Below are 56357 nucleotides of genomic sequence, written 5' to 3' on the forward strand. Positions count from 1 at the left end.
CGATCGGTGGCCGGACGTGCAGGGTGGCGTAGGTGAGTTCGACTTCCGCGGTTTCGGTTCGCCCGCCGGCGTCCCGGACCTCGATGCGGTGCCGACCGCCCACCGCCACCTCGTCCATCAAGCGGGCGACCGTCGTGGTGCCGTCACCCGCGAGCCGGTCGACACACGTCCGAACCAGGAAGTGGGTTCCGAGATCCCGCGCGAGACAGAAGAACTCGTAAATATCGTTCTCACGATCGATCTCATCGCCGATGTAGACGCAGCGGGCCGGATCCCCGAACAGCTCGGCCGTCCGCCGCATGTTGTCCAGCCAGCGGACACTTTCCTTCCCATCGATCGGGACCCGCGTCGGATTGATGTGCCTTTTGAGGGCGGCGGTTCCTTTGAATTTCTTGCGGGTCCAGAATTTGACCGCACCCAGGCCAAGCGGCAGCCCGTCCGTTGTGACCACCAGGCTGGAGTGCATCAGCAGCCCGCAGGCGGTGTACGGGCGCACGCCCCCCTGCCGCTCATTGCTGCCGTTGCCTTTGTAGGTCCAGCCGACCCGGTCGGGACGCTCGCGCTCGAAGGAGAACTCGGTGGTGTCCTGGATGACCAGGATGGTGCCGCGCGTGGCGGCAACCCGACGGCGCGTTGCTTCGACGTGGCCCCCCAGGATGTCGCCCTCGCCGACACGGCTGTTGGCGAAGAACCGGTAGGCCGCCTTGGTGTTGGCCCAGTCCTGGCAGGCAAAGGGAATGCTCTCTCCCATGTTATCCGCCAGTTGCCCGAGCAATCCGTGGAGCCGCCGGTTCAGGCGCTGGTCCAGCAACTGGCAACTGGCAAGTTCATCGTCGATCCAGGTTCTTGACGCATCGGCCATCGGTACCTCCAGCACCTCTTTCCGATGCCAACAGCCGGAGGCTCGACACGGCCAAGACCACCGCGCCGTCTACTGCACGACCTTCGACGATGTGGGTAATTAACAGCCGCCGAGTGCCGCCTTGTGACGGCCCTGGGAAGCTGAATCATGGGGCCTGTCCCTATGGAGGGCAGCGCGATAGGTGTCAGCTAAACAACGCTAAGGCAGAACGATCTGAGAACATGGTGGTCAGGCAGCCCGACGTTGGCGCTCAAGGTTGAGCGGGCGCCGGCCGGCCGGTGTGGACGCCGCCCGTTCCCACAGGAAATCGCCCGACAGGCCGATGTGTTCCCAGCCGACCGGAGACGTGTGGGCAAGCAGTTTATCAGGTATCGCCTCTCCCTTCGCACGAAGGTGCGCGATGGCATCGGCCATATAGGTGGAGTTCCAATAGACGATGGCGGCGATCAGCAGGTTCAGCCCCGAGGCCCGGTATTCCTGAGTCTCCGTGCCGCGATCGGCAATCCGGCCTTGCTTGAAGGTACAGATCGCCTGGGCCAGGGCATGACGCTGTTCTCCCTTGTTGAGACCGGCGTGGCATCGCCGCCTCAGTTCCGGGCTCTCCAACCAGTCGAGCATGAACAGAGTGCGTTCGATCCGGCCAAGCTCCTGGAGAGCAAGGTCGAGCTGATTCTGCCGCTCATAAGCCGCCAACTTCTTCAGCATGGTGGATGGCGCGACCGAGCCGCTCTTCAGGGATGCGACCAGGCGCACGACCTCATCCCAATGCTCGCGGATGACCTCCACCTTGATCCGCCGTCCGAGAAGCGGCAGCAGGGCCTTGTAGGACCCGGAGAGACTCGATGCTGGCCAGCTTCCGGTCGGGGAAGTCACGCAGCCGGGGACAAAAGCGGAAACCGAGCAGTGAGCAGAGAATGAAGACATGGTCGGACACGCCTCCGGTGTCCACGTAGTGGGTGTCGATCTTCAAGTTGGTGCCGTGGTGGAGCAGCCCATCAAGCACATAAGGCGCCTCGTGGGTCGCGGCCGAAATGACCTGGACATGGTAGGGGCCATGCTGGTCGGAGACATGAGTGTAGAAGCTGAAGCCGGGGTCAACGCCATAGCGGGCGTTTACTTCGCCGGCGACGTTCCCCCGTTTTCCCGAGCGGAAGAATTGTCCGTCCGATGAGGACGTCGTTCCACTCCCCCACAGAGCGGCGATCGGCAAGCGGTGCTGCGCCTCGATGATCCGGGCCAGGGCTGCCCGGTAGGTTTCGGGACGGATGTAGGCATCGGCGGTCCACACCAGCTGGTCGCGGGTCACGCCTTGGCTGGCGTCCGCCATGCGTGCCAAGCCCAGATTGGTGCCGTCGGCGAGGATGGCGGCGAGCAGCGCGTTCTCGTTGGCGCAGGGCTCGCCGGTGCGCAGGTTCGTGAACGCCGCCGCGAAGCCCGTCGCGCGGTTGACCTCATGCAGCAGTTCGGTGATGCGCACGCGCGGCAGCAAAGTGTCGAGGCGGCCGGCCAGGACAGTCGCCTCCACAGGCGTCGTCGCCCTCAGCGGCGTGATGTGCAACCGATCGTCTCGGAGTTCGACCCCATCAAGTTGGCTGCGCCGTAGCCGCAGAGCGAAGCGCTTCAGCCGGTCATCGAGTTCCTGACCGCGCATTGCTATCCAGGCATCGGCCGTGTCAGGCAACCCCAACTCCGACAGGACCGGCGGGACGGCCATGGTCGGCAGCAGATAACTGTCGAAGCGACGATAGTTGGAGGAGCGTTCGACCCAGACATCGCCGGAGCGGAGTTTGTTGCGCAGAGTGGCGACCACCGCCATCTCGTAAAGCCGGCGATTGGGTTTCCCGCCATCGACGACCAGCCGTCGCCACTCCTTGCGGAAAGGCATCGGTGCGTCCGCCGGTACGTCGCGCTTTCCGGACTGGTTGAGATCGCGCAGCAACGCGACCGCTGCGAGCAGCGGGTCGTTGTCCCTCGCTGCCTTGAAGGTGAGAGCTTCGAGAAGAGCCGGGAGGAACTTCCGGATCGTGATGTAGCGGTCGGCGGCACGGACAAGGGGATTCTCCTCCGCTAAATCGGCAAGGCTGGCCACTTCGGGGCGGGCACGCAACAGCTTCGCCCAGCCGACGCTCTCGTCGACGACGGCAAAAGCATCACGGTCGCTGTCCTGGGCTACGGCGAGCGCCTCGATGGTGTCATGGAACAGCCGCATCAGGCGGCCGACATCGCGTGTGGTCGCGGCGTAGGTCTTTTCCTTGGAGTGCTTGCCCCGTGTGAAGGCGCCACCGATCAGCCGGTCGGCCATGTCGAGCACGGCGTCGATCAATCGGGATTCCAGATCGAACAGCACGGCAACCAGGGTTGCTCGCCGCCGTTGAGCGGTGTAGCGGCCGAGCAGATAGGCGGGCGATGCCTGACCTTCCCGGACGAACTGGCGGAACCGGACTTCGGGAATGCGAGTGCCGATATCGGATGCGATCCCAATGGCGCGGACGACCTGAAGCTTGTCGAGCAGGTCACGGACATGTCCGGCTTTCGGCGCGCTCGGCATCGCCTTCAACCAGGAAAGAGGAGCCCCGCCGAGGTCAGGATCGACCACCGGCAGACGGTCGAGTTCGGCCAGTTGCTCGTCGGTGAGGCCGGCAAGCAGAGCATCCACCGCCCGCTTGCGGGCCCGGGCGCGCCCAGCGGCGCCGGTGCGCTCGATCACCGGCAATGCCGGCAGGATGAAGTTTTGGGAGCGGAGGGCGGAGACGATGGCTGTGACGATCGGTTCCGGTCTGTTCGTGGTCCAGGCGGCCTGGGCGGCCGCTTCGATCATGAAGGGAAGATCGAGATTGGTCGATGGCCGCAACCCGAGCATGGCGGCGAGTTGCCGGGCATGATCGGTCATCGTCTGGGGTCGGCGCGCATAATCGGTGAACAGGTGCGCCGGCACATGGATCTGGGTGGCAATCCAGGCGATCAGAGCGTCGAGCGGTTCCTCGATCTGGGCAAGCGCGCGGCCGGAATGCCGAAGCAGCGCCAGTTGCACGGCAAAGCCCAGCCGGTTGGCCGCGCCCCGCCGTGTCAGAACGAGATCCTGATCCGACGGGGTGAGCGTGAAGCGACGCGCCAGAGCATCCCGATCCGCGGGAATACCAAGAAGCTGCCGTAACTCCGTGTCGGGCAACAAACGATGTCGCGGCACGCCATCTCCCTCTCCAGCCGGCGCCAGCCCCGAGGCTGGCACATGACGGGGGAGGGTTATGAACGAACGCAGGACCGCTTGTCACGGAGCCACGCTGCCCGACTGTCCGCTTTGCCACCCTTTGGCGGACAAGGTCAACGACCTTCCGCTGTTGACCCGAAGCGGTCATCAGGGCCGGCAGTTTCAGGTGTTTTTGGCCTTCGAGAACGCTTGCAATAGGGCGTCGGAACGGTTACCGGATATACAGTCAGACTGTACAGACGGTAACCGTTCTTGAGAGGCCGAGCATGACGATTGACAATAAGGAGTTGGTTCGCCGCTTCAACATAGAGGTCATTCAGAACGGCAATGAAGCCGCATTCAACGCAATGATGGCGCCGGACTTCATCAATCACGTCGCCCCCCAGGGCATGCCTAACGGTCCGGAAAGCATGTGGAACACCTTCCAGAACATTCTTCGGCCCGCCCTGTCGGGCTTGAGGGTGATAATCCATGATCAGATCGCCGAGGGTGACAAGGTCACCACCCGCAAGACAATCAGCGGCGTTCACACCGGTACACTGGCCGGAATTCCTGCGACAGGACGTGACGTGGCCATCGACGTTATCGATATCGTGCGTGTTCAGGACGGCAAATATGCTGAACATTGGAGCGTGAACACTCTGTCGAATGTTCTTGCTGCACTATCGAAGTCGTGATTTCGGCCTAGCAAAGCCGTTCGATAATGGGAATTGCGGCTTCAAGTGTCTGTCTATCCTCTTCGGACAGACGTTCCTCTATCAGAGCGGCGATCTTCGATGTCCGGGCTTCGCGGGAGCGAGACAATCCCTCTCGCCCTTTCTCGGTGATCGATAGAAGTTGGCTGCGCCCGTCCGCTGGATTGGGCAATCTGCAAACCAAGCCCTCGGTTTCAAGCTGAGCGGTCACCAGTCGCATACTTTGATGTCGGACATTACGGCAGTTCGCTAGTTCGGCGACACTCAGCGGACCGCGTTTTTCAAGAAGAAACAGGGTTTCAGACTGAGATGTCGTTGGCGTATCTGTCTCATTCCTCACGCTGCGTACGAATCGACTGATAGTGTCGCGCAGCCTTTCTGCAAGTGCTAGCGCAGTGGCATCTTCTTCGGAGAGGGTTTTGTCGTTAATCAATTGCTTTCTCTGTCCTTGCGGAGATGCGTTGTACATTCCCAATCACCCGGGCGCAACGGACGTGAAACAGGATCGGCCGTTATGACCGCTCCCGGCGCAAAGCTACCGCCCGGGAGCGAGAGTTCCTGACCCAAAGCGAACGTAACTCCGTGACAACGGCTTTATCCTGAGGGGGCGCATCTGGAAGCAAGCCGGCTACGCCAGCCGAAGGCAATGTGGAACCGTACGCTCTGGCTACAGTTCATCTACCGGAGCCGGGTGCCTCACCGAACTAGGCCGTGTCCTAGCTTTGCATTGCTGCAGATGCAGCGAGATTGCGAGTAGGCTGGCGGCAGCGGCGAGGCTGACAACCAGGAGGGACACTGTCGGCCAGCCATGGGCCACCGCCAGTGCACCCGCTGCAGCCGGGCCGAAGACGAGCCCGACGTTGTTCCCTTGCATCAGGAAACCGATGGTCGCCCCGATCAGCTCGGGGCAGGGCGCCATCCGTGGCGCGGAGTGGATCAGCGCCACCGGAATCAGCCCGGCAAGAGCGGAGAAGACGATGCTGGCGGTATAGACAAGAGCGCCGGACAACGCGCCACTCAAGACGCCAATGCTGCATATGGCCATTGCTCCAAAGCCGAGCAGTAGGATCGTGCGGTGAGCCACACCTCTCGACAACAGAGCACCGCAGGCAAGATTGCCGAGCGCATTGACCGATACCGCAACCCCGGCGAGCAGACTGCCCATCCAGGTGTCCACGGACAACCGTTCGGATAGGATTGCCGGTAGAAACGCAAACACCGCGAAGTAGGCCGCCGCGAAGAAGGCGAATAGCCCGGCAAGGAGCCATGGCCCGCTAGCGGACAGTGTCAGCCGAACAACACGAGCGATGCTCCGCACGGGAACCATGCGAGCTGGAATGCCACGCGTTGCCGGCACCAGCAGAGCAGCATAGCCAATCAGCAGGGCTGCGTTCACCAGCCAGAAGCCGCGCCATCCCAAGGCGTCCAGCAGTGGCGCTGCAACCAATACCGCGGACATGCCAATCGGCATGAAGGTGCCCCACATGGCCATAGCCCGACTGTGGTCGCTGGATCGCGCGACCGCGATAATCAAGGTCGGTGCCGCTACACTCACCGCCAGGAACCCGACCCCCTCGACTGCGCGCATGGCCAGGAGTAGCGGCGCATCATTCGCCAGGGCGCCGATGGCGCTGCCTCCGCCCTGCAGGAGGAGTCCGCCGAGCGCCATGAACCGGGCGCCGACGTGATCCACCGCCACGCCGATGGTGATGCCCGTGAACGCGCCGACGACGGCGAACGCGGAGAGCAGCCAGGACGCGGTGCCGAGGTCGAGTGCGAGGTGGGCCTGGATGTCGGCGAGCGCGGCGGGCACCTTGCCGACTTGGCAGGCCGAAACCACGCCCGCCCCCACGATCAACAGGATACTCGGCCAGCGAGCGCCATTCCGCGTGTGGAGAGCGTCCATCGCTTACCCCCCGGACGGTGTGCGCAGTCGCTCGCGGCCATGTGCCAACGCGATGGCGAGTGCGGCCACGTGGCGCCCCTGAAAGCGGGCGCCATCAAGTTCGTTGGCGCTTGGCCGGCGATCGCCGCCGTGGCCATCGTCGGCGAGCGTCGAGGCGCCGTAGGGCGACCCGCCGGTCACCTCGTCCATGCGCATTTGGCCCTTGAAGGTGTACGGCAGCCCAACAACCAGCATGCCCAGATGCAGCAGCACGATATGCATCGACAGGATCGTAGACTCCTGTCCGCCGTGCTGGCTGCCGGTCGAGGTGAACACGCTGCCGATCTTCCCGACGAGCTTGTCCTGGAACCATAGGCCGCCGGTCTGGTCCAGAAAGTTTTTCATCTGCGACGCCATGTTTCCGAAGCGCGTCGGCGTGCCGAAGATGATCGCGTCGTAGTCCGGCAGTTCATTCACCGTGGCGACCGGCGTTGGGTCGGGCGCGTATCCTGCCGCCTGAGCGACCGCCTCTGGTACCAGTTCCGGAACCCGCTTCACCACGACCTCGGCGCCGGCTTCCCGGGCGCCCTCGGCGATCGCAGCGGCCATAGCCCCAATGTGGCCGTAAGAGGAATAGTACAGAACGAGGATCCTGCTCATGAACCTTCCTCACCTAATCGTTTCATTCAGTGGTGGGAAGCCATAGATGCCATCTCGACATGATGCGCGGAACTGTGAAAAGATTGCTGAGTTTAATCGATATGATTGATCATGCTGGACGCACTCACGCTCGACCAAATGCGCATCTTCGTCACGGTGGTGGAAGCCGGGAGCTTCCGTGCCGCGGCTGTCCGCCTGTCGCGCGTTCAATCAGCGGTGAGCCACGCGGTGGCCAATCTGGAGGCTGAGCTCGGACTTACCCTTTTCGACCGATCGGGCCACCGACCGGTGCTCACGCCGGGCGGGCGGGCATTACTAGCCGACGCGCGTGCCATCCTGTTGAAGGTTGATTCCCTGCGGGCACGGGCGCGCGGCATGTGCGAAGGCGTTGAACTTTCGCTGTCGATCGCGGTGGATTGCTTGTTTCCACTAGCCGCGGTCAGCGCCGCCTTGAAAGAGCTGCATGACGCTTACCCTGCGGTCGGCGTCGAAGTAATCGTCGGGCCGCTTGGCGTACCGTTCGCCGCGCTGTACGAAGGGAAGGCCACAGTCGGGATCGTCGTTGGCGGCGATCTGCGTGATCCGCGAATCGAACTGGAGGCGCTGTCGTCGCTGTCGTTCGTCGCTGTGGTCGCAGCGGCACACCCCCTGGCGGCGCGGAGCCGCACTGGAGACGAAGTTACAGCGACGGAGCTGACTGACCACCTGCAGATCGTGCAGGCGGATCCGACCCCTCTGTCGGAGGGGCGCGACTTCGGCGTGCTGTCGCCCGGTACCTGGCGGGTCAGCGGTCAGGACACCAAACAGGCGCTGATCCTGGCGGGCGCCGGTTGGGGGCGGCTACCGCGGTGGGCGGTGGAACGCGATCTTGCCGAAGGGCACCTGGTGCGAGTGCGGGCTTCGGCACTTGGGCGCGACGGCGAGGCCGTTGTAGACGCATTCTTGGCACATCGGAACGACACCCCGTTTGGCCCTGCTGCCTGCGCCTTTCGTACGGCGCTGCGCCGCCATGCTCATAAGGAGCTCAGCCGAGCAACTCCCCCCTCGCGCGAATAGGCGCGGGTCTGAAGCCGACCGATCCACAGCGCTGAAAGTGGATAATCTCACGGCTTGGCAGGGGAGTGCTGTTCGCCCGCGTGTCCCCTTTATGGTATGGCCCGCCCGTCCCAGCGCAGTGGCGATGAGACCTCTGTGGCAGGCAGGTTGATCTTGTCCCAGTTCGGTGGATGAGTCGGGGGATCAGTGGACAATGCTGACTCTGCAGACATCGAGTATGATCGGAATTGTTGCGAATTCCGTGCTTTGCGCTTTATGGGACTCCAATCGCTCCTCATCTAGGAGGAGTGATCAGAATACGCTCTAGCCTTTCAGTGGCATTTTGAACCTGAAGCAGGTGTCATTCGCGTCAGAGCGCACATCTATCCTGCCGTCATGGGCTTGGGCGATCTGAGACGCGATGTAGAGCCCCAGGCCCAGCCCCCGGCTCCCAGCCCTCGCCTCGCCCCGCTTGAAGGGCAGGAAGAGCTTGTCGATCTGCTCGGGCGGGATGGGCTGCCCCCCATTGGGGGCACGCCATAGAACGGGCGCGGATATACGCTTAGGGGACAAAGCCGGAACATCGCTGTGGGTCGACGCCTCCGGGGTCGTTGGTGTTGATCGGCTGGCAAGTTGGCCCACCGCTATGCCGACAGGCGGTCTTCGACGAGTGCCGCGACCTGGTCCCCTTCGACCCCGACCGCGACGCGCACGGTGGGTCGGCCTTGCCAGGCAGCAGGCGCCGGGTCGTCGGTGTCACCCAGGCATGGCCATGTCTTGCCCCGCGACATGCCTTGGGTCTCGACCCGCACCGGCCACCCGGCCGTGGTGAAGAGGTGGGGGGCCACGACGTAGGCGACGGCGCTCGGGTCGTGCAGGTAGATGCCGTCGATGCCGTTCGTCCGTTCGAAGAAGTTGCGGTAGTGCGGGAGGGCCGCCGCCAGGAGGCGGTTGGCGGGCCGGTCGGGCGCCGTGACCCGCGCGATGGCGGCACCGGGGAGGACCGCCTTGTGCGTCACGTCGAGCCCGACCATCGTGACGGGCCAGGGCGCGCCCAGCACGACGTCGCCGGCCTCGGGGTCGCCCAGCATGTTGGCCTCGGCGCACGGGTTCGCGTTGCCCGGTACAAGCGCGTTCCCGCCCATGATGACGACCCCGGCCACGTGCCTGGGCAGGTCCGGGTGGAGCCGGAGCGCGAGCGCGAGGTTCGTCAGCGGCCCCAGCGCCAGGATCGTCAGCTCGCCAGGGTGTCCTTGGGCGGACCGCCACAGGAACTCGGCGGCTGCCACGGTGCTCGCCAGTGCGGGTTCTTGGGGGAAGCCCAGGCCACCGTCCCCCAGCCCGTCAGCGCCATGGACCTGGGGGACCGGCCCCGCGTACGCCCCGGCCAAAGGTGCGGCGGCACCGGTTGCAACGGGGACGTCCGTGCGGCCGGCCGCCGCCAGCACGGCCCGCGCGTTGCGGGTTGTCAGCTCGACGGACGCGTTGCCGAACACGGTGGTCAGGCCGACCACCTCGACCTCCGGGGAGGCGAGCGCGAGGAGGATGGCCAGCGCGTCGTCCACGCCGGGGTCCGTATCGATGACCAGCCGCCTGGGCGGGGGCCTCATGGCATAGTCCCCGGCACCGGGCGGAGCCAGCCGCGCGCGACGGCATCGGCGAACACCGCCTGCGCGACCCCCCACAAAGCGGGTGCGCCGTCGGCGATACGGCCCGTCAGCGCACGCTCCCGGCCCTCGTCGACCGCGTAGTCAGCCCAGGTCCCGCCGCCCACGGCGTGGTTGAGGAGGATGGGCTGGAGCCGGTCGAGCGCCTTCGCGAACTTGGCGTCCGGCGTCCGTGCTTCCTCGAACTCGGCCCAGAGCGCCCGCAGCGCGCCGGCCTGGTCCGAGGGCAGGTGGCCGAAGACGATGTCGGCCGCGGCCTCCTCCAGCCCGGCTTGGGTGTCGGCAGCGTCCGCGTCGAACAGCGGCGTGTCCCCGCACTCCACCTCGACGAGGTCGTGCAGGAGAAGCATCTGGACGACGCGCCAGACGTCCACGTCGCCGACGGCCCATTCCCGCAGGACCAGGGCGAACAGCGCCAGGTGCCAGGAGTGCTCGGCCGTGTTCTCGCGCCGGGACCCGTCGGCGATGCGGCTGCCGCGGAGCACGCCCTTGAGGCGGTCCGCCTCCATCAGGAAGCCGAGTTGGCGTGCGAGCCGGCCATCCAGGCCCGGCAACTGGTCCAGCGGCGCCATGCGCCCACCCCCGTCCCTATGGCTAGGGCGCCAGGGTGCCCGGCCGGCCGCGCGGCGTCAGCGCATAAGTTATGCGCTGACGCCGGGGACGGTGGTGCAGAGCCGGACCGGCGTGCCGTCCGCCAGGTAAAGCCGTTCCCAGACCATGAGGCCGGGCTCTATGCGGAGCCCGCGGTCGCCCCTGCCCGTGGCCAGCTCGACCGGCCCCGGGCTCGGCTCGTCCCACCAGCCAAGCCCCTCCAGCCGCTCCTCCGCGGCCTGGATCTCACCGGTGGCGAAGCGCCACAGCGGCAGGCCGGCGAGGTCGGAGGCGGCCCTCCCCCACTCCCGCTCGCGCGCCGTGGAGGCCGCCAGCAGGCGGTGGTCGTGGTCCGCGATCAGGTGTGTCGGCAGCAAGCTGGATTCCACGAGGCGGCGCAAGGCGCCATCGGGTGGGCAGCCGGCACCGTCGCCGAGGAAGGCGAGCAATCGCTCGACCGCCTCCGGGCCGGGCTCGATCTCGCCCCGCTCCCACCGCGACACCGTGGCCTGCGTCACGCGCGCGACCGCGGCGAACACGCCCTGCTTGATCCCGCGGAGGCGGCGGAGGCGCCGGAGGCGTGCCCCGAGGTTGGGCAGACGTGTGGTGACAGCGGCGCCGGTGGGGTCACCGGGCGGATCGTGTGGCGCCCTCATCGCATTCCCTGATGCACGTCGTCTCTGACCTGAAAGCAAGGGAAACACAGTTGCGGCCGGTATGTCCACGCAGCCCGGGGAGCCGGAGGGTCAGGGGAGGACACGCATTCCTCCGGGATTCGCGGCCATCCTTTCCCGCGCCCGTTTCACGATGTCGGCAACGGTGTTCTTGCTGAGCCCAAGTTCCCTTCCCACCAGACGGTAGCTGCGTCCTTGGGCGACCAGCGCCAGCACCTTCGGGGCGAGGCGGTCAGATTTCGGCCGTTGCCCGGGCTGCCGGCCGAGCACCTTCCCGCGGGCCCGCGCGGCCGCCAGCCCTGAGCGCACCCGCTCCCGCAGCAGGTCGCGCTCAAACTCGGCGATGCCGGACAGCACGGTGGCCATCATGCGGCCGGTGGCGCTGGAGAGGTCGAAGGCCATGCCGTTCAGCGCCACCACCGACACCCGCCACGACTCCAGCTCCCGGAGCGTGCCCAGCAGGTCCAGGGTGCTGCGTCCCCAGCGGGACAGCTCGGTCACCAGCACGGCATCGATGTGCCGGGCCTGGGCCAGGGCCATGACCTTCCGGCGCTCGGCGCGGTCGTGCCTGGCACCGGAGCCGGTCTCCCTGAACACCCCGACCACCTCGTGGCCGGCCCGCCCGGCGAAGGCCATCAGGTCGCGCTCCTGGCGCTCGCAGGACTGGTCGGCGGTGGAGACCCGGCAGTAGACGGCGACGCGCTGTCCCAATTGACCCCCCCTCGCGCGGTGGCCCCCGGAGCCGCGACCGGCCTAGGGTCGCCGCCGTACAAACCAGACATTACTCCAACCGGGACAGCCCCGCCATGCCGCGCCGCCGCGTCCTCACCGACGCCCAGACCACCGCCCTGTTCGCCCTGCCCACCAGCGAGGCCGACCTCATCCGCCACTACACCCTCGGCCCCGGCGACCTGGCGGCCATCGCCACGCGCCGCCGGCCGCACAACCGCCTCGGCTTCGCCCTCCAGCTCTGTGCCCTGCGCTATCCGGGCCGCCTGGTCCGGCCCGGCGAGCTGGTCCCGTCGGCGGTCGTCGCGTTCCTGGCGGGGCAGCTGGACATCGACCCGGGGGCCCTCGCCGACTACGCGGCCCGCGCGCCGACCCGCTACGACCAGCTGGACGCGCTGCACGAGGCCTTCGGATTCCGCACCTTCTCCCGGCCCGACCACCGGGAGCTCTCGGCGTGGCTGGTGCCGGTCGCCCTGGCGACGGTCAGCGCCGCTACCGTCGCCGAGGCGCTGATGGCGGAGCTGCGGCGGCGGCGCGTCGCCGCCCCGGGGCCCACCACCGTCGAGCGCATGGTGGCCACCGCCCTCCTGCAGGCCGAGCGCCACGCCGCCGCCAAGCTGGGCGGCGCCCTGTCCCCTGGCCAGCGCGCCGCGCTGGACGCGCTGCTGGACAACCACCAAGGCACCGCGGTCAGCTCCCTGGCCTGGGCCCGCCAGCCGCCCGGCGCGCCCGGCCACCGCTCCATGGCGCGCCTGGTCGACCAGCTCCGGCTCCTCCGCCAGGTGGGGGTCGCCCCCACGGCGACCGACGGCGTCCACGCCGACCGCGTCCGGCAGCTCGCCCGCGAGGGGAGCCGCCTGACCGCCCAGCACCTCCGCGCCCTCGGCCCGTCCCGCCGTCATGCCACCCTGGCGGTGACGGTGCTCGACACGATGGCCCGCCTCACCGACGAGGGCATCGGCCTCTTCGACAGGCTGGTCGGTCGGATGTTCCGGCGGGCGGAGCGGCGCGCCTCCGCCGACCTGCAGGCCAACGCCCGGTCCCTAAACGACAAGGTGCGTCTGCTGGCCAGGCTCGGCGACGCGCTGATCGAGGCCAGGGAAACCGGGGCCGACGCCTTCGCCGCGGTCGGCACGGTGATCCCCTGGGACCGGTTGGCCGAGGTCGTGGGGGAGGCCAAGGGGCTCACCAGGGGGGACGGCCCGGACTACCTCGCCCTCGCCGCGGCGAACCACGCCCTGCTGCGCCGGGTCGGCCCGCTGTTCCTGGACGCCTTCGTGTTCCAGGGCGTCGCCGCTGTGGCCGGGCTGCTCCGTGCGGTCGCGGCGCTGCGCGCCTTCTATGCCGGCAGCCGGCGGGCCCTGCCGAAGGACATCCCGACCGGCTTCATCCGGCGGGGGTGGCGGGCCGCGGTCTTCCGCGACGGCGCCATCGACGGCCAAGCCTACGAGCTCTGCCTCTTCGCGGAACTGCGGGACCGGCTGCGAGCCGGCGACGTCTGGGTGGCCGGCAGCCGGCAGTACCGGGCGGTGGAGGACCAGCTCATCCCGGTGCCGCTGTTCTCCGAGATGCGGGCGGCCGGCCCGCTGCCGGTGGCCGTGCCCGACGACGCGGCACGCTACCTCCGGGACCGCGCGGACCTGCTGGAAACGCGGCTGCGGGAGGTCTGCGAGAAGGCCGCCCAGGACCGGCTCGTGGACGTGAGGCTCAGCGGCGACACCCTCAGGGTCTCACCGCTGCAGGCGGCGACGCCGGAGGAGGCGGAGCGCCTCGCCGACCGGGTCTACGCGCGGCTGCCGCGGGTGCGGGTCACCGACCTCCTCGACGAGGTCGACGCCTGGACCGGCGCCGCCGACTGCTTCACCCACTTGCGCACCGGCTTGCCGGCCGGGGATCGCCGCGTGGTCCTGACCGCCGTGCTGGCCGACGCGACAAACCTCGGCCTGACGCGCATGGCCGAGGCGTGCAGCGTCGCCAGCTACAGGCAACTGGCCTGGACGGCGGGGTGGCACGTCAGCGAGGACGCCTATGGCCGGGCCCTGGCCAGGATCGTGGCGGCGCAGCAGGCGCAGCCCCTGGCGGCCCACTTCGGCGCCGGGACGGCCTCCAGTTCCGATGGCCAGCACTTCCCGCTCGGCGGGCGGGGCGAGGTGACCGGGGCCGTCAACCCGCACAAGGGCTCGGGCCCGGCGCTCTCCTTCTACACCCATGTCTCCGACCGCTACGCCCCCTACCACACCAAAGCGATCTCGGTGGCGGAGGGCGAGGCGGCCCACGTCATCGACGGCCTGCTCTACCATGGCACGGAAGCCGGCACCGCTGTCCACCATGTCGACGGGGGCGGGGTCTCTGACCACGTCTTCGCGCTTTGCCATTTCCTGGGGTTCCGCTTCGCCCCGCGCATCCCGAACCTGCATGACCGCAGGCTCTACACCATGGGGCCGGCGGCGGCCTGGCCGACGCTCGCCCCCTTCATCGCCGGCCGGGTCGACGAGGCCCTGGTCCGGGCGCACTGGGATGACCTGCTGCGGCTGGCCACCTCGGTCCGCACCGGGACCGTGCCCGCCTCGCTGGTGCTGAAACGGCTCGGCTCCTACCCGCGGCAGAACGGGCTGGCGTTGGCGTTGCGGGAGGTGGGCCGCATTGAGCGGACGCTGTTCACCTTGGAGTGGCTCCAGGACCCGGCACTCCGCCGCCAGGCCACGGCGGAGTTGAACAAGGGGGAGTCCCGCAACGGCCTCGCCCGCGCCGTGTGCTTCCACCGCCTCGGGCGCATCCGCGACCGCACGCCGGAGAACCAGCAGCACAGGGCCGGCGGCCTCAACCTGGTCGTCGCCGCCATCATCCTCTGGAACACCGTCTACATGGGGCGGGCCATGGACGCCTTGCGCGCCGGCGGCGAGCGCATCCCGGACAAGTTGCTGGGCCACCTGGCACCGCTTGGGTGGCAGCACATCAACCTGACCGGCGACTATCTCTGGGGTGCGGACCAGATCGCGGGCACGAGCGGCTATCGCCCGTTGCGCGCCCCGGCCGAACTCCTGGCCGCATGATGTTCCGGCTTTGTCCCCTTAGCGTATATAACCGGACAAACCGGGAACATTGCCATTGTTCGACGTTTGAATGAACTCCGGCTTCCCCCGGCGGCTTAATGCCTTCCGGCCGAATCTTCGCTTCGCCGCCTGTATCACGGCACGGACCGACAACGCGCCTGGGGAGTGGCGCACCAGGGCATCACCGGTCCAAGAATGCCCCGATTGTCGCCACCAACTCCGGCGCGAGCGGCAGGCTGGGATCAGCGTAGGTCGTCAAGTTTGCCGCGCGGTCGGGTGGCGCCCGCTTAAGAACGTGGTTCATGCCCTCGATGAGGAATAGCTCTGCCCCGGGCCGCGCCGCCGCGAGGCGCCGGGCGTCGTCCATACCTATCTGCAGGTCGGTCGTGCCCTGGACGATCAGCACGGGCGTCCGTACCTGGGCCAGTTCCGCGGCTGGGTCAAGCGACAGCCACGAGGCGAGATATGGCTGCACGCTGGGGCGGAACAGCGGCGCCAGTTCCGCCGGAACGTCCGACACCGTCCGGCCCGCTTTCAGGGCGGCGATTATCCGGCGCGAGGCATCCTGCAACGCCTCTGGTACGCCGGTGGCTGCGAGCTGTCGCTCGATCACGCGGCCGGCCGGCTCGCCCGCGCCCGCGACCAGGACCAGCCCGGCCACCTCTGTCCGCTGAGCGGCGAGCGTTGCCAACAGCGCGCCTTCGCTGTGGCCGAGCAGGGACACGCGCGCGATGCGCGGCTCCCCGCGCAGCACAGCCAGCCAGGCGATGGCGTCGGCGACGTAGCTGTTGAAGCGCAACTCCTCTTCCTGCCACCCAGCCGCCCGGCTCGCACCGATGCCGCGCTTGTCGGCGCGTAACGACGCAACGCCCCGCTCGGCCAGCCCGTACGCGAGCAACTTGAGGCTCTCGTTTCGTGCACCAGGCAGGTTGCCGTCGCGGTCAACCGGACCCGAGCCGGCCAGGATCAGCACGCCCGGCACCGGGGTCACGCCATTGGGCACCACCAGGGTTCCCTGTAGTGCCTTGGGTCCTGTCCCGGCTGCAACTTCCCGTTCGGTCCACGCCAGCGCCATCTCCGGCCTCCCGAGGCTGGCCGCCACCGCGGCGGCGAAAACGAGGCGTCTGGTCATCATGCCCGCGCTCCCGTCGCTCTGTTCCGCTGCTACTCGGCCCCCCATTGCGCCGGCTCAATCTCCTTCCGCACAGCGACGCAACCACTCAGCCCGCTGCTCGGCCGTCATCAACTCCCACGCCAGGATGATGGCAACATACGGCCCGGCTGCGCTGGAGCTTTTCCGCTCTCCGGCCAGTGCTCTCCCAATGGAGTTTTCATCCCGGCGTGCAAGGGCGGCGATTTGACGTTGCGTCAGACCAGCCGCTCGGGCGCGGCTCTGCCAAGGTGCATCTTTCATGGCTGAGACAATGAGGCGGCGAGAAAATCGACGCAAGAGAGAAAACCTCTCTTGCGCCAAAAATCTACGTATAGTAGATTTAAGCTATCTTAACGCGAGGGGGCTCACATGGAAGGCACTTATACGCGCGTAAAACCGTTTTACGATCTGCCGCAGATGGGGAACTACTTCATCGAATACCGCGATATGAAGACCCTGCTGTGGGAAGACGACGACGGCGACGCGCCTGCGCATGTCATCGATGGGGTGGTGAGCCTGGAGGGCGTGCGCTGCTACCTGAGCGGCCACGCGGCTGGTGAGAAGCGTGGCTACGACAGAGGCCGCGCTGCTGGTGTCGCTGCGGTGCAGGCGGGCTTGCGCGCGCTGCTCGGCGCCGCCTCGGCCAACGACGTGGAGGTGCTCACGCGCGAGGCGCTGACCCAATGACCGGCCCGTCACTAGCATCGTTGCGGAAAAAAGCCGCGGCTGTGGCTCCTGGCGCCGCTACCAAAAGGACGGGGCCTGCCGTCTCTGCGACTTATGTTAGACGAAGACTTTTCTTGCGCTCGTAAGCGTTCTGCGGCTTAATCCGTCCATCGTGCATGTCGATGCCCCCACGCGGGGCCGCCAAAGACAAAGCCCCCGCCGGGTACCAGCCGGCGGGGGCTTCGGCGTCTCAGGGCTCAGTGCAGAACGACATGCGCCAGATGCGCAAGCGCCAGCACCACCCCCAGGATCGCATGGATCAGCTCGACATCGTGCATGTCGATACCTCCTGCGAGATCCAGCCCGTCACCGTAACGGGCCTGGGCGCCACTGTAACTGGCCCGCCCCACCCCCCTCAATCCCCTTTGCATCCCCTTTGGTTTTTTTCCGCGCTACGGGAAATTTCCCATGGTTCGGCGGATGGCCGCAGCGTCGCTGGCCACACCGCACTTTATACACACTTGCGCACACTCTCTCGATTGACGCGCTCCGCGTTAGTGTGTATATATACACATATAAACCACGGAGCGGAGGAATGGGCAAAACGACGATGAGCAGCCGGGAGGTGATCGCCCTCCTCCAAGCCGACGGATGGCGCGAAGTCGCCCAGACAGGCTCCCACAAGCAGTTCAAACACCCCAGCAAGACAGGCCGCGTCACAGTCCCCAGCCCGGTCCGAGACCTCCCACCCGGAACCCTCAAGTCGATCGAACGACAGTCCGGTGTGAAGCTTCGGTAAGGTCCTACCCCGCCCCGCCAGGGGCGGGCCCCCTCCCCCAGACATGCACCAGAGGTCCCCATGGTTGCCGCCTACTATCCGCTGATCCTCGAGCGCACCGCCGATGGCCTGCACGGATCCTTCCCGGACGTGCCGGGCTGCATCGCCTTCGGCGCCAGCAAAGCCGAGCTGGTCGCCAACGCCGAGGCCGCCCTCGCCCTCCACTTCGCCGGCATCGTCGAGGACGGCGACCCCATCCCCGCTCCGTCCGACCTCGACGCCGCCGCGGCCGATCCCGAGGTCGCGGAGGCCGGCCGCCTGCTGGTCCGTGCCGAGCTGCCGGGCAAGGCGGTGCGGATCAACGTCACGCTCGAGGAGGGATTGCTCGCGGCGATCGACGCCGAGGCCCGCCGCCGCGACACCTCGCGATCCGGCTTCCTCGCCGCCGCCGCCCGGCGCGAGCTCGCCCAGGCTCGGCAGTAACAGCACCACTCGCCTCCAACGATTAGGCGCGCACTATGCCGTAAGCCACCCAATACACGCGCTGGGCAACGCCGGCCCGGTAGCCCGCCCCGTGCCGCCGATGCCGGGAGTGCCCTGGCTGGCCGTGGTGCTACACCCGACCTTGCATGCGTTCCCGGATGGGGCGCACTGGCTGGGCGATTTCGAACGCTGCGTCGGCTGGGCCTGGATCGAGCGGGTGGCGGACTGATGGCGCGGCCGCGGACGCCACGACGGCGCCAAGCCGCTCGAGCACCCGCGCCAGCTCATCAGCCAGCTCATCCAGCAGATCGCCGCTCCACTCCAGGGCAGAGGGGGATGGCCGCAGACCGGCTGCCAGCAGCACCTTGGTCAGCTCTGCGGGGGCGTCCGGGGGCAGGGTTACGCGCACAGGCGGCAAGGTCATGGCTCCATCGCGGTCAGACCAGCGGTGCCGGCGAGATGCGCGAGCTGGGCTCGCTCCTGCGGCGTCTGATCGGGCAGCAGCTCCAACAGCCGCAGTGCCGCTTGTTGCCGGGCCGCCGGCCCGGTCGGCGCTATGCCCCAGACCTCCCCCGCCCTGGCGTCATCAGGAAGAGGCGCACACACGGGGTGACGCCATAGGACGGACGAGAAACTACGGTAAGGAGACAAATCCGAAACATAGGGCATGAGGGATCAATGAGAGATCCCTGGAATATCCCTGAAAGCCGCAGAAATCCTGGATTTCACGCAGATCCAGTTCCGTTGAATCGATGATGCCCGTTTTTTTTGGATCCATTGGGTTCTGGCCAGAAGACGAGAAAATTCAACGACCTGCTGCTTAGCGTATAATCCCGTCCGTCCTATGGAGTGGCCCCGGTGCTGTCCACCAGCAGGTGGACGGGCCCGCCGATCGACCGTTGGGCTTGCGGTGGCGTTACCGTCCTGGCGCGCCGGGCGATGGTGGAGTGGTCGGGTACCGGCAGATCCAGCCCGAGAAGCCGAAGGACGGAGCCGATCAAGCCTTCGGTCTGGCGCAGCGCCAAACGGAAGACGGCGCGGAGCATCAGGGCCGTCGTAATCGCGAGGTCGGAGTAGCTGGGCTGTCCACCCGGCGTGGTTCGCGGCGCCGCCTTCCACTGTGCGATGGCCTCGTCAGTGACCCAAACCGTCAGGCTGCCGCGCTGGCGCAGGGCGGCATCGTACTCGGCCCAGTTGAGAACGCGCCGCTTCGGCCTTGGGATGTGGTGACGGCGACCGGCGTTCGCTTTATGCGGCATGGCAGCAGACCAGTGGGGCAGTGAGGCCTCCGCCTACGACATCGCCCATATCCGTGCAACACGGTGCCTGGGGCCTCTCATTTGGCGTTTTCAAAACCGGTGCGGACGCCTCATTCGGACGGGGTGCCACATCTTGCACCGGTTGTAAGGCGCCGCTGGGTTTCTTTGGGCCGGCTCTCCGGCGCACACCCCAATCCTTGCGGCCACCGCATTCGTTAAACCACATCGCCCGCCCTTGGTGGTGGGTCAGACCAGCTGTGTCCGTCAACCGATGCTTCGTCCAGGCGCGCTCGATTGTGGGCAACGTTTCCGATAGCTTGGGGATATCCCTGCCGCCGTGAAATAGCGGTGAATACGGACTGTGTCAGCCACCTCCCTGCTCCAGCCTCGTCAGCGCGCGGGCCAGTTCGGAGGCGTTGCTCATGCCCATCTTTTCCAATACGCGGGCGCGGTGGGTCTCCACCGTACGGATCCCGATGTCCAACTGGCGGGCGATGGTCTTGTTGGGGAGACCTTGGGCGACCAGCTCCATCACCTCGCGCTCGCGCGGGGTGAGCAGGGTCATCCGGTGACGGATCTCCGCCGCCTCGACGCCAGCCTGCCGTTCTATCCGGTCGCGTTCGCAGGCTTCGCGCACCCGCTCGATGAGCAGGTCCTCATCGAACGGCTTCTGCAGGAAGTCCACGGCGCCGGCCCGGAAGGCACGGACGGCGGCGGGAACGTCGCCATGCCCGGTGATGACGATCACCGGAAGGCTCAAGCCGCGTCGGATCATCTCCTGCTGCAGCGTCAGTCCGTCCATGCCGGGCATGCGGATGTCAATCACAGCGCAGCCCGGCTGGTCGGGATCGGCGGCGGCCAGGAACTCGGCGGCCGAGGCGCAGGGGCGGACGATCAGCCCGGCCAGCTCCAGGTGCAGCGCCAGCGCGTCGCGGACGGCCTCGTCGTCGTCGACGATGAAGATGACAGGAACGTCAGGATTCATCGGAATCGGCCCCGGCTCCGTGGATGGGGATGGTGAAGCGGAACACCGTCTCGCCGTGGGGCAGGCGCTCGCTGGTCAGGGTGCCGCCGTGGCCCTCGACGATGCTGCGGGCAATGGACAGGCCTAGACCCATGCCGGTGGCCTTGGTGGTGACGAAGGGCGCGAACAGGTTGCGCTCGACGACGCCGGCCAGCCCCGGCCCGCTGTCGCGCACGCCGACCGCCACGAAACCCGCCTCGGCCGCGGGGTGGGCGAAGACGACGATGCGGCGCCGGCGGGGATCGGGGGCGTCCATCGCTTCCGCGGCGTTGCGCACGAGGTTGAGGATCACCTGCTGCAGTTGCACCGCGTCGCCGCTAACAGCGGGCAGGCCGGGCGCCACCTCGGCCTGGATGGACACGGAATGCTGCCCGGCGAGAGGAGCGGCCAGCGCCAGGCAATCGGCGACCAGCGCGCCGACCGACAGCGGTGCGGGGTCGCTGCGCCCCTTGCGCACGAAGTCGCGCAGGCTGCGGATCACCCGGTCGGCCCGCTCGGCCTGGGCCACGGTCTTGTCGAGGATCTTGCTCAGGCGGGGCGATGCCTGCTCGAGCTTGGCGATCTTGCGGGCGGCACGGGCGTAGCTCATGGCAGCCGACAGCGGCTGGTTCAGTTCGTGCGCGAGGGCCGCGGCCATCTCGCCGGCCTCGGTCAGGCGCGACGCGCGGGCGAGGTCCGACTGGCGCTCGCGGATCGCCGCCTCGACCCGGCGGCGCTCGCTGACCACGGCGCCCAGCAGCAGCGCGGTGACCGCCAGCGTCAACATGAGAAGCTGGAAATGGGTGGTCCTGGCGGTCTCCACCCCGGTCGCCTGAATAGCGACGATCAGCCCGGCCTGGGTGGCGGCCGAGGCGAGCGCCGCCCCCGCCAGCCCGTGCCTTACAGCCACCGCCACCGCTGGCAGGAACAGCAGGTAGAAGTGTTCGTACTGGACCGAGGCGAGCGGTCCGAAATCCAACCACAGCGTGACGCCGATGAGCAGCCCGTACGCCGCCAGCTCGGCCGCCCCTTTCCAGGACGCGTGGGGCGCCGTCCCGCGCAGGGCGACCAGCACGACGGGCGTCAGCACGGTGATGCCGATGACCTCCCCAACCCAGTACCGCAGAAGGGCCCAGGCGAAACCCGACCAGGGGAACAGGCCGACCAGCGTGTGGAGGGCGATGTACCCCGTCCCCACCGCCAGCGGCGTCACTGCCGCGCCGACGAGCAGCAGCACGATGTCGCGCAATTTGGAAAGGCGGGGGTCGAGGCCGAGCCGCCGACGCAGCGCCCAGGCCGCCCCGCCGTAGCCGGCAGCGAGGATGCCGTTCGCCACCGCCGTCACCCACAGGGCGACGGGTAGGTCGCGCACCATCAGGTCGGCCACCATCAACCCCAGCCACACCAGCGGCACGGCGCGTACGCCGACGACGATCAGCATCCCCATCATCAGCCCGGCGGGGGGATTCCATGGGGTGATGTTGAGCGGCGCAACCTCGTGGATGAAGCTGACCCAGTCCAGGGCCAGGTGAGCGGCCAGATAGGCCGGCACGAGGACCATGCGGCCGCGGAGATCCTTCGGCATGTCCTCCCGTCCGATCGATGTCGTGCGCCTGCCCGTAACGATAGGGACGGCCGGGCGCGATGCAATCCGTATTAGCCGGCATAGACAGGGCCAGCGGCTGTTTCCGATCATGTCCCGGACAGGAAAGCCCGAATACAGCACGCCCGTTTGGGGCGGGGAGTACAGCTATGACAACCCTTCGACGAATCCTGCTGGCCACCGACCTCGAACCGAAATCGGATCGGGCGATGGAGCGCGCGGTGCAGCTTGCCCGCCAGTCCGGTGCCGAGTTGGCCGCCCTGCACGTCGTCCACGACGGGGAGGGGCCGTACGCCCATTTGCCGCTCCACCATATCGAGGCGGAACTGCATCGCCACCTGGTCGCGGTTCCGGGTGGCGACGGTGTCTCGACGCGGGCGGTCGCCGTGCGGGGCGCTGCGGTGGAGCCGCAGGTCGCCGACTATGCCGGGCTGTGGCGGCCCGATCTGGTCGTGACAGGCGTCCACGCGCGCGATCACTTGGCGGACCTGTTCCTGGCGCCCACCATCGAGCGAATCGCCGTCGCCAACGAAACCCCCGTGCTGATCGTGCGCGACAAGCCGCTCCGCCCCTACGCCCGTGCCCTGGTTCCGGTCGATTTCTCTGAACGGTCGCGCGCTGCGGTGGAGGTCGCGTGCCGGCTGGTGATCGGCGGCAGCCTCCATCTGCTGCATGTTCTGGACCTGCCGTCGGCCACCCGCTCTCCGGTGGGGCTGCATGGGGTCGGAGAATCCATTCACGAGTTCGCTGAGGAGTTCGGCGCACTCCTTAAGGGAGTGGCTTTCGGCGATGCCGCCGTCACCCGCGAGGTGCGGATCGGGCCCCCCGTTCCGGAGATTGTCCGGACAGCGCGGCACGGGCGCTACGATCTGGTGGTGATGGGATCGGCGCGGCACGACGGCCTCATGCGCGCTCTCCTTGGCAGCGTTACCCAGGACGTGCTCGCGGAGATGCCCTGCGATGTCCTGATGGCAGGCGATCCGGTCGGCGATCATCAACAATGAGGGGCAGGGCCATGCGTTCGCATGCACCCGGATGTCCGGGCCGCGGCTTGCTGCTCGGTTCCGGGCTCCGCATTCCCGGTGCTGTGGGAGAAGAGATGCGCCCCCAGCCCCTTGGACGTTCCTGGTTCCATCCCAGTTTGCTTCCGTCACGGCCACCCGCTTCAGCCGCGGGTAGAAACACCGGAGATGACCCGATGGACATGGATCGTGAACCATGGCCGCCAGGAAGGCGCAGGGAGAATACACAGTCCGGGGACAACGTCGTGCCGCTTCGGCCTGAGTCCGGGACGGACGCACTCGCCCCGCGTCCGACTGCGCGGCGGGCACCGGAAGGTGTCCCCGGCACGGCCGGTCAGCCAAGCTGGTCCGAAGGACCACCCCACAGGATCCTGCTGGCAACCGACCTCAGCTTCCGCTGTGAACGCGCGCTGGAGCGGGCAGCGTCGTTGTCCGCCCAGTGGCAGTCGGAACTCGTGGTGTTGCACGTGCTCGACACGCCCACCTCCAGTCTTCCGGAGGCTAACTGCCGGCCGTCATGGCCTCCCGTCGAGCCGCGCAGCCTTGCCTGGAAGCGACTGCTCGCCGACGTCGGCGCCGTCACCAAACAGGCCACCCTGCTGATCCAGGAGGGCGATCCGGCCGAAGCGATCGTGCACACGGTGGAAACGGAGCATTGCGGCCTGATCGTGCTCGGCATCACTCGGGATGCCGTTCTCGAACGCATATTCCTGGACAGGACCACAGACCGCCTGCTGCGCCGCTCCCGCGTGCCCCTCCTCATCGTGAAGGAGCGCTCATGGAGGCCGTATCGCGACATCGTCGTCGCCACGGACTTCTCCGACGCGTCGTGCGAGGCGCTGGAAGTTGCGGCTCGCCTGTTTCCCGGGCAGGCGCCCACGGTCTTCCACGCCTACGAGGCCCCGTTCTCCGGGCTGGCCGCAGATCCGCGCGCGTGCCGGCGGGACTATCGGGACATCGCCATGCAACAATGCCGAGCCTTCCTCGCGAGGGTACGGCGGCCGGCCGCTTGGCGGCCAGAACGCGTCGTGGTCGAAAATGGATCGCCGGATTTGCTCTTGCGGAATTACGTCCGCGATTTAGACGTGGATCTGGTGGTCCTCGGCATGCACAGGCGCAATGCCATTCTTGAACTGATTGCCGGCAGTATCGCCAAGACGATCATGGACGATGTGCCGTGCGATGTTCTGGTCATCCAGGAGCGGTCGGATGTCCATGCAAGAACCTGAAATTGGAGGCCACCCAATGGAAACCGCAGACAGTCCACCATGATGGAGACGGGGATGAGCATCGCGGAGTTGTTATCGGCGCCCAACGTCATTCTCGATGCCGAGCCGACCAACAAGGCGGCCCTGCTCGACTTTCTTGCGGCGGAGGCCGGGCAGCGGCTCGGACTTCCCAAGCCGGAGGTCCTCGGCGCGCTTGAGGCGCGCGAGAAGCTCGGCTCCACCGCGCTCGGCCGGGGAGTCGCGCTCCCCCACGCCGAGATCCGCGATGCCCAAGCCCCCCTCCTCCTGTTCGCTCGGCTCCGCCGCGCCGTCAACTTCGAGGCCCGCGACGAGGAGCCGGTCGATCTCGTTTTCCTGGTGCTTTGGCCCGCCGCGGCCCGCAAGGGCCTGCTGCCCGCCATGTCGGACATCTGCCGTGCCCTGCGCGAGCCGCAGACGCTGCGCTGGCTGCGCGCCGCGGAGACGCCTGAGGATGTGGTCCGGCTCGTGCTTCAGGCAGTCCCTCCCGAAGCGGCGCGGGACGAAGCGCCGCGCGGGGAATGACCGCCGCCGACCACCGCGCCTCCGCAAAGACGATCACGTGTAGAAACGCATGCCTGATGCCCTGCTGCTCCTGACCCTCGTCGGTCTTCCCTTTCTCGGCGCGACGGCCGCCGGGCTCCTGCCGACGCACGCGCGCAACGCCGCGGCGTGGCTGGCCGGCGGGACCGCCCTGGTCGGGATCGCCCTGGTGTGGGCCGCCTATCCAACGGTGGCGGCGGGCGGCGTGCTCCGCCACGAGGTCGCTTGGATGCCGTCCCTCGGGCTCAACCTCGTCCTGAGGATGGACGGCTTCGCCTGGCTGTTCGCGGGGATGGTGTCGGGCGTCGGCGCGCTCGTGATCCTCTACGCGCGGTATTACATGGCGGCCGACGATCCGGTGCCGCGCTTCTTCGCTTTCCTGCTCGCCTTCATGGGTTCCATGACGGGTATGGTCATCTCCGGCAACCTGATCCAGCTCGCCTTCTTCTGGGAACTGACCAGCCTCTTCTCCTTCCTGCTGATCGGCTATTGGCATCACCTGGCGGCCGCGCGCGACGGCGCGCGCATGGCGCTGACCATCACCGCCACCGGCGGACTGTGCCTGTTCGCCGGGGTGCTGGTGCTCGGCCACATCGTCGGCAGCTACGACCTCGACGCCGTGCTGGCCGCGGGTGACCGGATCCGCGCCCATCCGCTCTATCTGCCGGCGCTGATCCTCATCCTCCTGGGCGCCCTGACCAAGAGCGCGCAGTTCCCCTTCCATTTCTGGCTGCCACACGCCATGGCGGCGCCCACCCCGGTCTCCGCCTACCTGCATTCGGCGACGCTGGTGAAGGCTGGGGTCTTCCTGATGGCGCGCCTGTGGCCGGTGCTGGCGGGGACCGACGCCTGGTTCTGGATCGTGGGCACGGCCGGGATCGCCACCCTGATCCTCGGCGCCTACATCGCGATCTTCCAGCACGACCTGAAGGGCCTACTAGCCTATTCGACGATCAGCCATCTCGGGCTGATCACGCTTCTGCTCGGCCTCAACAGCGAACTCGCCATGGTGGCGGCGATCTTCCACATCATCAACCACGCGACGTTCAAGGCGTCGCTGTTCATGGCCGCGGGCATCATCGACCATGAGACCGGCACGCGTGACATCCGGCGCCTGTCCGGCCTGAACCGCTTCATGCCGTTCACCGCGCGGCTGGCCCTGGTTGCCGCGGCGGCCATGGCCGGCGTGCCGCTGCTCAACGGCTTCCTGTCCAAGGAGATGTTCTTCGCCGAGGCGCTGTCGGCCGAGGGGCCGCTGCCGTTGCTCCTCGACGTCCTTCCGGCCGCGGCCACGGTGGCGAGCGCCTTCAGCGTGGCCTACTCGCTGCGCTTCATCCACGGCGCCTTCTTCGGCCCCGACCCGGTGGACCTGCCGCTCACACCGCACGAGCCGCCGACCTGGATGCGGTTCCCGGTGGAGATTCTGGTGCTGGCCTGCATCATCATCGGCCTCCTCCCGGCAGCCACCGTGGGGCCGTACCTGGACATGGCGGCGCACGCCGCCTTGGGCGCGGCCACGCCGGACTACAGCCTCGCGGTCTGGCACGGCTTCAACCTTCCCCTGCTGATGAGCCTGATCGCCCTGGCCGCCGGCGTCTCGCTCTACCTCCTGCTCCAGCGGCATCTCAGGAAGGGCGAGGAGGGAGCGCCGCTGATCGGCGGCCTGCAAGGCCAGCGCATGTTCGAACGCACTATGGTCTTCCTGTCCTGGCGGCTGGCGCGGACGCTGGAGGGGCTGCTCGGCACCCGGCGCCTGCAACCCCAACTGCGGCTGGTGGTGTGCGTGGCGGTTCTGGCCGCGGGCTGGACTGTCACTCTGCGCGGGCTCGGCCCCGGCAACCTCACCCCCGCTGGGATCGACCCCGTGCTTGCGCTGATCTGGGCGATCGGGGCGGCCTGCGCCCTCGGCGCCGCGTGGCAGGCCAAGTACCACCGGCTCGTCGCGCTGATCCTGCTTGGCGGCACCGGGCTGGTCACCTGCGTGACCTTCGTCTGGTTCTCGGCGCCCGACCTCGCCCTGACGCAGCTGCTGGTCGAGGTCGTCACCACCATCCTGCTCCTGCTCGGGCTGCGCTGGCTGCCCAAGCGCCTGGACGTTCCCGGCGCCCGCCCGCCGGAGGTGATCACCACCACGCGCCGCCTGCGCGACCTTGGCATCGCCGCGGCTGCCGGCTTTGGCATGGCGGGGCTGGCGTTCGGCGTGATGACCCGCTTCCCGCCCGAGATCCTGGCCGAGCATTTCCTGGAGCGCGCCTACACGGAAGGGGGCGGCACCAACGTCGTCAACGTCATTCTCGTGGATTTCCGCGGCTTCGACACGTTGGGCGAGATCACCGTGCTGGCGGCGGTGGCGCTCACCGCCTACGCGCTGCTGCGGCGCTTCCGCCCAGCGCCCGACAGCGTCGATGTGCCGGAGCAGCAGCGCGACCAGAGCGCCTACGACATCGCCCGGCCGGAACGGCGGGAAGGCGACACCGTCGCCGACTGGCTGCTGATCCCGTCCATCATCGCGCGGTTGCTGTTTCCGGTGATCGCCTTGGTGGCGGTGTACCTCCTGCTGCGCGGCCACGATCTGCCCGGCGGAGGCTTCGCAGCCGGCCTGACCGCGTCCATCGCCCTGATCCTGCAATACATGCTGGGCGGGACCCAGTGGGTCGAGGCGCGCCTGCGGGTGCTTCCGCTGCGCTGGATGGGCCTCGGCCTGCTGCTGGCCACCGGCACCGGCCTGGCCGCCTGGGCGTTCGGGCGCCCCTTCCTGACGACCTATTTCACCTACGCGGAACTGCCCCTCGTCGGCACGGTTCCGATGGCGAGCGCCTTGCTCTTCGACATCGGCGTCTTCGCCCTGGTCGTCGGCGCCACGATGCTGATGCTGATCGCGCTCGCCCGGCAATCCGTCCGTGGTCACCGCGCCGTGGCGCCGCGCCCCGCCGATGAGCCTGCCGCCGTTACGGCACCAGCGGCGACAGCGATGGGAGACGACTGATGGAACTCATCCTCGCCCTCGGGATCGGCGTGCTGACGGGATCGGGCGTGTGGCTGCTGCTGCGGCCGCGGACCTTCCAGGTGATCATCGGCCTCTCGCTGCTCTCCTATGCCGTCAACCTGTTCATCTTCTCGACCGGTGGGCTCCGCACAGGGGCTGCGCCGGTGCTCGAACGCGGCGCCGTGGGCCACCTCGCCACGCACGCTGACCCAGTGCCCCAGGCGCTGGTGCTCACCGCCATCGTCATCAGCTTTGCCACCACGGCGCTGTTCCTCGTCGTGCTGCTCGCCGCGCGCGGCCTGACAGGGACCGACCACGTGGATGGCCGGGAGAAGGACCGATGAGCGGTTGGATGAACCACCTGACGGTCGCGCCGATCATCATCCCTCTTCTGGCCGGGACCGTGATGATGCTGATCGACGAGCGGCGGCGCACACTCAAGGCCGTTCTTGGCGTCGCCTCGGCTCTGGTCCTGCTCGTCCTCGCGGTCGTGCTGCTGCTGATGGCCGATGGCGCGCCTTCGGGAAGCGGCGCCGTGCGCGTGTACCGGCTGGGCAACTGGCCGTCGCTCTTCGGCATCGTGCTGGTGCTGGATCGCCTTGCCGCGCTGATGCTGCTGCTGACCGCCATCCTCGGGGTTGCCGCGCTGGTGTTCTCGCTGGCGCGTTGGCAGCACGCGGGAGCGCATTTCCATTCGCTGTTCCAGTTCCAGCTGATGGGGCTCAACGGCGCCTTCCTCACCGGCGACCTCTTCAACCTGTTCGTCTTCTTCGAGATCATGCTGGCCGCCTCGTACGGCTTGGCCCTGCACGGCTCGGGCCTGGCCCGTGTCCGGGCTGGGCTGCATTACCTCGTGATCAACCTCGCGGCCTCCCTGCTCTTCCTGATTGGGGTGAGCATGATCTACGGCGTCGCCGGCACGCTCAACATGGCCGAACTGGCGACCCGGATCGCGGTCGTCGCCGGCGAGGACCGGGCGTTGCTGGAAGCGGGCGCGGCGATCCTGGGCATCGCCTTCCTGATCAAGGCGGGGATGTGGCCACTGGGGTTCTGGCTGCCGAACACTTACGCCACCGTCAGCGCCGCGTCGGCGGCCATCATCTCGATCCTCAGCAAGGTCGGCGTCTACGCCGTGCTGCGGCTGTGGCTGCTGATGTTCGGCGAGAGCGGCGGGGCCTCGGCAGGCTTCGGCGGCCTGTGGCTGCTGGCCGGTGGACTCCTGACCATCGCCTTCGGGTCCGTGGCGGTGCTGGCGACGCAGAACATGGCGCGGCTCGCCGGCGCGAGCGTGCTGGTCTCCTCCGGCACGCTGCTGGCGGCGGTGGGGACGGGGCAGGTGGCGGTGACCGGGGGCGCGCTGTTCTACCTGACCAGTTCCGTCCTGGGGATCGCCGGCTTCTTCCTGCTGATCGAACTGGTCGAACGCGGCCGGGAACTTGGCGCCGACGTGCTGGCCGTGACGCGCGAGGCGTTCGGCGAGGACGAGGAGGCGGATGAGGACGATCAGATCGGCGTCCCCATCCCGGCGACCATGGCGATCCTCGGGGCAAGCTTCGTCGCGTGCGCCCTTCTCCTGGCGGGACTGCCGCCGTTGTCGGCTTTCCTCGCGAAGTTCGCCATGCTGGCTCCCCTGCTGTCTCCCGGCAGCGCCGGCGTGTCCGCGACGACTTGGGCGCTGCTCGCCGCGTTCATCCTGTCCGGACTGGCGACGATCGTCGCCATGACCCGCACCGGCATCGACGTCTTCTGGGCGTCCCCGGCGGCCACCGTCCCGCGCGTGCGCGTCGTCGAGCTCGCACCGGTCATGCTGCTCCTGACGCTGTGCGTGGCGCTCTCCGTGCAGGCCGGACCCGTGATGCGCTACATGGAAGCCACAGCCCAGTCGCTTTACGTGCCGCACGGTTACGTCACCGGCGTGGTGCCAACCCCCTCCTGGCCGTCGGGGACGGAAGGAGACCGCCGATGACGTGCTGGCTGCCGCTCCCCCTCCTGACCGCAACGCTGCTGGCCGTGTGGCTGATCCTGAACGAGAGTGTGTCGCCGGGTGCGCTCATCCTGGGCGGCGTGTTGTCGGTCGGCGCCGTCCGGGTCCTGCTGGCGCTCGAGCCGCCGGAGGGGCGCTTCCGGCGGCCGCTGGTCGCGCTCAGGCTCGCGCTGGTGGTCCTCGGCGACATCGTCCGGTCCAACATCGCGGTCGCCCGGATCATCCTGAACTCGGGGACCAGGGACCGAACCTCGGGCTTCGTGCGCATCCCCCTCGACCTGCGCGCGCCCTATGGCTTGGCGACGCTCGCCTGCATCATCACGGCCACGCCCGGCACGATCTGGGTGGAGTACGATTCCGCCAGGAATACTGTCCTTCTCCACATCCTCGATCTGGTCGACGAGGAGACGTGGATCGAGACCATCAAGCAACGGTACGAGAAGCGCCTGATCGAGGTGTTCGAATGATCACGGACGTGCTGATCTGGTCGATCTTTCTGGCGCAGATCCTCATGGTCCTCGCCATGGGTTGTGCGGTGTTCCGCATCCTCCGGGGCCCCCGGGCGCAGGACCGGGTGGTCGGGCTCGACGCCCTGTACGTCAACGCGACGATGCTGCTGCTGGTCTTCGGCATGCGCACGACGAGCACGCTGTATTTCGAAGCGGCCCTGATCATCGCTCTGCTCGGGTTCGTCTCAACGGCGGCGATTGCCAAGTTCCTCATGCGCGGAGAGGTGATCGAATGACGCACTTGGCCGAACTCCCGTCGTGGGCAGCGCTTCTGACCGCACTGCTCCTCCTGCTCGGCGCCGGTCTGGCGTTGATCGGTTCGTTCGGGCTGCTGCGGTTCGGCAGCTTCTACGAGCGGATCCACGCCCCGACGCTGGGGTCAACGCTGGGCATCGGCTTCGTGCTGATCGCGTCCATGCTCTTCTTCTCGGTGCTGCAATCGCGCCCCGTGCTGCATGAGGTGCTGATCACGGCGCTGATGGTCGTCACGACGCCGATCACCCTGATGCTGTTGGCACGCGCGGCGCTGTATCGCGACCGCACGGAAGGCAATGACGACGTGCCGCCCTCGGCCTGAGGGCGCTCCCGAACGCACTCAGGCCGAGCAACGGAGCCACTTGGGCGGCCTCATCGACGTCGCAATCGGTCAGCTTGGCGGCGACGATCCGACCACGCGCCGCGTCCACGCCGACGTGCAGCTTCTTCCACGAGCGCCGCTTCCCCGTGCCGTACTTCTCGGTTAGCCACTCGCCCGGCCCGCACAGCTTCAGCCCGGTGTTGTCCACCAGCAGATGCAGAGGGGCACCGGCGGTGCGCGGCGGCTTGGGCAGGCTCACGGTCTGGGCGCGCCGGCTGATCGTTGAGTGGTCGCGCACCGGCAGGTCAAGGCCAAGCAATTGAAGGACGGAGCCGATGAGCCCCTCGGTCTGGCGCAGGGCCAGCCGGAAAACGGCACGCAGCATCAACGCCGTCGTGATCGTCAGGTCGGAGTAGGTGGGCTGCCCGCCCGGCGTGCTGCGCGGCGCGGCCTTACCAGCCGGCGATCGCCTGTTCGGACACCCAGATGGTCAGGTTGTCGCGCTGGCGCAGGGCCGCATCGGACTCGGCCCAGTTGAGCATGCGTCGTCTCGGCCGGGAGATATGGTGCCGACGAGCGGCATTGACCTTGTGGGGCATGGTTGCAGACCAGTGTGGCGGCGGAACCTCCCCCTACGACACCGACGATATCGCTGCAACACACTGGTGCAGTGCCCTTCCCCGCAGGCGCGGGGGTGAACCGGTCAGCAGCTTGGCCGCCGCCGCAGACGCAGCCCCTTCCCCGCAGGCGCGGGGGTGAACCGTCGCCGAACTGCGCCGACAGCACGCCCTCGTCCCCTTCCCCGCAGGCGCGGGGGTGAACCGACCAGCAGGTTGATCGCCGAAGCGGTCACCGTCCCTTCCCCGTAGGCGCGGGGGTGAACCATTACCGAGGGAAACACAAAGCCAAAGTGCAGTAAGCATCAGGAAATTAGCCAGGTATCCCCTAGGCTGATTGTGATCAAAAATCCAAGATTTCCAGTCAAGTTCCAATCTGTTCGAATGGGTAACAGGAGGAATCGATTAATGGGAAAAAAAACGGATGGGTGTTCGTCCCTCTGATCGCATGATGACGGCAAGAGTTCTCTGTCTTTTCCCTTCTGTTATCCTCTCTGCCTCCCAACCGAAAAGCTCCTCCAGAGCAGGGTAGAATCCGCCATCGAGAAGAGACGGACACATGACCCTGCGTTCGAGCCAAGCTTCAAGCTGTGCCCGCAGAGGACGCAGGGGCTGCTATATCGCCCACCATAACAAATGGTCATTTGGTCATTTGATCTTTTGGCCTTTTAATCGTCTGGCCACTTGACCAGCGATTAACTCCTTGATTTGATAGAGTTGGGCTTCAAGAGGAAAACCACCATGCCAGTCATCGCTCTGGCCAGCGTGAAAGGGGGAGTGGGCAAGACCTCAGCCTTGCTCTCGCTGGCGTCCGACCTCGCTCTGTCCGGCAGCAGTGTCTCGGTTCTCGATGCCGATCCGAACGGCCATGCCAGCCGGATCGGCATCAAGATGGCGAAGCGGCTGAACGGTTCGGCCTTCTCGGCCACCGGAGGCATCACCGAGGCGAACATCCTCGCCGCCATCAAGCAGGCCCGGACGGAGGTCGACTACGTTCTCGTCGACCTCCCCGGCGTGTCGAGCAAGCTGACCCTCCTCGGTCTCGCCCGCTCCGATCTTGTCATCATTCCGGTGCAGGCCTCGGAGATGGACATTCACGACGCCTTGCAGACCGTCGAGAATGTGAAGCAGGCAGCCGAGGCAGCCGACAGGACCATTGCCGCCTGCTTCCTCCTGTCCCGCTGGCCCGTGACGATCGAAAGCCGCGCCGCCAAGGAAACCCGCAAGCGCCTTTCCGCCAAGGCTCCCGATGTGCCGGTCCTGCAGACGCCGCTGATGGACCGCACGGCGCTGAAGGAGATGACCTTCAACGGCGCCCCACCCAGGCTGACCGATCCGGACGGCAATGCCGCCGCCAACGTCTCGTCGATCTGCCAGGAAGTGCTGGTGCAGCTCGGCGCCAACGTGGAGCGTGCCGCATGAGCAAGAAGATTCCCCTGCCGCTGGACGACGACGACGATGTGCTGGCACAGCGGATCGCTGAAACGGCGACCCAGCGCGGCATTCCGTCTCTGACACCAGCGCCGGCCGCCCCCTCCCCTGCCTCGGCTGGGACTCGCCGGCCGATCAAGATCGAGGTGTCGGATCCGCTCTTCGAGGCGCTGACCGTCGCCGCCGCCAAGCAGAAGGTCACCAAGCGGTACCTGATCCTGTCGGCGCTCCGGGACGCCGGTTACCCTGTCGAGGACACGGATTTCCAGGAGGACGGGCGCCGGCTTCGCGGCTCGCGCAAGTCATGATCTTTTGCGCAAAAGGGCAAACGGTCATTTGACCTCAGCCCTTTTGCTCTATTGAGCAATTGATCGTTTGACCTTGCGCGGAGCTCCGGATGCAGGCGATCGAGCCTGGGTAACGAAAGGTTGCCATTGAAAATCAAGGACATGGGGCGCCTGCTTGTCAACGCCCTTTTGTTCTTGAAATGTTCTTTTTCCGCGCCATTCTGACTCCACCCGTCGGAAGGGGAGGAGGGGACCATGCAGTGGCCTTTGCCGGTGATCGCCCGGCCGTGCCCGGTCATACAGGTGGAGGCCCTGGTGTCGGCCGGTTTTCCGTCGCCAGCGGCGGATTACGTGGAAGGCCGGATCGACCTGACCGAGGTCCTGGTCCCTCACCCCAGCAGCACCTTCACCTTGCGCGTCGTCGGCCACTCCATGGTGCGGGCAGGCATCCATGACGGGGACTTCGCCATCGTCGACCGGAGCCTCGTTGCCCGCCATGACGACGTGGTGGTCGCCGCGCTCGACGGCGAGCTGGTGTGCAAGCGCCTGCTCCGTCGCAGCGGCCGCGTCTACCTGGTGGCCGAGAGTGACGATCCCGCCTACCGGCCGATCGAGGTCACCGACCGGGACAGCTTCGAGATCTGGGGCGTCGTCACCGCGACGATCCGCATGCACCGCCGCTGACCCATGGCCAGAACGCTCGCCCTTGTCGACTGCAACAACTTCTATGTGAGCTGCGAGCGCGTGTTCCGCCCGGACCTCGAAGGGGTGCCGGTCGGGGTGCTGAGCAACAACGATGGCTGCTTCGTGGCGCGGAGCGCCGAGCTGAAAGCGCTGGGCGTGCGCATGGGCCAGCCCCTGTTCGAGGTCCGGGATCTCGTGCGGCACCATCATGTCCGGGTCTTCAGCTCCAACTATGCCCTCTATGGCGACATGTCGGCCCGCGTGACCGACTGTCTGCGCGGCTTCACGCCGGCGCTGGAGATCTACTCGATCGACGAGTCGTTCCTCGACCTGACCGGAATCGGCGGGGACCTGTCGGGGTACGGTGCGGAGATCCGGCAGACGGTCAAACGGTGGACCGGCATCCCAGTGTGTGTCGGGATCGGTCCGACAAAGGTTCTGGCCAAGCTGTCCAACCATGCCGCCAAGAAGGCCCTGCTGGATGACCGCGGCGTCTGCGATCTGCGGGATGCGGATGCCCGCGAGCATGTCCTGCGCGCCGTGCCGGTCGAGGAGGTTTGGGGCATCGGCCGGCGGTCGGCCGAGAAACTCTCCCTCCTTGGCGTGAGAACGGCGGCCGATCTGCGCAACCTCGATCCCCGGCTGGCCCGCCAGGCCCTGACCGTCGTGGGCGAGCGCATCGTCTATGAACTCCAGGGCGTGGCTTGCCTGTCGCTCGACCTGGTGCCCCCGTCGCGCAAGACCATCGCGGTCACCCGCAGCTTCGGACAGCCGGTCACCGACTGGGAGCCGATGCGGGAGGCGGTTGCCGCCTACGCCACGCGGGCGGCCGAAAAGCTGCGGGCCGAGCGCTTGGCAGCGGAAGCCCTGCAGGTGTTCATGCACACCAGCCCGTTCCGGCCGGGACCGACCTACAGCAATGCGGTGACGGTCGAACTCCGGCCTGCGACCGACGATACCTTCGCCCTGATCGCCGCCGCTGCGGCGGCGGCCCGCCGCATCTGGCGGGACGGCTATGCCTTCTCGAAGGCTGGAGTAATCCTGCCCGGGCTCGTGCCGCTGGAGAGGGTGCAGCCGGACCTTCTGGCTGCCGCCGACCGGCAGCGCGGCACCCGGCTCATGAAGGCGCTCGATGCGATCAACAGCACCATGGGCAAGGACACGCTCGTGCCGGCAGCCACGATGGGCCGGGCATGGCGAATGCGTCAGGAGCAGCGCTCCCCCTCCTATACCACCCGCCTTGCGGACGTGCCGGTGGTTCAGGCCTGAGGCGTGGTACAGCCTCGACATGTCTGGTCAATGCTTAAATGGTCATATGGTTTTTTGTTCAAATGATCTTTTGGTCTATTGGCAAAATTGATGAAGACGTGAAGAAAGAGGCCCGGAGCGCGGGGAGCTCCGGGCCTCAGATGAGGAGGCTTTCCATGCTGTGCGGACTGTACCCGAAGGACGGCAGCACTTCGGGCCTCTGACAGGGAGTCTCCCGTGTGGGAGCGCCGTGAGGCAGAAGAAGCGTAACCCTCTTGACCCCTTCGGCAAAGCAATCAAAGGTAGAGCGATCCTACCTCCCAATGCTACGCGCTTTGCGGCGCTGCGTCTCCGGCTCGACCTGGGTCAGCCGCCGCCCCTCGTCCTGGTGCTGACTCCGCTCCTGGCCCTGCACTTGGGCTTGACGGGCCTGCGCCAGCTCGCCCGCCATGCGCTGCCGCTCGCCCCGCGCCAGCCCGGCCGACACCTGCTCGAACAGCACCGCCCGGCCCTGCGAGCGCGCCAGATCGTTCCAGTCGGTGCCGCGGTCGTCCAGCCGGAACGCCGGCAGCAACACCGTCCCGCCGACCCTGGCCGCCGCATCCTCGGCCTTCTCGCGGCCGACGTTCGGCTTGCCCTGGCGCTCGTTCACATGATCGTTGTCGCCCGCAATCACCAGCGGCTTGTCCGGATACCGCTGGCGCAGCGCTTCGGCCACCGGCCCCAGGTTGCCGGCGTTGAACGCCACCGCCACCGCCAGACCGGTTTCCCGGTGCAAGGTCGCCGCGGTGGCGTAGCCCTCCGCCACCAGCACGGACGGCGAGGCCGCCGCGTCCCCGATCAGGAAGTGGCCGCCCTGCGTCCTGGCATCCTTCTGGAAGCTCTTGCGGCCTTCCGCGGTGATCGCCTGCACCGACATCACCTTGCCGTCCATGTCGCGGATCGGCACCAGCAGGTTCCCCTCCCGGTCCTGGCGCAGCCCGTAGGACGGCACCTCCTTGGCCCGCAGATAGGGATGATCGTCTGGCGCCGGCCCGGCCTGGGCAAGCCGCGCCTCCGCCGCCTCGGCCGCCCGCTCCTGCACCAGCTCGCGCTCCTGCGCGCGGGCCTGCCGGCGCTGAACCGCCTCGGCGCTCAAGCGGGCACGGTCCACCGCGGTGGTCGCCTGCACCCGGCCCGGCGCCTTCCAGTTCCGCTCCACCCCCGTCTTGTGGTTCTTGATGTAGCCGGCCGGATGGCCGTCGGTGTAGCCGACATAGGCGCCGCTGCGCTCGCCCGGCTTGTCGCCCTCCACCTTCACGCGGCGCATCTGGCCGTCCATCTCCGGCGGCCCGTCCAGCCGCAATCCCGCCTCCCGCAAGGCGGCGGCGAACTCGGCGCGCGGATCGCGGCCGGCATCCACATGCAGATCGGTGTGCCCCGGCCGCCATTTCTCCAGCGGCGCCAGATCGGTGCCGGGCGGCGCATACCATGCCTTCTGCTCGCGGTCCCACCGCGCCCCCAGCGCCTTCGCCTCGTCCTTCTCGGCATAGGGCACCGCCAGATAGACCCGCTCGTCGGCCGTCTGCATCGCCACGGCCTGCGTCTCGGCAATGAGCACCGGCATCTTGACCTGCACCCCCTCGTCCTGGCTCTGGGCTGGTGGAGTCGCCGCCCGGTCGCGGCCCTGCGCCTGCTCCTGGGTCTGATCCTGGCTGAGCTGCTGCGCCAGCCCGTTGAGGTGCTTGACGATCTTCTCGGCGTCGGCCGCCGCGCGGAAAATCTCCCGCGGGTCCTCCTGCAGCGCCTCGATCCACGAGCCGATGTAGGCGACATGCTGGCCGGGGTCGTGGCCGATTTCGAGCTGCTGCCCCAGCACCATCGAGGCGATTTCCGCCCGCAGCTCTTCCCTGGCGTATCCCGCCGAGCCGAACGGGTGCGACAGGTCGCGGTCGAGGCGGGAGCTGTGCCCCGTCCAATGCCCCTTCTCGTGCAGCGCCGTCGCGTAGAAGCCATCGGCGGTCGGAAACTGCGCCCGCTCGGGCAGCACGATGTGATCCCGTACCGGGCTGTAGTAGGCGCGATTGCCGGCTTGATGGAGGATCTTCGGATCTCCCGCCGACAGCAGGCGCTCCGCCTGCTCGTGCCGCTGCCACTCCGGCAGCGCCGGCTTCGCCTCGGCCGCCGGCAGGCCGTCGATCTGCGCCGCGTTGAACACCACGGCGGAGAGGACGCGGGGCCGCTCGTAGCGCACCATCTCCTTGCGCGGCTGGCCGTCCTCGCCGATCACCGGCTTGCCGTCCAGCCCCAGCACCGGCTCCAGGCCCTGCCATTTCCAGTACTGGACGCGGGTGCCGCGCTCCCCCTTGCGCACCTGGGCGCCCATGTCCTGGGCCTGGTTGTAGGTCATCCAGCGCGGATCGCCGTAACCCCTGGCCTGCCCAACCGCCATCAGCCACAGGGTGTTGGCGCCGCGGTAGTCGTTGCCGGTGGTCGGGTTGTAGGGCAGGTGCCGCTCGCCCGGCTTCCACGGCTTGATCCAGGGGGCCGTGCCCTCCTTGAGCTGGCCGATGATGGTGTCTGCGACGGTCTGGACGAAATCATTCGCCGCCATGGCCGCGGCCCTCCAGCTCGTCGCCTAAGTCGGCCTGCGATTCCCAGGCGTCGGTCTCGCTCAGCGCGGTTTCCTCGAACGCGCCCAGCGCCTCGGCCTCGTCGGGATCGACCTCGACCACCACTCCTGGCGTGCCGAGATCCGACAGGCTGGTGGAAAGGATGGCGTCTTGCTGGATGAGAGTCGGCGGCGCCTGCTCGTCATTGGCCGCCGGGGGCAGCGCCCCGGTCGGAAGGCGGTTGTTGGACATTGCTCGTCCTCCGGTAAGCCGTGGTTTCGGCATGGTAGGGATCGGCCGGCGCCGTCTCTGGCGCCGGCTGGGGACGGGGCTGGCGCGGCGGCGCCGCGTCGCCCGAGGCAGCGCCGGCCGCAAGCGTCACGCCCTCGCCGTAGTAGCGGGCGACGTAGCCGTTGCGGAACCCGCGCTCGAAACTGCCGGTGTTGTAGGCGCTGAGCGCCGCCTTCAACGCGTCCTGGCCGGGGCCGTGGCGCTCGACCGCCCGCCCGTAGTTGGCGGTGAGGATCGCCGCCCCGGCTTTCAGGTTGAGACAGGGGTCGAACATCTGCTCGACCGTGTAGCCGAGCTTCGGCAGGTTGGCGCTGTTCACCTGCATCAGCCCGAGGTCCACCGTGTAGCCGGCGGCCATCGCCGAGGTCGCCAGTTTCACGGCGTCGGCCACGTCGACGGCCGGCCGCGCCAGCGTGGCGCCGTTGATGTTGATCGCCAGGGGATTCCCCCGGCTCTCCACCCGGATGACCTCCTGCACGGTCTGCGGCGCCACGTCCGGCGCGCAGGCCAGGATGAGGGCGATGTCGATCATGACGCTCCCTGCACAAGGATGGGCCGCGCGGTGCCCTGGATGCTCTCCAGCGGCAGCGCCCCGAAATAGCGGCTGTCGAAGGACGCGGGGTGATGGGAGGACACCACCCACACGGTGCCGGCCTCCACCCGGTAGCGGCCGCGCGGCAGCACCGGCATCGGCCGGCCGGCGCCGTCCGCAGCGAGCGGCCGGCTGTTCGCCAGCAGCACCCCGTTCACCCACACCCCCTCGGCCGTCAGCTCCACCTCGTCGCCGGCCTGGGCGGCGATCGGCTTGAACAGCGGTTGATAGCCACCGGGACAGGACCCCGCCGGCACATAGCCGCGCTCGCGTGCCAGCCGGAACGGCGCGCTGTCCGGCGGACACAGCTCGACCACCACGCCCGGCGCCACGGTGCCGGCCGCATCGACCCGCCACAGCCCGACCGGCAGGGATGGCGTGGAGTTGATCCGCCAGCCCGCCATGCCGGCGGCGGCGGTCGCCACACTGGTCAGGACGGCGGCGCACCACACCCCCAGGGCGAAGCGCCGGCCACGGGTGGCCCGGCTCACAGCACGAACGCCTTGCCCGGCGCCGCGCCCGGCCTCAAACCGCGCAGCCTGTCGGTCGGCGGCGCCGGGATCTTCGCCCGCTCGGCGAAGACCGGATCGCGGAAGTAGAGGCTCTGCGTGCCGTAGACCGGCGCGTGGCCGGCGGTGAACACCAGCACGTCGCCCGGCTCGCTGATCCGACCTTCCTCGTCCTTCACCGGGGCTTTCAGCCGCATCACCTCATCGGGCGTCAGCAGCGGCCGGCTCACCTCGTGATAGGAGCGCGTGACGCTCTGCAGGACGGCGCCGAAGCGCGATCCGCTGGTGGAGATGTCCTCTTTGATGATCGTCGTGGTGCCGGTCATCTTCGACAGCCACTCGGCCGTCTCGACCTTGTTGGGCGCGTAGGCCACCCGGACATGGCAGTTGGACAAAATGCTCTCGTCCTTGCCGTAGAGGTTCCAGAGCTGCGCCACGTCCTGCACGATCACATACGCCTTGATCCCGTAGCCGGTGATGAAGGACAGCGCCTCTTGGAAGACCTCCAGCTTGCCGAAGCTGGCGAACTCGTCCAGCAGCAGCAGCAGCCGGTGCTTGTGCAGCGCCTGCTCCCGTCCGTCGATGAAGGTCAGCTCGTCGCGCACCAGCACCCGGACGATCTGGTTGATGACCAGCCGCATCAGCGGTTTCAGCCGGTCCTTGTCGGCGGGACGGACAACCAGGTAGAGCGACACCGGACGCTCGTGGTCCATCAGGTCGCCCACCATGAAATCGCTGCGCCCGGTGTTCTTCTCCACCAGCGGATCGCGGTAGAGGCTCAAAAAGCGCCGGGCGGTCGAGAGGATCGAGGCGCGTTCCTCGTCCTCGGTGTTCAGCATGTCGCGCGCCGCCGCCGCCACCACCGGATGGGCGGCATGCTCGCCGCTCTCCGCCTTCCACAGATGCCGGTTCTCCAGCATCTCGACATAGAGGTCCATCACCGGCCGCTCGGGATCGGACAGGGCCTGCGCCACCGCCGGCAGGGTGACCGCCCGCCCCTCCTTCGCCTCCTTGTAGCTGAGATGGAGGATGACCCCGGTCAGCAGCGCATGCGCCGACGCCGCCCAATGGTCCAACTGCCCGGTGCCCTGGGGATCGACCATGATGGTGACGACGTTCTGCACATCGCCGACCTCGTAGAGCGTGCCGAAGCGGATCTCCGCCAGCGGATTGAAGGCGACGCTACCCTCGGCCGCCGCCGGGTCGAACTTCATCACCACATGGCCCTGCGCCTTGCGCCAGCCCGCCGACATCGCCCACAGCTCGCCCTTCATGTCGTGGACCACGACGCTGTGCGGCCAGGACAGCAGGGTGGGCACCACCAGCCCGACGCCCTTGCCCGACCGCGGCGGCGCGATGGCGGCGATGTGCTCCGGCCCGTTGTGCCGCAGGTAATGCAGCCGGCCGGTCGCCGGATCGGTCCAGCCGCCGACATAGACGCCGGCACCCGGCTTGTCCGCCGCCGGCAGCAGGCCGCTGCGCTGCACCGCGGCCTTGTCCGCCCAATGGGCGGTGCCATGCACCCCCTCGTGCCGGATGCCGCTGCGGGTCGCAAAGCCAACGGCCAGCACATAGGTCAGAATGCTGGCGCCAAGCCCGCCGAGAAAGCCGAGATAGGCTTTGTCGAACACCTCCTTGGCGTTCCAGTACCAGTCCATCTGCCAGCGGAACCACGCCCACGGCGGATAGAACACCCCGGCCAACGGCTCCCCCAGCGCCGGGTGATAGTCGAGACTCTGCGCCACATACTGCGTGCACACGCTCGACAGCCCGACCGCCGTTCCGGCCAGCAGCAGCGGCCCGAACAGCCGCGCCCGTGATCGCTTGCGCCTGGGCTGGAGAGTCGGGATCAGGGGTCCGGCCGTCGTCATCGCTTGCGCCCTCTCGATGGCGTCAGGAAGCGGCCCCGGCTGTCCAGCTCGACCGTCTGCCCCACCCGCCATGTGCTCGCCTTGGCGGCCTGGGCGGGGGTGACCGGCTTGACCAGCGTCTCGCCGCCTCGTTGCAGCAGCACCACCTCGGCCCCGTCCTGCAACCTGCGGCGGCCGTGGTAGACCGCCGGTCCGGCGTCGCTTCCGGCCCAGAGGCGCGTATAGTCTACAGACGGTACGGTGTCCCTCATACTGTTCCGTCGAGAGATGAACGCCGCGACGGTTGTAGATCCTTCGGCATGGGTCATACGCTCGGCCATCCGGGCGCGCTCCCGCTCAAGCTCGGGATCGGCAAACCGCACCTCCAGACCCTTCATCGCCGCGAGCTGCGCCACCTGCCTCCTGAACGCCTGGGTGCCCTCGACCACCAGGGCTTGGCCGCGGAAGCGGTCGTCGGCCAGCGACAGCGCGAGGAAGGCGGCCCCGGCGGTGACCGCGGTCACCCGCACCTGGGCCGCCTCGTCGCTCACCACCCCGCCGTCCTCCACCCGGTAGACCAGCGCGCCGTCCTTGCCCGCCTTCGGTTGCAGCCGCTCATAGACGATGTGCCGGGCCGCATCGGCGTCGGCCGCGGTCAGCAGGGTCTCCGCCATCCGACGCTGCCGGCGCGACCGGCTGCGCAGCACCGCCACCGCCACCTCGTTGCCCCGGCCGGCCTCGGCCATCAGGAAGTCCTGCCACGTCGGCAAGCCCTGCTGCGCCGCCTCCTGGCGCTGCCGGGCCAGCTCCTGGCGCCGCGCCGCCGCGTCGGCCCGGCGCTGATGCGCCAGCATCGCGTAGGCATGCCGGCGCTCGGCCGCCGACAGCACCGGGCTGCGCTTGATCTCCGCCCGCCGCGCCGCATACCACGCCGCCAGCTCCTTGGCGTGCTCCGCCTGCGCCTGACGCAGCGCCGCCCGCTGGGCAGCCCGCGCCTTCACCAGCGTCTCCCGCTGCGCCTGATACTGCTGATACAGCACCTCGCTGTCCGCGTGTCGGTGCAGCGGCGCCCTCTGGTAGCCCCCCCGCCCTGGTCGCGCGGCATCGCCGGCCGCCCCCCATTGCGAACTGTCACCGTTCGACCGGCCTTGGGTCTGCGCCCGGGGCGGCGGCTCGTAGGCACCCAGCCGCTTGGTCAGCGCCTGGGCCGACAGGCTGCGGTCGACACTGCTCTCCTTCACCGCAAGCCCGGTCGACTCCTGCACGATGACCAGACCGGCGCCCTTCGGCCGGATCGCCAGCCCATGGCGCTCCAGCGCCGCATGCAGCTCGCCCCAGCTCGCCGCCTTGCCCGCCCGCTCCACCAGCTCGACGCCAGCCGTCTCCTTCACCCAGCGCAGGAACGACGCCTCGCCGGCGTGCGCCTCCAGATCGCCCGGCCGCCCGGGCAGGGCAGGGCCATCCATCGGGTGGAGCTGGAGTCCGTGCTTCTGCTCCAGCGCCCGGCACAGCTTGAACAGCTCCTTGTGATCGTAGAACGGTTCGACGCACCGCAGGGTGCGGGGATGCACCCGGTTGATCGCGATGTGGATGTGGAAGTGCTTCGTGTTGGTGTGGGCCGCACTGATCCGCTGGTGCTCGGCGTAGCCGATGCCGGCGCACAGCGTGTCCTCGATGTCGGCCAGTTGCTCCCTGGTCGGAACCTCCCCCTCGGGGAAGCTCACGATCAGGTGATAGGTCTTGTCGCCCTTGGCCCGCTTGTTGCGCTCCTGGGTCGCCAGGATCTCGCGGATCGCGATCGTGCCCCGGGGCGTGGTGTCTGAGGGAACGTAGGTGCTCTTCGGCGAGTTGAAGCCGCCGGTCTACTCCGCTGCGATGGACAGCGGGTCAGCGGTGGGAGGGTGGCACAGCTCGGTCAGGCTTTCCATGGTCATGTAGCGCCGGCACACCGCCCACTCGTCGTGTTGCTCCAGCAGCAAGGCACCGACCAAGCGGGTGACCGCTCCTTCCCCGGGGAAGATGCCGACGACGTTGGTGCGCCGTTTGATCTCGCCGTTCAGGCGTTCCAGCGGATTCGTGGAGTGCAGCTTGGTGCGCAGGTCCTTGGGGTAGGCCATGTAGGCCAGCACGTCGAACTCCGCCTCGTCCATCAGCGCCGCCAGCTTGGAGAACCGCGGCCGCAGGCTGTCGGCAACCCGGCGCCACTGCTCGTGCGCCGCCTCGGCGGTCTCCTGGGCAAACGCGGTGCGGATGGTGGCGGCGACCATCGTCTGGTGCGCCTTGCCCACGCAGGAGAGGAGATTCCGCATGCAATGAACGCGGCACCGCTGGAGTGTCGCGCCCAGCACCTTGGAGGCGGCGGCCTTCAGCCCGAGATGCGCGTCGGCGATCACCAGCTTCACGCCCCGCAGCCCCCGGCGGGTGAGCGAGCGCAGGAAGTCGCTCCAGAAGGTCTCCGCCTCCGACAGCCCGAGGCCGAGCCCCAACACCTCGCGTCGGCCGTCAGTGTTGACGCCGATCGCCAGTATGGCGGCGAGCGAGACGATGCGGCCGTCCTGGCGCACCTTCACGTAGGTCGCGTCCAGCCACACGAACGGCCAGTCGCCCTCCAGCGGGCGGGTCAGGAAGGCCTGCACGCGGTCGTCGATCTCTTCACACAAGCGGCTGACCTGGGACTTGGAGATGCCAGTCATGCCCATTGCCTTGACCAGCTCATCGACGTTGCGCGTCGAGATGCCCTGCACGTAGGCCTCCTGGATCACCGCGATCAGCGCCTTCTCCGCCGTGCGCCGCGGCTCCAGAAAGGCTGGGAAGTAGGAGCCGCGCCGCAGCTTGGGGATGCGCAGGTCGATGGCGCCGGCGCGTGTCTCCCAGGTCCGCTCCCGATATCCGTTGCGCTTGGTCAGCCGCTCGTCCGAGCGCTCACCGTAGCCGGCGCCGGTCAACGCCTCGACTTCCAGTTCCATCAGGCGCTGAGCGGCGAAGCCGACCATCTCGCGCAGGAAGTCGGCGTCGGCGCTCTTCCCAATCAGCTCGTGAAGAGCGATCCTGTCCTCGGTCATCGTGTCACTCCGTCTCGGTTGATGGTCGTCAAGCAACCTCAACTTAGCCGAAGAACACGGTGACCGCCCGTTCCCGGACGGCTGGCCCGCCTGCGCCAGCTATGGGGAGCGCTCCGGCGGGCCAGCCTCACGTCTCAGACACCACTCGGCGGGACACGGCCCGGATCGCCCACCCCGGCTCGTCCGACTGGCAGTTGGTGATGCGCGACCACGCCAGCTTTTCCCCGCCGCCCTTGGCGTCGAGGATGTAGTCCGCCGTCCGCGTCCACAGTTGGGCCGCCGTCTCGTCCCGCGCGACCAGGATATAACGGCCCAGCCTTGCGAAATCTGAGGTCGCCTTGGTCCGCTTGACCCGCTTGGCGATCATAGCCGCGTCACCGCCTCACGAAGCTCGTCCTGGGTGTCCTTGATCCGGTTCAGCAGATCGCGCACGTCCGCCACCGGTGCCCCCCGCCCAGGCGTGTCGGTCAGCCACAACTTTAGGAGGCCGCCCAGTCGCCCCAGGTCGGCGTTCACCTTCGCCAGCCGCTCGACCGCTTCGAGGTCGAGCACACTGCGCGGCTGGTACCCCAGCCCGACGCTCCGCAGGTAGCCCGAGACCGACAACCCGGTCGCCTTCGCCTGCGCTTCGATCCGCACCCGCTCGGCCTCGTTCACCCACACCTTCAAGGGCCGCTGCCGGTCCCGCGTATCAACCGTTTTGGTCCCCTTCATGGTGGTTTCCTCCCTGGCGTTCAAAAGCGGCGGCAGCCGCCGTATGCCTCGCAGAGCAAGATCAGCGTCGAGCCCGCAGGGCGAGTAAGCGCGGGTGTTGTGGGACTGCACGGCGTCGCCGTGTAGGCCTACAACACACATCTTGCCATCCGAACAAGTGAAACTGTCTGCGAAGCTCCGCAAGACTCTGCAACGGCCTATCCCAACTGAGTCATAATCGCAGAGCTTCGCAAAGCCTCTAAGACATTCGCAAAGGTTCGCAGAGTCTCGCAGCTTATATCGTCTGAGAGTTTGCGAAACACTGCGAAACACTGCGAGACTCAGCCGCGGAAGCCGCTGAGAGAGCCGATGACGGACAAGCCGGACAAGCCCGGTCCTGCGCGCCACTGGGGCGCCGGCCGGATCGCCTTCCTCACCATCCTCGAAACCGTTCACAAGGACGTGAACCAGGGCTACCCGCTGACTGTGATCTACCAGCGCCATGCCGCCAAGCTGGGCGTCAGCTACTCAAGCTTCGCCCGCTATGTGCAACGCTACATCACTGAGGCGGACAACGCAGAGAGTCGGCCCAGGAAGCAAAAGCCGACCGTAACCGCGCCTCCGAAACAGGCTGAACCGTTCCCAGCCACCACTCCACCGCAGCCCGCCGCCGAGCCTGCCGATCCGGAGGGCGGCCCTGTGATCCGCCAGTTCAAATACAATCCTCGCGCGAAGAACCCCGAGGACTTGATTTAAGGAGTCACCGATGCCTGCCAAGGTCCAACAGGCCCCTGATGAGGCCATGACTGCCGCCCCGACCTTAGCCGAACCAGCTTCCCAAATTCACATGACACTCCAGGGAAAAGGGGGTGTCGGAAAGTCCATGGTGTCGTCCTTCCTGGCACAGTACCTCTCCAGCACCGGCCGCCCGGTCACCTGCATCGACACCGATCCCGTCAACGACACCCTCTCGGGCTATGCCGCCCTCAACGCCCGACGCCTCGACCTCTTGCAGGGCAACCAGATCAACACCCGCCGCTTCGATGAGATGATGGAGCTGCTGATGTCCTCCGACACCAGTGTCGTGGTGGACAACGGCGCCGCCTCCTTCCTGCCCCTCACCAGCTACATGCTGGAAAACGGCGTGGCCGACCTGCTGGCCGCGTCGGGCCGGCAGCTCGTCGTCCATACCGTCGTCACCGGCGGCCAGGCCATCATGGACACCCTCACCGGCTTCGATCAGCTCGCCCGTCAGCTTCCCGACACCGCGCAGATGGTGGTATGGCTCAATGAGTATTTCGGCGACATTTCGGCAGAAGGAAAGAGCTTTGAAGCGATGAAGGCGTATCAGGCCAACCGGCACCGGGTGAAAGGGCTCGTGCGGATCAAGCGTTACACCAGCGAGACTTTTGGAAAGGACATGGAGATGATGCTGGACCGTAAATTTACCTTTGATGAAGCGGTCAGCAGCCCCGACTTCGGTCTGATGGCAAAGCAGCGTCTGACGATGATGAAGCGTGATATCTTCGGTCAGATCGCTCTCGTTGTCTGACAGCCATGGACGTCCAACGGCTCATAGGGGAGGTTGCCAAGCGGCACAACGTGCTGCTTGGTCCATCTGACCCGATCCTCGTCACCCTCACCCTCAACGAGCTGGTGCTGACCCAATATGTCGAGCGGCTGACCGCCGCCATCGAACAGGCGCAGGACCAGACGGCCGCGGGATCGGCCCAGCAGATCGCAGCCGCCCGCGAGCTAGCCGGCAAGCTGGTCACCGATGCCGGCGGCTATGTGGCAGGACAGGTCGAGGACGCTGGCAGGGCCGTTCAGGCGCAGCTTCTCGCCTCCCTTGGCCGGCAGGTGCAGGCGGCACAGGAGGCGGCCCAGCAGGCCGCCATAGCCCGCCGGACGGCCCTCTACGCCGCTCTGGTCGCCGTGGGTGCCGTCTGCGGCCTCCTCGGGATGCTGGCAGGCTCGATCGCCCTCTAAGCACGACCTGGCAGTCCAAGGCCCCTGAGGAGCCAGCCCTGCCAGCCGCTCAAACGGTGACGTTTCGCAATGGGGGAGGGGCGCTTGGTAGCAAGTGATTGAACGCCAGGGTTATAGGCTGAACCTTATCTCTCTCCTTTTCCTATAAAAATCAGAAGGTTCTGGTTGCTGGTTGGCCCGGTGGGGTTGTGGGCAGAGGCGGCGGCGGTGGGCAACCGCGTTAGCGGTTGTCCACGGTCGCCTGCCGGTGCGCCTTCCAGGCGCACTGTCCACAAATCCACCGGGAGCGCTGATGTGACTTAACGGGCAGGAACGGGGTGTGAACCCGTTCTAAGATTCATAGATTCATGATTCAATGTTCTAGGGCGATATTCCAGAACGAAATCAAAGCATTAGCCTGTGGATGAGTGAGTTTTTGCAATGAGTCGCGTGAGTTTTTGCAATGAGTCGCGTGAGTTTTTGCAATGGGGCGGGTGAGTTTTTGCAATGGGATTAGTGAGTTTTTGCAATGGGGGGTGGAGCCTTCCGCTGGACAGAGGTGAACGTGGAGGCTGGTGGATCATATAGCGTTTTATTTCAATAACTTGATCTGTGGATGAGTGAGTTTTTGCAATGGCACGAATGGCTGTTGCCGGCCTTTCCGTGTCATCTGGGAGCACCCGTTGAGTCACAACAGCGAAACCCGGCCTGCTCCGCTAGATGTATCGTTGGAAAACAGTGACTTAGCCTGTGGATGGGTGAGCTTTTGCAATGATGGGGCCGCTGTCCTGGATCTTGCGGCAGCTTCCTGAGAGGAGCAGGCCACGCTTGTCACAGATGCTTTCGTTTCGAATCAATCACTTGCTCTGTGGAAGGGTGAGTTCTTGCAATGCCCCCGAACCAATCGGATGGGTACAGAAGATGGATCGCGCGACGGTCCGTGCAGGGGCTTTCCGGGAGACGGCTTAGCGCCAAGGCTGACGGCTCAGCCGGTCTATCGTGAGTTTTTGCAATGGCAGTGGTGAAGTGAGTTGTAAGCTGGCTCACTTCACGATAGCGTATGGCTGTTCCGTCTCAGCTCCAGGCGCAGACATGGCAATCCGTACTCTGGATCAGCGTCCAAGCATTGGCTCGATGGTCAAGCCCGGGGAACTGATCGACATCCTCGAAAACACGTCCCGCCCGCTGACTCTGCTCGACCGGCGAAACTATAATCTGCTGATCCTCAATGCCTGGGATCGGATTGGTGAAGAGGCTCCGCATCATATCCACATGGCGGAACTGCGAGGCAGCGATACGAGTAACGCCAGGGTCAAGGACAGCATTGAGCGGTTGATGACGACGATTGTCCGCGTCCGCTACATCAACCCGGAAACCGGTCGGCCGAATACCATCCGCGTCCAGCTCCTGGGCGGCAACCGGGCCGAGGACGAAAGCCCGGATGGCTTTCTCACCTACCGGTTCGATCCGCTGCTGATCGAACTCCTCCAGAACAGCAGGACCTATGGCCGCCTTCGGATCGAGGTGATGGCTGCCTTCGAGTCCAAGTATGCCCTGGCCGCCTACGAGATGGCGATGAAGCGGCGCAATCTGCGCCATGTCGCGCGGGAGAAATTCACCATCGAGGAGATCCGTGGGCTCCTCGGGGTTCAGGACGGCAAGCTCTCGCGCTTTTCGGATCTCAATGCCTATGCGTTGCGCACCGCCGAGCTGGAGGTCAATGCTCTGGCCGAAGAGGTGTGCATCGCCTTTGAACCGGAATACAGGGGGCGCCGCTGCATTGGGATCTGGTTTCAATGGCGGGACAAGACGCCGGAGGAGCGGAAGGCCGCCTTTGCGGAACTCCAACGCCCTCGCGTCGGTCGGAGTGCCCGTCTGCGCGGATCGGTCGTCGATACGATGTGATCGGGTGGAGCTAGGGCTCCAGCAGCTCGTGCAGCGGCTTCCCCACGACCCGCGCCAGCAGGGCCATGTAGCTGAGGCTCGGGGAATAGAATGATCTTTCAAGGAAGCTGATGTAATTCTGGCTTATGCCAGTCATTCTCATGATATCACGTTGGGAAAGACCTGCCTCCAGACGTGCTTTCTTGAAGTTTCTTGCAAATATGAGAAGCTCTGTCGGCGCATCTTCTTTTGCAGTGGGTTGTCTGCGAGACTTTTGCGGGGAGCGCGGTTTCTTGAACTCTTCCGTCACGGTCGGCGCGCCTTCACTTCGTCGGTGAAGATTTCAACGTCGGCGAAGGCTTGAGCAACTCGTGCAGGGGCTTGCCCACGATCCGCGCCAGCAAGGCCATGTGGGTCAGGCTGGGATCGACCACGGCCCGCTCCACGTCGGACACGTAGGCTTGGGAGATGCCGATCCGCTTGGTGATGTCGGTCTGCGTCAGCCCGGCATTGAGACGGGCCTGCTTGAAGTTGTGGGCAAAAATCAGCAGCTCCACCGGCTTGTCTCGATGAGATGTCCGGCGCTTGCGAGGGACTGACTCCGGCTTTTCATCAGGATCAACCACGGCAGTCTCTCGCCATTATTATTCTATGAAGGAAGGCGCTCAAGTAGGGTCGCCGGACAAGAGAATGGCCGACTGAACCGGCTTGTTTTTTTAGAGAGCCGCGAGAGGAACGGCAGCGTCAGACTGCGAAAACTCCAGGCTTCGCAACTTAGTCTTTAGGCGCGCCACGCTCCACTCCCTATCCGACTCGACGTTCTGCCGTGTTCGCGCATTCACATTACGGGCACATTTTTAGATTTCAAGCATCTTGCGGCCTTGGCTGCCCGTACAAACGGCATACCCGAATATGTAGGTGTGCGCCAAAGCTTGATTGGACGGACTCCGCTGAAGTCGTCCTGTCCTTTTGGTATGCAACCTAACCATGTCGAACGACGGATCTTTCTATACCCTTTTTGCCGTTCTTTGCTGATTACGTGATGGCTATAGTAGCAACCACAGGAGAGAACGAAACAGCGACTCCAGGGGGTGCCAATGAGCGTGACCGCTGCCGCTTCGTTCCAGCAGGAACACGACCGGCGCGTGCAGGAGAAGCTACGCCGTGAGCTTGGCCCTCTGGGCCGTGTCCCGCCGAGTGGTGTCTGAGACGTGAGGCTGGCCCGCCGGAGCGCTCCCCATAGCTGGCGCAGGCGGGCCAGCCGTCCGGGAACGGGCGGTCACCGTGTTCTTCGGCTAAGTTGAGGTTGCTTGACGACCATCAACCGAGACGGAGTGACACGATGACCGAGGACAGGATCGCTCTTCACGAGCTGATTGGGAAGAGCGCCGACGCCGACTTCCTGCGCGAGATGGTCGGCTTCGCCGCTCAGCGCCTGATGGAACTGGAAGTCGAGGCGTTGACCGGCGCCGGCTACGGTGAGCGCTCGGACGAGCGGCTGACCAAGCGCAACGGATATCGGGAGCGGACCTGGGAGACACGCGCCGGCGCCATCGACCTGCGCATCCCCAAGCTGCGGCGCGGCTCCTACTTCCCAGCCTTTCTGGAGCCGCGGCGCACGGCGGAGAAGGCGCTGATCGCGGTGATCCAGGAGGCCTACGTGCAGGGCATCTCGACGCGCAACGTCGATGAGCTGGTCAAGGCAATGGGCATGACTGGCATCTCCAAGTCCCAGGTCAGCCGCTTGTGTGAAGAGATCGACGACCGCGTGCAGGCCTTCCTGACCCGCCCGCTGGAGGGCGACTGGCCGTTCGTGTGGCTGGACGCGACCTACGTGAAGGTGCGCCAGGACGGCCGCATCGTCTCGCTCGCCGCCATACTGGCGATCGGCGTCAACACTGACGGCCGACGCGAGGTGTTGGGGCTCGGCCTCGGGCTGTCGGAGGCGGAGACCTTCTGGAGCGACTTCCTGCGCTCGCTCACCCGCCGGGGGCTGCGGGGCGTGAAGCTGGTGATCGCCGACGCGCATCTCGGGCTGAAGGCCGCCGCCTCCAAGGTGCTGGGCGCGACACTCCAGCGGTGCCGCGTTCATTGCATGCGGAATCTCCTCTCCTGCGTGGGCAAGGCGCACCAGACGATGGTCGCCGCCACCATCCGCACCGCGTTTGCCCAGGAGACCGCCGAGGCGGCGCACGAGCAGTGGCGCCGGGTTGCCGACAGCCTGCGGCCGCGGTTCTCCAAGCTGGCGGCGCTGATGGACGAGGCGGAGTTCGACGTGCTGGCCTACATGGCCTACCCCAAGGACCTGCGCACCAAGCTGCACTCCACGAATCCGCTGGAACGCCTGAACGGCGAGATCAAACGGCGCACCAACGTCGTCGGCATCTTCCCCGGGGAAGGAGCGGTCACCCGCTTGGTCGGTGCCTTGCTGCTGGAGCAACACGACGAGTGGGCGGTGTGCCGGCGCTACATGACCATGGAAAGCCTGACCGAGCTGTGCCACCCTCCCACCGCTGACCCGCTGTCCATCGCAGCGGAGTAGACCGGCGGCTTCAACTCGCCGAAGAGCACCTACGTTCCCTCAGACACCACGCCCCGGGGCACGATCGCCCTCTGGTGTGCGGTTTTCTGGCCGAGCCCGATGTCGTGGAAATCGCGCTGAACCCGGACGGCCGGCTGTGGGTCGAGCGGCTGGGGCAGGAGATGATGCCGGTCGGCACCATGTCGGCCAGTCAGGCGGAGTCCCTGATGACCACGGTGGCCGCTGCCCTGCGCACCACCATTACCCGCGACAACCCGATCCTCGAATGCGAGTTGCCCTTTGACGGCTCGCGCTTCGAGGCGCTGATCCCGCCGGTGGTCGCCGCCCCCACCTTCGCCATCCGCCGCAAGGCGTCCCGCATCTTCACGCTGGATGAGTATGTCGAGCGCGGCATCATGACCGGCTGCCAGCGGGCGGTGCTGGTCGAGGCCGTGGCCGCCCGCCGCAACATCCTCGTGGTCGGCGGCACCGGCACCGGCAAGACGACGCTGACCAACGCGCTCATCAAGGAGATCGAGCGCGCCACCCCGCACGACCGGCTGATCATCATCGAAGACACGGTCGAGCTTCAGTGCGCGGCGGCCAACGTCGTGCAGTTGCGCACGGCGGAGCATGTCGGCATGCAGCGGCTGCTCGCCGCCACCATGCGCCTGCGGCCGACTCGTATTCTGGTGGGCGAGACGCGCGGGCCGGAGGCCCTGTCGATGCTGAAAGCCTGGAACACCGGCCATCCCGGCGGGGTCGCCACCGTCCACGCCAACACCAGCGACAGCGCCGGCACCGCCGGCCTGATCCGCCTGGAAAGCCTGATTGCCGAAGCCACGGCGGCCTCGTGGCAGCGGAGGATCGCCGAGGCCGTCAACATCATCGTCAACATCGAAAAGACCTCTGCCAGTCCCGGCCGGCGCATCAGCGCCGTCCTCGCCGTCGATGGCTTCGACGGCACCGATTACGTCCTCTCACAACTCGGATAAGGACCCATGCGCAACCTGCTCTCCCGCGGCCTCTCGGCCGCCACCCTGACGGCTGCCCTCACGGTGCTGCTGACCGCTCCCAATCAGGCCCTTGCGGCCGGCGGCGGCGGCGGCGGGCTTCCCTGGGAAGCCCCGCTCCAGACCTTCGTCAACTCGCTGACCGGCCCGGTCGCCTTCGCCATCTCGCTGCTCGGCGTCGTCGTCTGCGGCGCCATGCTGATCTGGGGCGGCGAAATCAACGAGTTCGCCCGCCGCTTCGTGATGCTGGTGCTGGTGGTCGCTCTGCTGGTGTTCGCCACCAACATCCTGACCCAGCTCTTCGGCGTCGGCGCGGTGATCGCCGCGGCCGGCGCCGGGGTGGTCCTGGCGTGACCGGCTCCGCCACCAGCGGGCTGCGCCTGACGGAGTTCCGTCGGGCGCTGCACCGCGCCAACCTGCTGATGGGCGGGGAGCGCGAGCTGGTGATGTTCACCGCCCTGGTGGCGGGCGGCCTGATCGTGACGGCGCAGAACTGGATCGCCACGCTGGTCGGGCTGAGCCTCTGGTTCGGCCTGATCGGCTTTCTGCGCACCATGGCGAAGGCCGATCCCCGGCTGAGTCACGTCTACACCCGCCACCTGCAGTACCAAGCCTACTACCCGGCCCGGTCGCGGCCCTTCCGCGACCGCTAAGGAGGGGTCATGCTGGCTCTCAAGACCTATCGTGACAAGGCCAAGGGGGTGCCCGATCTGCTCGATTGGGCCGCCCTGGTCGATGACGGCATTGTCCTCGGCAAGAGCGGCGCCCTGCTCGCCGGCTTCTACTACCGCGGGCCGGATACCGCGTCCTCGACCGCCGACGAGCGCAACTACGTGACGGAGCGGGTCAACGCCGCCCTCGCCCGGTTGGGCAGCGGCTGGGTGAGCTGGCATGAGGCCGCCCGCCTGCCCTCGGCCGGCTATCCGCCGGTCGAGGCCTCGGCCTTCCCCGATCCGGTCACCCGGCTGATCGACGCGGAGCGCCGCCGCCAGTTCACCACCCACGGCGCGCACTACGAGTCCGACTATGCCCTGGTGTTGCAGTACACCCCGCCCCTGCGGCGCAACACCAAGATCCAGGATTACCTGTGGGACGAGGACCCGACCGCGGCGCCGCAGTCGCCGGCCGACCAGACGCTGACCGCTTTCAAGAAGGCGCTCGGCGATCTGGAGGACGCGCTCGGCACCGTGCTGACGGTGCGCCGCATGACCAGCTACACCCATGTCTGCGCCCATGGCCGGGAGCACCTGCGCGACGAGCTGGTCAACTACCTGCACTTCTGCCTGACCGGCGACGACACGCCGCTGAACATCCCGCCGGACGGGATGTATCTCGACGCGGTGATTGGCGGCCGCGAGCTGTGGACCGGCGACACCCCGCGCATCGGGGACCGCTACATTGCCTGCATCTCGCTGGAAGGCTTCCCCGGCGCCTCCTACCCCAACATCCTCGACGTGCTGGAGCACCTGCCGGTCGCCTACCGCTGGTCCTCGCGCTTCATCTACCTCGACCAGCACGAGGCGGTGACCCACCTCCACCGCTACCGCCGCAAATGGAAGCAGAAGGTGCGGGGCTTCTGGTCCCAGGTCTTCCGCACCCAGGGCGGCGTCGTCAACGAGGACGCCCTGCTGATGGCCGGCGAGACCGAAGCGGCGATCACCGACGCCAGCTCGGCGCTCGTCACCTTCGGCTACTACACCCCGGTCATCGTCCTGATGGGCGAGGACCGCGGCCGGCTGCTCGACAGCGCCCGGATGGTGTCGCGCGAGGTGCAGCGTCTCGGCTTCGCCTGCCGGCTGGAGACAATCAACGCCGTGGAGGCGTGGCTGGGCACCCTGCCCGGTCATCCCCACCCGAATGTCCGCCGGCCGCTGATCCACACCCTCAACCTCGCCGATCTGCTGCCGCTCGCCAGCGTGTGGGCCGGGCTGGATACCGCTCCCTGCCCGTTCTATCCGGAAGGCGCACCGCCGCTTTTGTATGGATCTGCCCCCGGATCGACCCCTTTTCGGCTCAATCTGCACGTGGGAGACGTCGGGCATACTCTAGTATTCGGCCCGACCGGCGCCGGCAAGTCGACCCTGCTGGGCACGGTGGCCGCCCAGTTCCGCCGCTATCCCGACGCCACCGTGGTGGCCTTCGACAAGGGCCGCTCCATGCTCGCCCTGGCGCTCGCCTGCGGCGGCGCCCACCACGACATCGCCGGCGAGGCCAGCAAGCTCTCCTTCGCTCCGCTCGCCGCGCTCGACACTCCCGGCGATCTGGCCTGGGCGGAAGAGTGGATCGAGTCCTGCTACCAGCTCCAGACCGGCGTGCCGCCGACCCCGGCGCAGCGCGAGGAAATCCACCGCGCCATGCGGCTGCTGAGCCAGGAAAAGGGGCCGCAGGAGCGGTCCCTGACCGACTTCCTGCTGACGGTGCAGGACGAAAAGCTGCGCTCGGCCCTGGCGCCCTACACGATCAGCGGTCCCCTCGGGCACCTGCTCGACAGCACCCGCGACGGCCTCAGCGATGCCGCCTTCACGGTCTTTGAAATCGAAGAGCTGATGGCGCTCGGTGAGAAGACCCTGATCCCGGTGCTGCTCTACCTGTTCCGCCGCTTCGAGAAGTCCCTGCGCGGCCAGCCGGCGCTTCTGCTGCTCGATGAGGCCTGGGTCATGCTCGGGCACCCGGTGTTTCGCGAGAAAATTCGCGAATGGTTGAAGGTGCTGCGCAAGGCCAATTGCGGCGTCGTGCTCGCCACCCAAAGCCTGTCGGACGCGGTGCGCTCGGGCCTGCTCGACGTGCTGCTGGAGTCTTGTCCCACCAAGATCCTGCTGCCCAATGAAGAGGCCGACAAGAGCGGCACGTCGCAGGTGCCGGGACCGCGCGACCTCTACACCGCCATCGGGCTGAACGCGGTGCAGATCGGCATCCTCAAGACTGCGGCCAAGAAGCGCGATTACTACTACCTGTCGCCGGAAGGCCGCCGTCTCTTCTCGCTCGGCCTGGGGCCGGTGGCCCTCGCCTTCGTCGGCGTCTCCGACAAGGACAGCGTGGCGCAGGTGCGCGAGCTGGCCGCCAGCCACGGTCCCGACTGGCCCTTCCACTGGCTCCAGAAAAGAGGGGTGCGCTATGACCATCTGCTTTAAGGCGGCCGGCGTGCTGCTCGCCGGCCTCGCCCTGCTGCCGGTGCCAGCCGGGGCAAGCGATTGGGGCTGTCAGGTCCTGCTCTGCATGAGCAATCCCGGCGGCCCGACGCAGTATGCGGAGTGCGTCCCCCCGATTGAGCGGCTGTGGCGTCATCTGCGCCGCGGCGGCGCCTTCCCGACCTGCGACATGGCCGGCTCGCCGGAACGCGGCGGCTCCTATGTCCGCATGGTGTCCGATCCCTACGACCTCTGCCCGGCCGGCCTCCAGCCGGCGCCGGCCGGCCAATGGGTCAGCGCCGGCACCCTGGCCGGCGTGCCCGGCGCCCTGCCGCCCGGCGTGCTGCCGGACGCGACGGCGCTGGACCGCTCGTCGCCGATGCAGTCGGAGCCTGCCCCCAACAGCGACCGCGGCGGCGGCCTGCCGGGGCCGCGCGCCTGCGTCGGCTCGCTGATCGGCACCACGGTGCTGGGCGGCTCCGATGACCAGCGGATCACCGTCCACGTCTACGACGCGGTGGAGTGGCAGCAGCCCAAGTCGCCGCAGGCCTTCGACGTCTACATCGACTCCAAGCTCTTCCACCGCGTCCGCATGCAGTAGGTGCCCCGATGCGCAAGCCCCTCTCCGCCGTCCTGCTCTCCACCCTGGCGTTCCACACCCTGCCGGCCAAGGCGCAGGGCATCCCGGTGATCGACGTGTCGGCCATCGCGCAGATGATCACCCAGGTGTCCAATCAGGTGCAGCAGATCTCCAATCAGGTCCGGATGATCGAAAATCAGGCCCGCTCGCTCCAGACCTTGGGCGGCGGCAACTTCGGGGAGCTGAACGGCAACCTCACCCAGCAGGTCGGCCAGCTCAACGCGGTGATGAACCGGGTGCAGGGGATCGGCTACCAGCTCGGCGGCATCGAGCAGGAGTTCAACCAGCTCTTCCCGGCCGGCACGGACTGGCAGTCGGTGCCGACCGAGGACGTGACGCCCTATTACCAGCGATGGTCGGCGCAACTGCAGGACGCCTCGCGCACCGCCATGGACAGTCAGGGCGTGGTGCGCAACGTCCAGCGCAACGTCTCGGCCGCGCAAGGCATCCTGGCCGATGCGCAAGCCTCGGACGGC

54 protein-coding genes and 3 pseudogenes (1 of these 57 running past the window's edge) are annotated in these 56357 nt (G+C 67.2%); 30 read left to right on the forward strand and 27 right to left on the reverse strand.

What is annotated here, in order from left to right:
* Positions 1–682 precede the first annotated feature (682 nt).
* Together DEW08_RS33300 and DEW08_RS20890 are read right to left on the reverse strand one after the other, a co-directional pair.
* Positions 683–862, reverse strand: a pseudogene (locus DEW08_RS33300) (IS4/Tn5 family transposase DNA-binding protein); the annotation flags it as partial.
* A gap of 228 nt (positions 863–1090) precedes the next feature.
* Positions 1091–4049: pseudogene (locus tag DEW08_RS20890) on the reverse strand (Tn3 family transposase).
* Between the two features lie 287 nt (positions 4050–4336).
* Between DEW08_RS20890 and DEW08_RS20895 the strand changes: the two are divergent.
* On the forward strand, positions 4337–4747 hold the full coding sequence (locus DEW08_RS20895) for an ester cyclase (protein WP_109330976.1): 411 nt from the start codon (positions 4337–4339) through the stop codon (positions 4745–4747).
* A 7-nt stretch (positions 4748–4754) separates the two neighbouring features.
* On the opposite strand, the gene DEW08_RS20900 is transcribed toward DEW08_RS20895, so the two are convergent.
* The 3 genes from DEW08_RS20900 to wrbA form a co-directional block, all read right to left on the reverse strand.
* Positions 4755–5234, reverse strand: a complete 480-nt coding sequence (locus DEW08_RS20900; RefSeq protein ID WP_109330978.1) for a MarR family winged helix-turn-helix transcriptional regulator — start codon at positions 5232–5234, stop codon at positions 4755–4757.
* Positions 5235–5432: 198 nt separating this feature from the next.
* A complete protein-coding gene (locus DEW08_RS20905; protein ID WP_109330980.1) occupies positions 5433–6671 on the reverse strand; it encodes an MFS transporter in 1239 nt (412 codons plus the stop codon).
* A 3-nt stretch (positions 6672–6674) separates the two neighbouring features.
* Positions 6675–7310: an NAD(P)H:quinone oxidoreductase gene (wrbA, locus tag DEW08_RS20910; protein ID WP_109330982.1), complete on the reverse strand. Its 636-nt coding sequence runs from the start codon at positions 7308–7310 to the stop codon at positions 6675–6677.
* A gap of 111 nt (positions 7311–7421) precedes the next feature.
* On the opposite strand from wrbA, the gene DEW08_RS20915 reads away from it, so the two are divergent.
* The gene (locus DEW08_RS20915) at positions 7422–8366 is read left to right on the forward strand and encodes a LysR family transcriptional regulator (protein ID WP_109331102.1); all 945 of its coding nucleotides are present in this window, start codon (positions 7422–7424) and stop codon (positions 8364–8366) included.
* A gap of 303 nt (positions 8367–8669) precedes the next feature.
* Here DEW08_RS20915 and DEW08_RS33890 read toward each other — a convergent pair whose 3' ends face one another.
* The 5 genes from DEW08_RS33890 to DEW08_RS20940 all read right to left on the reverse strand — a co-directional run bounded on the left by DEW08_RS33890 (position 8670) and on the right by DEW08_RS20940 (position 11988).
* Positions 8670–8987 (reverse strand): sensor histidine kinase, encoded by a 318-nt coding sequence (locus DEW08_RS33890; RefSeq protein WP_425429130.1) that lies wholly within the window; start codon positions 8985–8987, stop codon positions 8670–8672.
* Between the two features lie 2 nt (positions 8988–8989).
* A complete protein-coding gene (locus DEW08_RS20925; protein ID WP_109330986.1) occupies positions 8990–9955 on the reverse strand; it encodes a nucleoside hydrolase in 966 nt (321 codons plus the stop codon).
* Positions 9952–10584, reverse strand: a complete 633-nt coding sequence (locus DEW08_RS20930) for an HD domain-containing protein (RefSeq protein ID WP_109330988.1) — start codon at positions 10582–10584, stop codon at positions 9952–9954. Before DEW08_RS20930 ends, DEW08_RS20925 begins: the two co-directional genes overlap by 4 nt.
* 69 nt (positions 10585–10653) lie before the next feature.
* The gene (locus DEW08_RS20935; protein WP_109330990.1) at positions 10654–11259 is read right to left on the reverse strand and encodes a helix-turn-helix domain-containing protein; all 606 of its coding nucleotides are present in this window, start codon (positions 11257–11259) and stop codon (positions 10654–10656) included.
* A 90-nt stretch (positions 11260–11349) separates the two neighbouring features.
* Entirely contained in the window at positions 11350–11988 is a 639-nt protein-coding gene (locus DEW08_RS20940; RefSeq protein ID WP_109330992.1) for a recombinase family protein, read from the reverse strand.
* A gap of 95 nt (positions 11989–12083) precedes the next feature.
* Between DEW08_RS20940 and DEW08_RS20945 the strand changes: the two genes are divergently transcribed.
* The gene (locus DEW08_RS20945) at positions 12084–15059 is read left to right on the forward strand and encodes a Tn3 family transposase (RefSeq protein ID WP_109330994.1); all 2976 of its coding nucleotides are present in this window, start codon (positions 12084–12086) and stop codon (positions 15057–15059) included.
* A 181-nt stretch (positions 15060–15240) separates the two neighbouring features.
* Here DEW08_RS20945 and DEW08_RS20950 read toward each other — a convergent pair whose 3' ends face one another.
* A complete protein-coding gene (locus tag DEW08_RS20950) occupies positions 15241–16194 on the reverse strand; it encodes an alpha/beta hydrolase (RefSeq protein WP_211107305.1) in 954 nt (317 codons plus the stop codon).
* 387 nt (positions 16195–16581) lie between these two features.
* Here DEW08_RS20950 and DEW08_RS20955 point away from each other — a divergent pair, with 387 nt between their 5' ends.
* The 3 genes from DEW08_RS20955 to DEW08_RS20965 all read left to right on the forward strand — a co-directional run bounded on the left by DEW08_RS20955 (position 16582) and on the right by DEW08_RS20965 (position 18139).
* On the forward strand, positions 16582–16899 hold the full coding sequence (locus DEW08_RS20955) for a hypothetical protein (RefSeq protein ID WP_109330996.1): 318 nt from the start codon (positions 16582–16584) through the stop codon (positions 16897–16899).
* Positions 16900–17488: 589 nt separating this feature from the next.
* Positions 17489–17677 (forward strand): type II toxin-antitoxin system HicA family toxin, encoded by a 189-nt coding sequence (locus tag DEW08_RS20960; RefSeq protein ID WP_109331106.1) that lies wholly within the window; start codon positions 17489–17491, stop codon positions 17675–17677.
* 60 nt (positions 17678–17737) lie between these two features.
* Positions 17738–18139 carry a type II toxin-antitoxin system HicB family antitoxin gene (locus DEW08_RS20965; protein WP_109330999.1) on the forward strand — a complete coding sequence of 134 codons (402 nt, stop codon included), beginning with the start codon at positions 17738–17740 and terminating at the stop codon, positions 18137–18139.
* A 130-nt stretch (positions 18140–18269) separates the two neighbouring features.
* Here DEW08_RS20965 and DEW08_RS20970 read toward each other — a convergent pair whose 3' ends face one another.
* From DEW08_RS20970 to DEW08_RS20985, 4 genes and pseudogenes are all read right to left on the reverse strand, one after another.
* Positions 18270–18563 (reverse strand): hypothetical protein, encoded by a 294-nt coding sequence (locus tag DEW08_RS20970; RefSeq protein WP_109331001.1) that lies wholly within the window; start codon positions 18561–18563, stop codon positions 18270–18272.
* Between the two features lie 430 nt (positions 18564–18993).
* Positions 18994–19398, reverse strand: a pseudogene (locus DEW08_RS20975) (transposase); the annotation flags it as partial.
* A 364-nt stretch (positions 19399–19762) separates the two neighbouring features.
* Positions 19763–20383, reverse strand: a complete 621-nt coding sequence (locus DEW08_RS20980; protein WP_109331004.1) for a response regulator transcription factor — start codon at positions 20381–20383, stop codon at positions 19763–19765.
* Positions 20373–21986 carry an MASE1 domain-containing protein gene (locus tag DEW08_RS20985; protein ID WP_109331006.1) on the reverse strand — a complete coding sequence of 538 codons (1614 nt, stop codon included), beginning with the start codon at positions 21984–21986 and terminating at the stop codon, positions 20373–20375. The genes DEW08_RS20980 and DEW08_RS20985 overlap by 11 nt, the downstream gene beginning before the upstream one ends.
* A 167-nt stretch (positions 21987–22153) precedes the next feature.
* Here DEW08_RS20985 and DEW08_RS20990 point away from each other — a divergent pair, with 167 nt between their 5' ends.
* The 9 genes from DEW08_RS20990 to mnhG all read left to right on the forward strand — a co-directional run bounded on the left by DEW08_RS20990 (position 22154) and on the right by mnhG (position 30872).
* Positions 22154–23008 carry a universal stress protein gene (locus tag DEW08_RS20990; RefSeq protein WP_109331008.1) on the forward strand — a complete coding sequence of 285 codons (855 nt, stop codon included), beginning with the start codon at positions 22154–22156 and terminating at the stop codon, positions 23006–23008.
* Between the two features lie 194 nt (positions 23009–23202).
* Positions 23203–24255 (forward strand): universal stress protein, encoded by a 1053-nt coding sequence (locus DEW08_RS20995; RefSeq protein ID WP_168220468.1) that lies wholly within the window; start codon positions 23203–23205, stop codon positions 24253–24255.
* Positions 24256–24309: 54 nt separating this feature from the next.
* Positions 24310–24798 carry a PTS sugar transporter subunit IIA gene (locus DEW08_RS21000; RefSeq protein WP_109331108.1) on the forward strand — a complete coding sequence of 163 codons (489 nt, stop codon included), beginning with the start codon at positions 24310–24312 and terminating at the stop codon, positions 24796–24798.
* 49 nt (positions 24799–24847) lie between these two features.
* Positions 24848–27802 carry a monovalent cation/H+ antiporter subunit A gene (locus DEW08_RS21005; protein WP_109331012.1) on the forward strand — a complete coding sequence of 985 codons (2955 nt, stop codon included), beginning with the start codon at positions 24848–24850 and terminating at the stop codon, positions 27800–27802.
* On the forward strand, positions 27802–28146 hold the full coding sequence (locus DEW08_RS21010) for a Na+/H+ antiporter subunit C (RefSeq protein WP_109331014.1): 345 nt from the start codon (positions 27802–27804) through the stop codon (positions 28144–28146). Before DEW08_RS21005 ends, DEW08_RS21010 begins: the two co-directional genes overlap by 1 nt.
* A gap of 8 nt (positions 28147–28154) precedes the next feature.
* On the forward strand, positions 28155–29768 hold the full coding sequence (locus DEW08_RS21015; protein ID WP_211107306.1) for a monovalent cation/H+ antiporter subunit D: 1614 nt from the start codon (positions 28155–28157) through the stop codon (positions 29766–29768).
* Positions 29765–30253 (forward strand): Na+/H+ antiporter subunit E, encoded by a 489-nt coding sequence (locus DEW08_RS21020; protein ID WP_109331018.1) that lies wholly within the window; start codon positions 29765–29767, stop codon positions 30251–30253. Before DEW08_RS21015 ends, DEW08_RS21020 begins: the two co-directional genes overlap by 4 nt.
* Positions 30250–30531, forward strand: coding sequence for a K+/H+ antiporter subunit F (locus DEW08_RS21025; RefSeq protein ID WP_181449471.1), 282 nt, complete (start codon positions 30250–30252; stop codon positions 30529–30531). The genes DEW08_RS21020 and DEW08_RS21025 overlap by 4 nt, the downstream gene beginning before the upstream one ends.
* A complete protein-coding gene (gene mnhG, locus DEW08_RS21030) occupies positions 30528–30872 on the forward strand; it encodes a monovalent cation/H(+) antiporter subunit G (protein WP_109331020.1) in 345 nt (114 codons plus the stop codon). The genes DEW08_RS21025 and mnhG overlap by 4 nt, the downstream gene beginning before the upstream one ends.
* Here mnhG and DEW08_RS21035 read toward each other — a convergent pair.
* Complete coding sequence (locus DEW08_RS21035) at positions 30793–31260, reverse strand: transposase (protein WP_245986822.1); 468 nt, start codon at positions 31258–31260, stop codon at positions 30793–30795. The genes mnhG and DEW08_RS21035 overlap by 80 nt on opposite strands.
* Before the next feature lie 946 nt (positions 31261–32206).
* On the opposite strand from DEW08_RS21035, the gene DEW08_RS21040 reads away from it, so the two are divergent.
* The 4 genes from DEW08_RS21040 to DEW08_RS21055 all read left to right on the forward strand — a co-directional run bounded on the left by DEW08_RS21040 (position 32207) and on the right by DEW08_RS21055 (position 35160).
* Positions 32207–32911, forward strand: coding sequence for a ParA family protein (locus DEW08_RS21040; RefSeq protein ID WP_146214743.1), 705 nt, complete (start codon positions 32207–32209; stop codon positions 32909–32911).
* A complete protein-coding gene (locus DEW08_RS21045; RefSeq protein WP_109331024.1) occupies positions 32908–33228 on the forward strand; it encodes a hypothetical protein in 321 nt (106 codons plus the stop codon). The genes DEW08_RS21040 and DEW08_RS21045 overlap by 4 nt, the downstream gene beginning before the upstream one ends.
* 234 nt (positions 33229–33462) lie before the next feature.
* On the forward strand, positions 33463–33891 hold the full coding sequence (locus DEW08_RS21050) for a LexA family protein (protein ID WP_109331026.1): 429 nt from the start codon (positions 33463–33465) through the stop codon (positions 33889–33891).
* Between the two features lie 3 nt (positions 33892–33894).
* On the forward strand, positions 33895–35160 hold the full coding sequence (locus tag DEW08_RS21055) for a Y-family DNA polymerase (protein WP_109331028.1): 1266 nt from the start codon (positions 33895–33897) through the stop codon (positions 35158–35160).
* A 292-nt stretch (positions 35161–35452) separates the two neighbouring features.
* On the opposite strand, the gene DEW08_RS21060 is transcribed toward DEW08_RS21055, so the two are convergent.
* From DEW08_RS21060 to DEW08_RS21100, 9 genes are all read right to left on the reverse strand, one after another.
* On the reverse strand, positions 35453–37732 hold the full coding sequence (locus DEW08_RS21060; RefSeq protein WP_109331031.1) for a zincin-like metallopeptidase domain-containing protein: 2280 nt from the start codon (positions 37730–37732) through the stop codon (positions 35453–35455).
* Complete coding sequence (locus DEW08_RS21065) at positions 37719–37982, reverse strand: hypothetical protein (RefSeq protein WP_245986824.1); 264 nt, start codon at positions 37980–37982, stop codon at positions 37719–37721. The genes DEW08_RS21060 and DEW08_RS21065 overlap by 14 nt, the downstream gene beginning before the upstream one ends.
* Positions 37933–38553 carry a lytic transglycosylase domain-containing protein gene (locus tag DEW08_RS21070; RefSeq protein WP_109331033.1) on the reverse strand — a complete coding sequence of 207 codons (621 nt, stop codon included), beginning with the start codon at positions 38551–38553 and terminating at the stop codon, positions 37933–37935. Before DEW08_RS21070 ends, DEW08_RS21065 begins: the two co-directional genes overlap by 50 nt.
* Positions 38550–39104 (reverse strand): conjugative transfer signal peptidase TraF, encoded by a 555-nt coding sequence (gene traF / locus DEW08_RS21075; protein WP_109331035.1) that lies wholly within the window; start codon positions 39102–39104, stop codon positions 38550–38552. Before traF ends, DEW08_RS21070 begins: the two co-directional genes overlap by 4 nt.
* Entirely contained in the window at positions 39101–40993 is a 1893-nt protein-coding gene (locus tag DEW08_RS21080; RefSeq protein ID WP_109331037.1) for a type IV secretory system conjugative DNA transfer family protein, read from the reverse strand. Before DEW08_RS21080 ends, traF begins: the two co-directional genes overlap by 4 nt.
* Positions 40990–42771: a TraI/MobA(P) family conjugative relaxase gene (gene traI / locus DEW08_RS21085; protein ID WP_109331039.1), complete on the reverse strand. Its 1782-nt coding sequence runs from the start codon at positions 42769–42771 to the stop codon at positions 40990–40992. Before traI ends, DEW08_RS21080 begins: the two co-directional genes overlap by 4 nt.
* 63 nt (positions 42772–42834) lie before the next feature.
* On the reverse strand, positions 42835–44034 hold the full coding sequence (locus DEW08_RS21090) for an IS256 family transposase (RefSeq protein WP_109329025.1): 1200 nt from the start codon (positions 44032–44034) through the stop codon (positions 42835–42837).
* 127 nt (positions 44035–44161) lie between these two features.
* A complete protein-coding gene (locus DEW08_RS21095; protein ID WP_109331041.1) occupies positions 44162–44401 on the reverse strand; it encodes a hypothetical protein in 240 nt (79 codons plus the stop codon).
* Positions 44398–44748, reverse strand: a complete 351-nt coding sequence (locus DEW08_RS21100) for a plasmid mobilization protein (protein ID WP_109331043.1) — start codon at positions 44746–44748, stop codon at positions 44398–44400. The genes DEW08_RS21095 and DEW08_RS21100 overlap by 4 nt, the downstream gene beginning before the upstream one ends.
* A 348-nt stretch (positions 44749–45096) precedes the next feature.
* Here DEW08_RS21100 and DEW08_RS21105 point away from each other — a divergent pair, with 348 nt between their 5' ends.
* From DEW08_RS21105 to DEW08_RS21120, 4 genes are all read left to right on the forward strand, one after another.
* Positions 45097–45483 carry a hypothetical protein gene (locus tag DEW08_RS21105; protein WP_109331045.1) on the forward strand — a complete coding sequence of 129 codons (387 nt, stop codon included), beginning with the start codon at positions 45097–45099 and terminating at the stop codon, positions 45481–45483.
* A gap of 10 nt (positions 45484–45493) precedes the next feature.
* The gene (locus DEW08_RS21110; protein WP_245986814.1) at positions 45494–46279 is read left to right on the forward strand and encodes a nucleotide-binding protein; all 786 of its coding nucleotides are present in this window, start codon (positions 45494–45496) and stop codon (positions 46277–46279) included.
* Between the two features lie 50 nt (positions 46280–46329).
* On the forward strand, positions 46330–46716 hold the full coding sequence (locus DEW08_RS21115) for a hypothetical protein (protein WP_146214744.1): 387 nt from the start codon (positions 46330–46332) through the stop codon (positions 46714–46716).
* A 1071-nt stretch (positions 46717–47787) separates the two neighbouring features.
* Positions 47788–48600, forward strand: coding sequence for a replication initiation protein (locus DEW08_RS21120; protein WP_109331050.1), 813 nt, complete (start codon positions 47788–47790; stop codon positions 48598–48600).
* A 10-nt stretch (positions 48601–48610) separates the two neighbouring features.
* On the opposite strand, the gene DEW08_RS21125 is transcribed toward DEW08_RS21120, so the two are convergent.
* Both DEW08_RS21125 and DEW08_RS21130 read right to left on the reverse strand, forming a co-directional pair.
* Entirely contained in the window at positions 48611–48889 is a 279-nt protein-coding gene (locus DEW08_RS21125; protein ID WP_109331052.1) for a helix-turn-helix transcriptional regulator, read from the reverse strand.
* A 13-nt stretch (positions 48890–48902) separates the two neighbouring features.
* A complete protein-coding gene (locus tag DEW08_RS21130; protein WP_168220470.1) occupies positions 48903–49136 on the reverse strand; it encodes a helix-turn-helix transcriptional regulator in 234 nt (77 codons plus the stop codon).
* Positions 49137–49921: 785 nt separating this feature from the next.
* On the opposite strand from DEW08_RS21130, the gene DEW08_RS21135 reads away from it, so the two are divergent.
* From DEW08_RS21135 to DEW08_RS21165, 7 genes are all read left to right on the forward strand, one after another.
* On the forward strand, positions 49922–51121 hold the full coding sequence (locus DEW08_RS21135; protein ID WP_109329025.1) for an IS256 family transposase: 1200 nt from the start codon (positions 49922–49924) through the stop codon (positions 51119–51121).
* Positions 51122–51195: 74 nt separating this feature from the next.
* Positions 51196–52095 carry a P-type conjugative transfer ATPase TrbB gene (gene trbB / locus DEW08_RS21140; RefSeq protein ID WP_245986816.1) on the forward strand — a complete coding sequence of 300 codons (900 nt, stop codon included), beginning with the start codon at positions 51196–51198 and terminating at the stop codon, positions 52093–52095.
* 6 nt (positions 52096–52101) lie between these two features.
* Complete coding sequence (locus DEW08_RS21145) at positions 52102–52467, forward strand: TrbC/VirB2 family protein (protein WP_109331060.1); 366 nt, start codon at positions 52102–52104, stop codon at positions 52465–52467.
* Positions 52464–52766, forward strand: coding sequence for a conjugal transfer protein TrbD (locus tag DEW08_RS21150; RefSeq protein WP_245986817.1), 303 nt, complete (start codon positions 52464–52466; stop codon positions 52764–52766). The genes DEW08_RS21145 and DEW08_RS21150 overlap by 4 nt, the downstream gene beginning before the upstream one ends.
* 9 nt (positions 52767–52775) lie before the next feature.
* Positions 52776–55244 (forward strand): VirB4 family type IV secretion/conjugal transfer ATPase, encoded by a 2469-nt coding sequence (locus DEW08_RS21155; protein ID WP_109331062.1) that lies wholly within the window; start codon positions 52776–52778, stop codon positions 55242–55244.
* Positions 55228–55842: a hypothetical protein gene (locus DEW08_RS31565; protein ID WP_211107301.1), complete on the forward strand. Its 615-nt coding sequence runs from the start codon at positions 55228–55230 to the stop codon at positions 55840–55842. The genes DEW08_RS21155 and DEW08_RS31565 overlap by 17 nt, the downstream gene beginning before the upstream one ends.
* 8 nt (positions 55843–55850) lie before the next feature.
* Positions 55851–56357 carry the 5' portion of a type IV secretion system protein gene (locus DEW08_RS21165; RefSeq protein ID WP_109331065.1) on the forward strand. 207 nt of this gene lie beyond the right edge of the window, so the window shows 507 of its 714 coding nt (coding positions 1–507); the start codon lies at positions 55851–55853; its stop codon lies off the right edge, out of view.

The sequence above is a fragment of the Azospirillum thermophilum genome, assembly GCF_003130795.1.
In the GTDB taxonomy this organism is placed as follows: domain Bacteria; phylum Pseudomonadota; class Alphaproteobacteria; order Azospirillales; family Azospirillaceae; genus Azospirillum; species Azospirillum thermophilum.

Coding starts and splice junctions, on each gene's coding strand:
- DEW08_RS20895 (WP_109330976.1), top strand. CDS start 4,337: ATGACGATTGACAATAAGGAGTTGGTTCGCCGCTTCAACATAGAGGTC.
- DEW08_RS20900 (WP_109330978.1), bottom strand. CDS start 5,234: ATGTACAACGCATCTCCGCAAGGACAGAGAAAGCAATTGATTAACGAC.
- DEW08_RS20905 (WP_109330980.1), bottom strand. CDS start 6,671: ATGGACGCTCTCCACACGCGGAATGGCGCTCGCTGGCCGAGTATCCTG.
- wrbA (WP_109330982.1), bottom strand. CDS start 7,310: ATGAGCAGGATCCTCGTTCTGTACTATTCCTCTTACGGCCACATTGGG.
- DEW08_RS20915 (WP_109331102.1), top strand. CDS start 7,422: ATGCTGGACGCACTCACGCTCGACCAAATGCGCATCTTCGTCACGGTG.
- DEW08_RS20925 (WP_109330986.1), bottom strand. CDS start 9,955: ATGAGGCCCCCGCCCAGGCGGCTGGTCATCGATACGGACCCCGGCGTG.
- DEW08_RS20930 (WP_109330988.1), bottom strand. CDS start 10,584: ATGGCGCCGCTGGACCAGTTGCCGGGCCTGGATGGCCGGCTCGCACGC.
- DEW08_RS20935 (WP_109330990.1), bottom strand. CDS start 11,259: ATGAGGGCGCCACACGATCCGCCCGGTGACCCCACCGGCGCCGCTGTC.
- DEW08_RS20945 (WP_109330994.1), top strand. CDS start 12,084: ATGCCGCGCCGCCGCGTCCTCACCGACGCCCAGACCACCGCCCTGTTC.
- DEW08_RS20950 (WP_211107305.1), bottom strand. CDS start 16,194: ATGATGACCAGACGCCTCGTTTTCGCCGCCGCGGTGGCGGCCAGCCTC.
- DEW08_RS20955 (WP_109330996.1), top strand. CDS start 16,582: ATGGAAGGCACTTATACGCGCGTAAAACCGTTTTACGATCTGCCGCAG.
- DEW08_RS20960 (WP_109331106.1), top strand. CDS start 17,489: ATGAGCAGCCGGGAGGTGATCGCCCTCCTCCAAGCCGACGGATGGCGC.
- DEW08_RS20965 (WP_109330999.1), top strand. CDS start 17,738: ATGGTTGCCGCCTACTATCCGCTGATCCTCGAGCGCACCGCCGATGGC.
- DEW08_RS20970 (WP_109331001.1), bottom strand. CDS start 18,563: ATGACCTTGCCGCCTGTGCGCGTAACCCTGCCCCCGGACGCCCCCGCA.
- DEW08_RS20980 (WP_109331004.1), bottom strand. CDS start 20,383: ATGAATCCTGACGTTCCTGTCATCTTCATCGTCGACGACGACGAGGCC.
- DEW08_RS20985 (WP_109331006.1), bottom strand. CDS start 21,986: ATGCCGAAGGATCTCCGCGGCCGCATGGTCCTCGTGCCGGCCTATCTG.
- DEW08_RS20990 (WP_109331008.1), top strand. CDS start 22,154: ATGACAACCCTTCGACGAATCCTGCTGGCCACCGACCTCGAACCGAAA.
- DEW08_RS20995 (WP_168220468.1), top strand. CDS start 23,203: ATGGACATGGATCGTGAACCATGGCCGCCAGGAAGGCGCAGGGAGAAT.
- DEW08_RS21000 (WP_109331108.1), top strand. CDS start 24,310: ATGAGCATCGCGGAGTTGTTATCGGCGCCCAACGTCATTCTCGATGCC.
- DEW08_RS21005 (WP_109331012.1), top strand. CDS start 24,848: ATGCCTGATGCCCTGCTGCTCCTGACCCTCGTCGGTCTTCCCTTTCTC.
- DEW08_RS21010 (WP_109331014.1), top strand. CDS start 27,802: ATGGAACTCATCCTCGCCCTCGGGATCGGCGTGCTGACGGGATCGGGC.
- DEW08_RS21015 (WP_211107306.1), top strand. CDS start 28,155: ATGAACCACCTGACGGTCGCGCCGATCATCATCCCTCTTCTGGCCGGG.
- DEW08_RS21020 (WP_109331018.1), top strand. CDS start 29,765: ATGACGTGCTGGCTGCCGCTCCCCCTCCTGACCGCAACGCTGCTGGCC.
- DEW08_RS21025 (WP_181449471.1), top strand. CDS start 30,250: ATGATCACGGACGTGCTGATCTGGTCGATCTTTCTGGCGCAGATCCTC.
- mnhG (WP_109331020.1), top strand. CDS start 30,528: ATGACGCACTTGGCCGAACTCCCGTCGTGGGCAGCGCTTCTGACCGCA.
- DEW08_RS21045 (WP_109331024.1), top strand. CDS start 32,908: ATGAGCAAGAAGATTCCCCTGCCGCTGGACGACGACGACGATGTGCTG.
- DEW08_RS21050 (WP_109331026.1), top strand. CDS start 33,463: ATGCAGTGGCCTTTGCCGGTGATCGCCCGGCCGTGCCCGGTCATACAG.
- DEW08_RS21055 (WP_109331028.1), top strand. CDS start 33,895: ATGGCCAGAACGCTCGCCCTTGTCGACTGCAACAACTTCTATGTGAGC.
- DEW08_RS21060 (WP_109331031.1), bottom strand. CDS start 37,732: ATGGCGGCGAATGATTTCGTCCAGACCGTCGCAGACACCATCATCGGC.
- DEW08_RS21065 (WP_245986824.1), bottom strand. CDS start 37,982: ATGTCCAACAACCGCCTTCCGACCGGGGCGCTGCCCCCGGCGGCCAAT.
- DEW08_RS21070 (WP_109331033.1), bottom strand. CDS start 38,553: ATGATCGACATCGCCCTCATCCTGGCCTGCGCGCCGGACGTGGCGCCG.
- DEW08_RS21080 (WP_109331037.1), bottom strand. CDS start 40,993: ATGACGACGGCCGGACCCCTGATCCCGACTCTCCAGCCCAGGCGCAAG.
- DEW08_RS21090 (WP_109329025.1), bottom strand. CDS start 44,034: ATGACCGAGGACAGGATCGCTCTTCACGAGCTGATTGGGAAGAGCGCC.
- DEW08_RS21095 (WP_109331041.1), bottom strand. CDS start 44,401: ATGATCGCCAAGCGGGTCAAGCGGACCAAGGCGACCTCAGATTTCGCA.
- DEW08_RS21100 (WP_109331043.1), bottom strand. CDS start 44,748: ATGAAGGGGACCAAAACGGTTGATACGCGGGACCGGCAGCGGCCCTTG.
- DEW08_RS21105 (WP_109331045.1), top strand. CDS start 45,097: ATGACGGACAAGCCGGACAAGCCCGGTCCTGCGCGCCACTGGGGCGCC.
- DEW08_RS21110 (WP_245986814.1), top strand. CDS start 45,494: ATGCCTGCCAAGGTCCAACAGGCCCCTGATGAGGCCATGACTGCCGCC.
- DEW08_RS21120 (WP_109331050.1), top strand. CDS start 47,788: ATGGCAATCCGTACTCTGGATCAGCGTCCAAGCATTGGCTCGATGGTC.
- DEW08_RS21135 (WP_109329025.1), top strand. CDS start 49,922: ATGACCGAGGACAGGATCGCTCTTCACGAGCTGATTGGGAAGAGCGCC.
- DEW08_RS21145 (WP_109331060.1), top strand. CDS start 52,102: ATGCGCAACCTGCTCTCCCGCGGCCTCTCGGCCGCCACCCTGACGGCT.
- DEW08_RS21155 (WP_109331062.1), top strand. CDS start 52,776: ATGCTGGCTCTCAAGACCTATCGTGACAAGGCCAAGGGGGTGCCCGAT.
- DEW08_RS31565 (WP_211107301.1), top strand. CDS start 55,228: ATGACCATCTGCTTTAAGGCGGCCGGCGTGCTGCTCGCCGGCCTCGCC.